Source organism: Paraburkholderia humisilvae, from assembly GCF_902859855.1.
Classification (GTDB): Bacteria; Pseudomonadota; Gammaproteobacteria; order Burkholderiales; family Burkholderiaceae; genus Paraburkholderia; species Paraburkholderia humisilvae.
On the sequence record NZ_CADIKH010000002.1, the window covers coordinates 287868 to 342879 of the forward strand.

General features: G+C 62.3%; 57 protein-coding genes and 1 pseudogene (1 of these 58 running past the window's edge). 41 read left to right on the forward strand and 17 right to left on the reverse strand.

Going from position 1 to position 55012, the window contains the following annotated elements; translation table 11 throughout:
• The 7 genes from HV796_RS02955 to HV796_RS02985 form a co-directional block, all read left to right on the forward strand.
• Nucleotides 1-437, forward strand: the 3' portion of a protein-coding gene (locus HV796_RS02955; protein ID WP_175224956.1) for an OmpH/Skp family outer membrane protein. The gene continues 106 nt to the left of window position 1, outside the view; only the last 437 of its 543 coding nucleotides appear in the window; its start codon lies off the left edge, out of view; it ends in the stop codon at nucleotides 435-437.
• A 118-nt stretch (nucleotides 438-555) separates the two neighbouring features.
• Nucleotides 556-1635, forward strand: coding sequence for a UDP-3-O-(3-hydroxymyristoyl)glucosamine N-acyltransferase (gene lpxD, locus HV796_RS02960; protein ID WP_175224957.1), 1080 nt, complete (start codon nucleotides 556-558; stop codon nucleotides 1633-1635).
• A 275-nt stretch (nucleotides 1636-1910) separates the two neighbouring features.
• Nucleotides 1911-2372: a 3-hydroxyacyl-ACP dehydratase FabZ gene (fabZ, locus tag HV796_RS02965; RefSeq protein WP_134195891.1), complete on the forward strand. Its 462-nt coding sequence runs from the start codon at nucleotides 1911-1913 to the stop codon at nucleotides 2370-2372.
• Nucleotides 2373-2388: 16 nt separating this feature from the next.
• A complete protein-coding gene (gene lpxA / locus HV796_RS02970) occupies nucleotides 2389-3177 on the forward strand; it encodes an acyl-ACP--UDP-N-acetylglucosamine O-acyltransferase (RefSeq protein ID WP_175224958.1) in 789 nt (262 codons plus the stop codon).
• A gap of 6 nt (nucleotides 3178-3183) precedes the next feature.
• Nucleotides 3184-4350 carry a lipid-A-disaccharide synthase gene (gene lpxB, locus HV796_RS02975; protein WP_175224959.1) on the forward strand — a complete coding sequence of 389 codons (1167 nt, stop codon included), beginning with the start codon at nucleotides 3184-3186 and terminating at the stop codon, nucleotides 4348-4350.
• Nucleotides 4347-5138 (forward strand): ribonuclease HII, encoded by a 792-nt coding sequence (gene rnhB / locus HV796_RS02980; RefSeq protein WP_175224960.1) that lies wholly within the window; start codon nucleotides 4347-4349, stop codon nucleotides 5136-5138. Before lpxB ends, rnhB begins: the two co-directional genes overlap by 4 nt.
• A 114-nt stretch (nucleotides 5139-5252) precedes the next feature.
• On the forward strand, nucleotides 5253-6038 hold the full coding sequence (locus HV796_RS02985) for a TrmH family RNA methyltransferase (protein ID WP_175224961.1): 786 nt from the start codon (nucleotides 5253-5255) through the stop codon (nucleotides 6036-6038).
• Between the two features lie 75 nt (nucleotides 6039-6113).
• On the opposite strand, the gene ppsR is transcribed toward HV796_RS02985, so the two are convergent.
• A complete protein-coding gene (gene ppsR / locus HV796_RS02990) occupies nucleotides 6114-6929 on the reverse strand; it encodes a posphoenolpyruvate synthetase regulatory kinase/phosphorylase PpsR (RefSeq protein WP_175224962.1) in 816 nt (271 codons plus the stop codon).
• A gap of 411 nt (nucleotides 6930-7340) precedes the next feature.
• On the opposite strand from ppsR, the gene ppsA reads away from it, so the two are divergent.
• From ppsA to HV796_RS03005, 3 genes are all read left to right on the forward strand, one after another.
• Entirely contained in the window at nucleotides 7341-9743 is a 2403-nt protein-coding gene (gene ppsA, locus HV796_RS02995) for a phosphoenolpyruvate synthase (RefSeq protein ID WP_175224963.1), read from the forward strand.
• A 227-nt stretch (nucleotides 9744-9970) separates the two neighbouring features.
• Entirely contained in the window at nucleotides 9971-10381 is a 411-nt protein-coding gene (locus tag HV796_RS03000) for an NfeD family protein (protein WP_377692518.1), read from the forward strand.
• A gap of 98 nt (nucleotides 10382-10479) precedes the next feature.
• Nucleotides 10480-11406: an SPFH domain-containing protein gene (locus HV796_RS03005; RefSeq protein ID WP_175224964.1), complete on the forward strand. Its 927-nt coding sequence runs from the start codon at nucleotides 10480-10482 to the stop codon at nucleotides 11404-11406.
• Between the two features lie 41 nt (nucleotides 11407-11447).
• On the opposite strand, the gene smpB is transcribed toward HV796_RS03005, so the two are convergent.
• The gene (gene smpB, locus HV796_RS03010) at nucleotides 11448-11894 is read right to left on the reverse strand and encodes an SsrA-binding protein SmpB (RefSeq protein ID WP_175224965.1); all 447 of its coding nucleotides are present in this window, start codon (nucleotides 11892-11894) and stop codon (nucleotides 11448-11450) included.
• Between the two features lie 144 nt (nucleotides 11895-12038).
• On the opposite strand from smpB, the gene HV796_RS03015 reads away from it, so the two are divergent.
• Both HV796_RS03015 and HV796_RS03020 read left to right on the forward strand, forming a co-directional pair.
• On the forward strand, nucleotides 12039-12476 hold the full coding sequence (locus HV796_RS03015) for a type II toxin-antitoxin system RatA family toxin (RefSeq protein ID WP_175224966.1): 438 nt from the start codon (nucleotides 12039-12041) through the stop codon (nucleotides 12474-12476).
• Complete coding sequence (locus HV796_RS03020; protein ID WP_175224967.1) at nucleotides 12473-12805, forward strand: RnfH family protein; 333 nt, start codon at nucleotides 12473-12475, stop codon at nucleotides 12803-12805. Before HV796_RS03015 ends, HV796_RS03020 begins: the two co-directional genes overlap by 4 nt.
• Before the next feature lie 45 nt (nucleotides 12806-12850).
• On the opposite strand, the gene HV796_RS03025 is transcribed toward HV796_RS03020, so the two are convergent.
• Nucleotides 12851-13831 carry a DMT family transporter gene (locus HV796_RS03025; RefSeq protein ID WP_175224968.1) on the reverse strand — a complete coding sequence of 327 codons (981 nt, stop codon included), beginning with the start codon at nucleotides 13829-13831 and terminating at the stop codon, nucleotides 12851-12853.
• Between the two features lie 326 nt (nucleotides 13832-14157).
• On the opposite strand from HV796_RS03025, the gene guaB reads away from it, so the two are divergent.
• From guaB to HV796_RS03070, 9 genes are all read left to right on the forward strand, one after another.
• On the forward strand, nucleotides 14158-15618 hold the full coding sequence (gene guaB, locus HV796_RS03030) for an IMP dehydrogenase (RefSeq protein ID WP_175224969.1): 1461 nt from the start codon (nucleotides 14158-14160) through the stop codon (nucleotides 15616-15618).
• A 6-nt stretch (nucleotides 15619-15624) separates the two neighbouring features.
• Nucleotides 15625-16440, forward strand: coding sequence for a hypothetical protein (locus tag HV796_RS03035; protein WP_175224970.1), 816 nt, complete (start codon nucleotides 15625-15627; stop codon nucleotides 16438-16440).
• 212 nt (nucleotides 16441-16652) lie between these two features.
• Nucleotides 16653-18236, forward strand: coding sequence for a glutamine-hydrolyzing GMP synthase (guaA, locus tag HV796_RS03040; protein WP_175224971.1), 1584 nt, complete (start codon nucleotides 16653-16655; stop codon nucleotides 18234-18236).
• Nucleotides 18237-18361: 125 nt separating this feature from the next.
• Nucleotides 18362-18649: an Arm DNA-binding domain-containing protein gene (locus tag HV796_RS03045; protein ID WP_175224972.1), complete on the forward strand. Its 288-nt coding sequence runs from the start codon at nucleotides 18362-18364 to the stop codon at nucleotides 18647-18649.
• A gap of 55 nt (nucleotides 18650-18704) precedes the next feature.
• Nucleotides 18705-19403 (forward strand): nucleotidyl transferase AbiEii/AbiGii toxin family protein, encoded by a 699-nt coding sequence (locus HV796_RS03050; RefSeq protein ID WP_246355660.1) that lies wholly within the window; start codon nucleotides 18705-18707, stop codon nucleotides 19401-19403.
• 332 nt (nucleotides 19404-19735) lie between these two features.
• Nucleotides 19736-19990 carry a FitA-like ribbon-helix-helix domain-containing protein gene (locus tag HV796_RS03055; RefSeq protein WP_175224973.1) on the forward strand — a complete coding sequence of 85 codons (255 nt, stop codon included), beginning with the start codon at nucleotides 19736-19738 and terminating at the stop codon, nucleotides 19988-19990.
• Entirely contained in the window at nucleotides 19987-20409 is a 423-nt protein-coding gene (locus HV796_RS03060) for a type II toxin-antitoxin system VapC family toxin (RefSeq protein ID WP_175224974.1), read from the forward strand. The genes HV796_RS03055 and HV796_RS03060 overlap by 4 nt, the downstream gene beginning before the upstream one ends.
• Nucleotides 20410-20527: 118 nt before the next feature.
• Nucleotides 20528-21094, forward strand: coding sequence for a TetR/AcrR family transcriptional regulator (locus HV796_RS03065; protein WP_175224975.1), 567 nt, complete (start codon nucleotides 20528-20530; stop codon nucleotides 21092-21094).
• Between the two features lie 103 nt (nucleotides 21095-21197).
• A complete protein-coding gene (locus tag HV796_RS03070) occupies nucleotides 21198-22016 on the forward strand; it encodes an SDR family oxidoreductase (RefSeq protein WP_175224976.1) in 819 nt (272 codons plus the stop codon).
• Between the two features lie 159 nt (nucleotides 22017-22175).
• Here HV796_RS03070 and HV796_RS03075 read toward each other — a convergent pair whose 3' ends face one another.
• From HV796_RS03075 to HV796_RS03085, 3 genes are all read right to left on the reverse strand, one after another.
• Nucleotides 22176-23168, reverse strand: coding sequence for a sugar-binding protein (locus HV796_RS03075; protein WP_175224977.1), 993 nt, complete (start codon nucleotides 23166-23168; stop codon nucleotides 22176-22178).
• Nucleotides 23169-23378: 210 nt separating this feature from the next.
• On the reverse strand, nucleotides 23379-24374 hold the full coding sequence (locus HV796_RS03080) for an ABC transporter permease (RefSeq protein WP_175225023.1): 996 nt from the start codon (nucleotides 24372-24374) through the stop codon (nucleotides 23379-23381).
• A gap of 62 nt (nucleotides 24375-24436) precedes the next feature.
• Nucleotides 24437-25177 (reverse strand): ATP-binding cassette domain-containing protein, encoded by a 741-nt coding sequence (locus HV796_RS03085; protein ID WP_175224978.1) that lies wholly within the window; start codon nucleotides 25175-25177, stop codon nucleotides 24437-24439.
• Nucleotides 25178-25777: 600 nt separating this feature from the next.
• On the opposite strand from HV796_RS03085, the gene HV796_RS03090 reads away from it, so the two are divergent.
• From HV796_RS03090 to HV796_RS03135, 10 genes are all read left to right on the forward strand, one after another.
• Complete coding sequence (locus HV796_RS03090; RefSeq protein WP_175224979.1) at nucleotides 25778-26176, forward strand: DnaJ family domain-containing protein; 399 nt, start codon at nucleotides 25778-25780, stop codon at nucleotides 26174-26176.
• 29 nt (nucleotides 26177-26205) lie between these two features.
• Entirely contained in the window at nucleotides 26206-26922 is a 717-nt protein-coding gene (gene tadA, locus HV796_RS03095; RefSeq protein ID WP_175225024.1) for a tRNA adenosine(34) deaminase TadA, read from the forward strand.
• Nucleotides 26923-26992: 70 nt separating this feature from the next.
• Complete coding sequence (gene ldcA / locus HV796_RS03100; protein ID WP_175224980.1) at nucleotides 26993-27919, forward strand: muramoyltetrapeptide carboxypeptidase; 927 nt, start codon at nucleotides 26993-26995, stop codon at nucleotides 27917-27919.
• Between the two features lie 298 nt (nucleotides 27920-28217).
• Nucleotides 28218-28937 carry a GntR family transcriptional regulator gene (locus HV796_RS03105; RefSeq protein ID WP_175224981.1) on the forward strand — a complete coding sequence of 240 codons (720 nt, stop codon included), beginning with the start codon at nucleotides 28218-28220 and terminating at the stop codon, nucleotides 28935-28937.
• A gap of 351 nt (nucleotides 28938-29288) precedes the next feature.
• Nucleotides 29289-30785 (forward strand): NCS1 family nucleobase:cation symporter-1, encoded by a 1497-nt coding sequence (locus HV796_RS03110; RefSeq protein WP_175224982.1) that lies wholly within the window; start codon nucleotides 29289-29291, stop codon nucleotides 30783-30785.
• 50 nt (nucleotides 30786-30835) lie between these two features.
• Nucleotides 30836-31720: an aspartate/glutamate racemase family protein gene (locus HV796_RS03115; RefSeq protein ID WP_175224983.1), complete on the forward strand. Its 885-nt coding sequence runs from the start codon at nucleotides 30836-30838 to the stop codon at nucleotides 31718-31720.
• A 148-nt stretch (nucleotides 31721-31868) separates the two neighbouring features.
• Nucleotides 31869-32819, forward strand: a complete 951-nt coding sequence (puuE, locus tag HV796_RS03120; RefSeq protein WP_175224984.1) for an allantoinase PuuE — start codon at nucleotides 31869-31871, stop codon at nucleotides 32817-32819.
• Complete coding sequence (gene uraD, locus HV796_RS03125; RefSeq protein ID WP_175224985.1) at nucleotides 32816-33337, forward strand: 2-oxo-4-hydroxy-4-carboxy-5-ureidoimidazoline decarboxylase; 522 nt, start codon at nucleotides 32816-32818, stop codon at nucleotides 33335-33337. The genes puuE and uraD overlap by 4 nt, the downstream gene beginning before the upstream one ends.
• A 64-nt stretch (nucleotides 33338-33401) precedes the next feature.
• Entirely contained in the window at nucleotides 33402-34412 is a 1011-nt protein-coding gene (gene alc, locus HV796_RS03130) for an allantoicase (RefSeq protein WP_175224986.1), read from the forward strand.
• Between the two features lie 14 nt (nucleotides 34413-34426).
• A complete protein-coding gene (locus tag HV796_RS03135) occupies nucleotides 34427-34939 on the forward strand; it encodes an ureidoglycolate lyase (protein ID WP_175225025.1) in 513 nt (170 codons plus the stop codon).
• 55 nt (nucleotides 34940-34994) lie between these two features.
• On the opposite strand, the gene HV796_RS03140 is transcribed toward HV796_RS03135, so the two are convergent.
• From HV796_RS03140 to uraH, 4 genes are all read right to left on the reverse strand, one after another.
• Nucleotides 34995-36353: a type II toxin-antitoxin system HipA family toxin gene (locus tag HV796_RS03140; protein WP_175224987.1), complete on the reverse strand. Its 1359-nt coding sequence runs from the start codon at nucleotides 36351-36353 to the stop codon at nucleotides 34995-34997.
• Nucleotides 36350-36619 carry a helix-turn-helix transcriptional regulator gene (locus tag HV796_RS03145; protein WP_175224988.1) on the reverse strand — a complete coding sequence of 90 codons (270 nt, stop codon included), beginning with the start codon at nucleotides 36617-36619 and terminating at the stop codon, nucleotides 36350-36352. Before HV796_RS03145 ends, HV796_RS03140 begins: the two co-directional genes overlap by 4 nt.
• A gap of 266 nt (nucleotides 36620-36885) precedes the next feature.
• Nucleotides 36886-38079, reverse strand: coding sequence for a urate hydroxylase PuuD (locus HV796_RS03150; protein WP_175224989.1), 1194 nt, complete (start codon nucleotides 38077-38079; stop codon nucleotides 36886-36888).
• 235 nt (nucleotides 38080-38314) lie between these two features.
• Nucleotides 38315-38668 (reverse strand): hydroxyisourate hydrolase, encoded by a 354-nt coding sequence (gene uraH, locus HV796_RS03155; RefSeq protein ID WP_175224990.1) that lies wholly within the window; start codon nucleotides 38666-38668, stop codon nucleotides 38315-38317.
• A gap of 356 nt (nucleotides 38669-39024) precedes the next feature.
• Between uraH and HV796_RS03160 the strand changes: the two genes are divergently transcribed.
• Nucleotides 39025-40416, forward strand: a complete 1392-nt coding sequence (locus HV796_RS03160; RefSeq protein ID WP_175224991.1) for an 8-oxoguanine deaminase — start codon at nucleotides 39025-39027, stop codon at nucleotides 40414-40416.
• 62 nt (nucleotides 40417-40478) lie between these two features.
• On the opposite strand, the gene HV796_RS03165 is transcribed toward HV796_RS03160, so the two are convergent.
• Nucleotides 40479-41408: a LysR substrate-binding domain-containing protein gene (locus HV796_RS03165; RefSeq protein ID WP_175224992.1), complete on the reverse strand. Its 930-nt coding sequence runs from the start codon at nucleotides 41406-41408 to the stop codon at nucleotides 40479-40481.
• 281 nt (nucleotides 41409-41689) lie between these two features.
• Nucleotides 41690-41899, reverse strand: a complete 210-nt coding sequence (locus HV796_RS03170; protein WP_175224993.1) for a dodecin — start codon at nucleotides 41897-41899, stop codon at nucleotides 41690-41692.
• Between the two features lie 224 nt (nucleotides 41900-42123).
• Here HV796_RS03170 and HV796_RS03175 point away from each other — a divergent pair, with 224 nt between their 5' ends.
• Both HV796_RS03175 and HV796_RS03180 read left to right on the forward strand, forming a co-directional pair.
• On the forward strand, nucleotides 42124-43017 hold the full coding sequence (locus tag HV796_RS03175; RefSeq protein WP_175224994.1) for an NAD(P)-dependent oxidoreductase: 894 nt from the start codon (nucleotides 42124-42126) through the stop codon (nucleotides 43015-43017).
• 130 nt (nucleotides 43018-43147) lie between these two features.
• Nucleotides 43148-44740: an ABC-F family ATPase gene (locus HV796_RS03180; RefSeq protein WP_175224995.1), complete on the forward strand. Its 1593-nt coding sequence runs from the start codon at nucleotides 43148-43150 to the stop codon at nucleotides 44738-44740.
• 133 nt (nucleotides 44741-44873) lie between these two features.
• Here HV796_RS03180 and HV796_RS03185 read toward each other — a convergent pair whose 3' ends face one another.
• Nucleotides 44874-45401 (reverse strand): hypothetical protein, encoded by a 528-nt coding sequence (locus HV796_RS03185; protein ID WP_175224996.1) that lies wholly within the window; start codon nucleotides 45399-45401, stop codon nucleotides 44874-44876.
• A 260-nt stretch (nucleotides 45402-45661) separates the two neighbouring features.
• Between HV796_RS03185 and HV796_RS03190 the strand changes: the two are divergent.
• Together HV796_RS03190 and HV796_RS03195 are read left to right on the forward strand one after the other, a co-directional pair.
• A pseudogene (locus HV796_RS03190) lies at nucleotides 45662-45829 on the forward strand (aldehyde dehydrogenase family protein); the annotation flags it as partial.
• Nucleotides 45830-46103: 274 nt separating this feature from the next.
• Nucleotides 46104-46769, forward strand: a complete 666-nt coding sequence (locus tag HV796_RS03195; protein ID WP_175224997.1) for an OmpW/AlkL family protein — start codon at nucleotides 46104-46106, stop codon at nucleotides 46767-46769.
• Nucleotides 46770-46810: 41 nt separating this feature from the next.
• On the opposite strand, the gene HV796_RS03200 is transcribed toward HV796_RS03195, so the two are convergent.
• Nucleotides 46811-47014, reverse strand: coding sequence for a DUF1289 domain-containing protein (locus tag HV796_RS03200; protein WP_175224998.1), 204 nt, complete (start codon nucleotides 47012-47014; stop codon nucleotides 46811-46813).
• A gap of 19 nt (nucleotides 47015-47033) precedes the next feature.
• Between HV796_RS03200 and HV796_RS03205 the strand changes: the two genes are divergently transcribed.
• Nucleotides 47034-47234 carry a hypothetical protein gene (locus HV796_RS03205; RefSeq protein WP_175224999.1) on the forward strand — a complete coding sequence of 67 codons (201 nt, stop codon included), beginning with the start codon at nucleotides 47034-47036 and terminating at the stop codon, nucleotides 47232-47234.
• A gap of 13 nt (nucleotides 47235-47247) precedes the next feature.
• Here the strand turns inward: HV796_RS03205 and HV796_RS03210 are convergent, their stop codons facing one another.
• Nucleotides 47248-48549, reverse strand: coding sequence for an Nramp family divalent metal transporter (locus HV796_RS03210; protein WP_175225000.1), 1302 nt, complete (start codon nucleotides 48547-48549; stop codon nucleotides 47248-47250).
• 582 nt (nucleotides 48550-49131) lie between these two features.
• Between HV796_RS03210 and HV796_RS03215 the strand changes: the two genes are divergently transcribed.
• The 4 genes from HV796_RS03215 to HV796_RS03230 all read left to right on the forward strand — a co-directional run bounded on the left by HV796_RS03215 (nucleotide 49132) and on the right by HV796_RS03230 (nucleotide 53244).
• Nucleotides 49132-50235 (forward strand): polyamine ABC transporter substrate-binding protein, encoded by a 1104-nt coding sequence (locus HV796_RS03215; RefSeq protein WP_246355653.1) that lies wholly within the window; start codon nucleotides 49132-49134, stop codon nucleotides 50233-50235.
• Between the two features lie 104 nt (nucleotides 50236-50339).
• Nucleotides 50340-51503: an ABC transporter ATP-binding protein gene (locus HV796_RS03220; RefSeq protein ID WP_175225001.1), complete on the forward strand. Its 1164-nt coding sequence runs from the start codon at nucleotides 50340-50342 to the stop codon at nucleotides 51501-51503.
• Nucleotides 51500-52429, forward strand: a complete 930-nt coding sequence (locus HV796_RS03225; RefSeq protein ID WP_175225002.1) for an ABC transporter permease subunit — start codon at nucleotides 51500-51502, stop codon at nucleotides 52427-52429. The genes HV796_RS03220 and HV796_RS03225 overlap by 4 nt, the downstream gene beginning before the upstream one ends.
• Complete coding sequence (locus tag HV796_RS03230; protein WP_175225003.1) at nucleotides 52426-53244, forward strand: ABC transporter permease subunit; 819 nt, start codon at nucleotides 52426-52428, stop codon at nucleotides 53242-53244. Before HV796_RS03225 ends, HV796_RS03230 begins: the two co-directional genes overlap by 4 nt.
• 141 nt (nucleotides 53245-53385) lie before the next feature.
• Here HV796_RS03230 and HV796_RS03235 read toward each other — a convergent pair whose 3' ends face one another.
• Entirely contained in the window at nucleotides 53386-54663 is a 1278-nt protein-coding gene (locus HV796_RS03235; RefSeq protein WP_175225004.1) for an SEL1-like repeat protein, read from the reverse strand.
• Between the two features lie 3 nt (nucleotides 54664-54666).
• A partial coding sequence (locus HV796_RS03240) for a phospholipase D-like domain-containing protein (protein ID WP_246355654.1) occupies nucleotides 54667-55012 on the reverse strand: 346 nt, incomplete at its 5' end.

The following is a 55012-nucleotide window of genomic DNA, read 5'->3' on the forward strand; positions in this document are numbered from 1 at the left end:
GTATCGCGGCGGTCAATTCCGACCGCATCCTGCGCGAGTCGGCAGCGGCGAAGGCGGCCCAGGCGAAGCTCGAAGCCGAGTTCGCAAAGCGCGACAAGGATCTGCAGGACATGGCGCAGCGTCTGAAGTCGATGTCCGATGCACTCGACAAGAACGGCGCAACGATGTCGCCGGTGGACCGCGCGCAGAAACAGCGCGATCTGTCGCAGCTCGATAGCGACTTCCAGCGCAAACAGCGTGAGTTCCGCGAAGATCTGAACCAGCGCCGCAATGAAGAGCTGGCCGCGGTGCTGGACCGTGCGAACAAGGTCATCAAACAGATCGCCGAGCAGCAGCACTACGATCTGATCGTGCAGGAAGCCGTCTATGTGAGTCCACGCATCGACATTACCGACCAGGTGTTGAAGGCGCTCGCCGCGCCGAACGCGACGAATTGAGCGAATCAGGCAAAGCAGCAACGTAGAAAAAGCAGCACGCCGATACCGAAGCCCTGAGCCCGGTATCCTGTCAAGCGCCAACCTGGGCGCTAACCGAAATCAGGAGCAGTACACGCATATGGCTTTTACGCTCGAGGAGATCGCAACACGCTTCGGCGGCGACATCATCGGAGACCGCACGCATCGTGTCAGCAATCTGGCGCCGCTGGATCAGGCCGGCCCGGAACATCTGGCGTTCCTCGCGAACCCCAAATACCTGTCGCAAGTCGACACCACCCAGGCAGGCGCGGTGCTGATCAACGCGGACGACCTCGCGAAGCTCGCATCGCCGGATGGACGTAACTTCATCGTCACACCGAATCCGTACGCTTATTTCGCCCGCGTCGCGCAGGCATTCATCGATCTCGCGGCGCCGAAAGCCATGCCCGGCGTGCATCCTGGCGCGCATGTCGATGCGTCCGCGCAGGTCGCGGCAAGCGCGGTGATCGGGCCGAATGTGACGGTCGAGGCAGGCGCGGTGATTGGCGAAAACGTGCGTCTCGATGCGAACGTATTCGTCGGTCGCGGCACGCGCATCGGCGCCGGATCGCATCTGTACCCGAATGTCACCGTGTACCATGGCTGCACCCTCGGCGAGCGCGCGATCGTGCAAGCCGGCGCGGTGATCGGCTCCGATGGCTTCGGCTTCGCGCCGGATTTCGTCGGCGAAGGCGATGCGCGCACCGGCAGCTGGGTGAAGATTCCGCAGGTGGGCGGCGTGACGATCGGCCCGGACGTCGAGATCGGCGCGAACACGACGATCGATCGCGGAGCGATGGCCGATACCGTGATCGAGCAGTGCGTGAAAATCGATAACCTCGTGCAAATCGCGCACAATTGCCGGATCGGCGCGTATACCGTGATCGCCGGCTGCGCGGGCATCGCGGGCAGCACGACGATCGGCAAGCACTGTATGATCGGCGGCGCAGTCGGCATCGCGGGTCATGTGACGCTGGGCGACTACGTGATCATCACCGCGAAGTCGGGCGTGTCGAAGTCGTTGCTGAAGCCGGGGCTGTACACCAGCGCGTTTCCGGCGGTCGAGCATGCCGAGTGGAATAAAAGCGCTGCGCTGCTGCGCAACCTCGACAAGCTGCGCGATCGGATCAAGGCGCTTGAAGCGGCTGTGGCGGCACAGACGGGCGCCGGCAAGGCGTAGCGAGGCAACGCGCAACAACCAACGAACAGGAAGGGAGCAGCAAACGCATCATCCAGAAGCGCCGGCCGTTGCCGCCCGAGGGCGGAACGGACCCAGGGCGCCGCCGCAGTCACCGGGGCGTAGTGGACACCAATACGGGAACGCAATTACGAGAACGCAAACCCGATGCAAGTGCGAAGCGAACCCGGCGACGGCACGTGACCTGATCACCTGCACCAGCATCTGAAGTTATCGTCGCGCCATCGATGACGAAACTGAGCGTGAACCGAAATACCATGAGCACCGAAAAAATCAACCTCGACATTCACAAGATTCTGACGCTGCTGCCGCATCGCTATCCGATTCTGCTGGTCGACCGTGTCATCGAACTCGAACCGCACAAGGCGATCAAGGCGCTGAAGAATGTCACGATCAACGAGCCGTACTTCATGGGGCACTTTCCGAAGCGCCCGGTCATGCCCGGCGTGCTGATTCTCGAAGCCCTTGCGCAGACGGCCGCGCTGCTGACGTTCGCGGAAGAACCGCACGATCCGGACAATACGCTGTACCTGTTTGTCGGTATCGACAATGCGCGCTTCAAGCGTGTCGTCGAACCGGGTGACCAGCTGATTCTGAATGTGACGTTCGAGCGCCATATGCGCGGCATCTGGAAGTTCAAGGCGCGCGCCGAAGTCGACGGCGCGGTTGCCGCGGAAGCGGATCTGATGTGCGCGGTGCGCACGTCAGACGAAGGCTGAATACAAGCGAGGGCGCATGAGCAGGATTCATCCCACTGCGATCGTCGAGCCGGGTGCACAGATCGACGACACAGTCGAAATCGGACCGTACGCCATCGTCGGCGCACACGTGACGATCGGCGCGCGGACCACAGTCGGTTCGCACAGCGTGATCGAAGGCCACACGACGCTCGGCGAGGACAACCATATCGGGCACTTCGCATCGATCGGCGGCCGGCCGCAGGATATGAAGTACAAGGGCGAGCCGACGAAGCTCGCGATCGGCAACCGCAATACGATCCGCGAGTTCACGACGATCCACACCGGCACCGTGCAGGATACCGGCACCACGACGCTGGGCGACGACAACTGGATCATGGCGTATGTGCACGTCGGCCACGACTGCCAGATCGGCAATAACGTGATTCTGTCGAGCAACGCGCAGATGGCGGGGCACGTGCTGATCGGCGACCATGCGATCGTGGGCGGCATGTCGGGCGTGCATCAGTTCGTGCGGATCGGCGCGCATTCGATGCTCGGCGGCGCATCGGCGCTGGTGCAGGACGTACCGCCGTTTGTGATCGCAGCCGGCAACAAGGCCGAACCGCACGGAATCAATGTCGAAGGGCTGCGCCGGCGCGGCTTTTCGGCGGACGCGATTTCGGCGCTGCGTTCCGCGTACCGGCTGCTGTACAAGAATGGCCTGTCGCTCGAAGAGGCGAAGGTGCAGTTGCGCGAACTCGCATCCGCGGGGGGCGACGGTGACGAAGCGGTGCGCGAATTCGTCGACTTCGTCGAATCGTCGCAGCGCGGCATCATCCGCTAACGCGCAATGTCGCTGCAACCTAGCCAGCCGAGGCTTGCAATGGTCGCCGGCGAACCGTCCGGCGACATCCTCGGCGCCGCGCTGCTCGATGGCCTCGCGGCCCGGCTGCCCGCCGCGCGCAGTTATGGTATCGGCGGGCCGCGCATGATCGCGCACGGCTTCGACGCGCATTTCCCGATGGAAAAGCTGACGGTGCGCGGCTACGTCGAAGCACTGCGGCACATCCCCGAGATTCTCGGCATTCGCAACGAACTCAAACGCCAACTGCTGGCGGATCCGCCCGACGCATTCGTCGGCGTCGACGCGCCGGACTTCAATTTCGGCCTCGAACACGCGCTGCGCGAGCACGGCATTCCGACCGTGCATCTCGTTTGCCCGTCGATCTGGGCGTGGCGCGGCGGGCGTATCAAGAAGATCGTCAAAGCGGTCGACCATATGCTGTGCGTGTTTCCGTTCGAGAAGCCGCTGCTCGAGAAGGCGGGCGTTGCCGCGACCTATGTCGGCCATCCGCTCGCCGACCAGATTCCGCTCGAACCCGACGTTGCCGGCGCGCGCGCGACGCTCGGCCTGCCTGCTAGCGGCCCGGTGATCGGCGTGCTGCCCGGTAGCCGTCGCTCCGAGATCGAACTGATCGGCTCGACGTTCTTCGACGCGATGGCGCTGATGCAGCAGCGCGAGCCGGACGTGCGTTTTGTGATGCCCGCTGCGACGCCCGCGCTGCGCGAACTGCTGAAGCCGCTCGTCGATGCGCACCCGCAACTGGCGCTGACCCTGATCGATGGCAACGCGCAGCTCGCGATGACGGCCGCCGACGCGCTGCTGGTCAAGAGCGGCACGGTGACGCTCGAAGCGGCACTGCTGAAAAAGCCGATGGTGATTTCGTACAAGGTGCCGTGGCTGACCGGGCAGATCATGCGGCGGCAAGGCTATCTGCCGTATGTCGGCTTGCCGAACATCCTCGCGGGACGCTTTGTCGTGCCCGAAATCCTGCAGCATTTCGCGACGCCGCAAGCGCTCGCCGATGCGACGCTCACCCAGTTGCGGGACGAAGCAAACCGGCGCACGCTGACGGAAATCTTCACGGAAATGCATCACGTGCTGAAACAGAACACCGCACAACGTGCGGCGCAAGCCGTCGCGCAGATTGTCGAATCACGCAAAGGGCGGCCATGAGCGATAAGCCGCCGCGCGGCACGAAGGCCACCGCTGCAAAAGCCGCTAACACCGCCAAACCGGGCAGCACGGTGGTTGTTCTGCAGCCGGGGCTCGACTTCGAGTCGCCGCTCGATATCGTCTGCGGTGTCGATGAGGCAGGGCGCGGGCCGCTCGCGGGGCCGGTGGTGGCCGCCGCGGTCGTTCTTGATCCGAAGCGGCGCATTCGCGGCCTCGACGATTCGAAGGTGCTCACCGCGAAGAAGCGCGAAGCGCTGTATGACAAGATCGTCGAGCGGTCGCTTGCCTGGTGTGTCGCGTCGGCGTCGGTCGAAGAGATCGATACGCTGAATATCCTGCATGCGACCATGCTTGCGATGAAGCGCGCGGTCGAAGGGCTGTCGATGGTGCCGACGCTCGCGAAGATCGACGGTAACCGCTGCCCGGTGCTGAACGTGCGCAGCGAGGCGATTGTCAGCGGCGATGCGTTGGTGCCCTGCATTTCGGCTGCGTCGATTCTCGCGAAGGTCACGCGCGACCGGATGTTGATGGAATTGCATCAGGCGTTTCCGATGTATGGGTTTAACGCCCATGTGGGCTACGGGACGCCGCAGCATCTGCTCGCGCTGCGCGAACATGGCCCTTGCGAGCATCATCGGCGGTCGTTCGCGCCGGTGCGTGAAGCGCATCTTCGGCTCGGGTCGGCGCCCAATCGTCTGCCGCCGGAAACCGCGGTGGTCGAGCCGACTGCATTCGGCGCCGATGTGTTCGACGGTGCTTCACTGGACCTCGATCGCCCGCCGTTCTGATCCCGCGCGTTTGGCCGTGGCATTGGGGCGCGGCAGTCGCATGCGTGGTGCACCCAAGATGAGCAGCCGGTTCTCAAGCCATTCCGTGAAAGCCCCTGACGTGAAAGCCCTGACGTGAAATCCATCACCTCGCGCGACAATCCACTCTACAAACGCCTGAAGGCGCTCGCGGGCTCGACGCATCAGCAGCGCCGCAGCGCGCATGCGCTGCTCGAAGGGTTTCATCTGGCGAGCGCGTATCTCGATGCCGCGGGTCAACCGGATACCTGTGTGGTGACCGAAGGCGCGTTACGTCACGACGAAGCACAGGCGATCGTTGCGCGCATCGACGCAGCGCGGATCGTTACGCTGCCTGATGCGTTGTTCGGCCAGCTATCGAACGTCGTCAACGGCGTGGGTATGCTGCTGCTGGTCGAGCGGCCCGCCGTGCCGATGCCTGAGCGTGTGACGCAGAGCTGTGTCGTGCTCGATGGCGTGCAGGACGCGGGCAACGTCGGTTCAATTCTGCGTAGCGCGGCGGCGGCCGGGATCGGCGATGTGTTCTGCGGCCCGGGCACTGCGTACGCATGGGCATCGAAGGTGCTGCGCTCGGCCATGGGCGCGCATTTTCTGCTGCGCATTCACGAAGACATTGAACCGCAGGCGTTAGTCGAACGGCTTGCTGTGCCGGTCGCGATCACCGATTCGCATGGCGCGCAGGCACTCTACGATTGCGACCTGTCCGGGCCGCTTGCGTGGGTGTTCGGCAACGAAGGGGCGGGCGTGTCGCAGGTGTGGCGGGCAGCGGTCACGCATCGCGTGACGATTCCGCAGCCAGGCGGGATGGAGTCGCTGAACGTGGCGGCGGCTGCCGCCGTATGCCTGTTCGAACAGTGCCGGCAGCAGCGCGCGCGCACATGACGCTAGCGTCCGTGGGGCGGCGTCCATGCTCGTGCGTGTGGAGCGGTCGGCGGATCGCTCGAAAAAGAGGCTGCGTCAATACGATGGCCGGTCGAGCCTGATTTCCTGCAGGATCGTGGTCGCGATTTCCTCGATCGACTTGTGCGTCGACGACAGCCATTTGATGCCTTCGCGCCGCATCATCGCTTCGGCTTCGTTGATTTCGTAGCGGCAACTTTCGAGCGATGCATACTTGCTGCCCGGGCGCCGTTCGTTGCGGATCTCGGCAAGGCGCTGCGGATCGATCGACAAGCCGAACATTTTGTCGCGATGCGCGAGCAGCGGCGTCGGCAGCTTGCCGCGTTCGAAGTCTTCAGGGATCAACGGATAGTTTGCGGCCTTCACGCCGTACTGCATCGCGAGGTAGAGGCTCGTCGGCGTTTTGCCGCTGCGCGACACGCCGACCAGAATCACGTCCGCTTCAGCAAGGTTGCGGTTCGACTGGCCGTCGTCGTGCGCGAGCGAGAAGTTGATCGCTTCGATGCGGTTCTTGTATTCCTCGGTGTCGGCGTTCTGGTGCCCGCGGCCCATCGCGTGGCTCGACTTCAGTTCCAGTTCCTGCTCGAGCGGCTCGACGAAGGTCTGGAACATATCGAGCACGAGCGCATTGGAATCCTTGACGATCTGGTTCGAACCGCTGTTCACGAGCGTCGTGAATACGATCGGCCGGCGGCCTTCCTGACGGCCCGCTTCGTTGATCTTCTCGAGCGTCGCGTAGGCTTTTTCAACCGAATCGACGAACGGCACGCGCACGAGCCGGAATTTCTGGTCGAACTGGGAGAGGATCGAGTGCGCGAAAGTTTCGGCAGTGATCCCGGTACCGTCGGAAACGATGAATACGGTGGGCGGCATCAGTCTGGAAGGGAACGTGAGTGGCGCAAACCACTCGAATTAAGCGCGGCGTACACATTCCACAGGAAATGGCATGCGCCGTGCACGCGAGCGACCCGCCGATGCAGCGCAAACGCCCGCCGGCCGGGCTTCTGCGCGATTTCGCGCGCGTTTGCGCCGCTTATCGCACACGACTTCGCACCATTGTTGGCCGACCGGCACATTTCGAGGAATCGGCACGGTAGAATAGCGGCAACCTGTTGGATAAGCAATTGCAAGCAAACCGAAGGCCAGGCGCGGCCAAGCCTTGGTTACCGCATCGGCGATTGCTTTTCCAACAGGTTGCGCAAGACGCGCGAACGCTTCTTATAAGCGCCGCACGTGCAAGCCCACTTGCGCAATCGAGCATTTCTTCCACTCTTAGGGGCTTGTATGACTAACGCAGTTAACGTCGCAAAGGACAACGCGTATGTAGTTCCGTTCGAACAGTTGCGAATGACCGACGTGGAGATCGTCGGCGGTAAGAATGCTTCGCTTGGCGAGATGATCAGTCAGCTCGCCGAAGCGGGCGTGCGAGTGCCGACCGGCTTCGCGACCACCGCGCTCGCATTCCGCGACTTTCTGCATCACAACAAGCTGACCGAACGCATCGCGCAACGTCTCGAAACGCTCGACGTCGACGACGTCAAGGCGCTCGCCGCCGCCGGCAAGGAAATCCGCCAGTGGATCGTCGACGCGCCGCTGCAGCCGCGCCTCGAAGAAGAAATCCGCGCGGCGTTCGACACCCTCGCGAAGAGTTCGGCTGAACTGTCGTTTGCCGTGCGCTCGTCGGCCACCGCCGAAGACCTGCCGGATGCGTCGTTTGCCGGCCAGCAGGAAACCTATCTGAACGTGGTCGGCATCGAAGACGTGCTCGAGCGGATGAAGCACGTCTTCGCATCGCTGTACAACGACCGGGCCATCTCGTATCGCGTTCACAAGGGTTTTACGCACGCGGAAGTCGCATTGTCGGCGGGCGTGCAGCGGATGGTCCGTTCGGACGTCGGCGCGGCCGGCGTGATGTTCACGCTCGATACCGAATCCGGCTTCAAGGACGCGGTGTTCATCACGTCGAGCTACGGCCTCGGCGAAACGGTTGTGCAGGGCGCGGTGAACCCGGATGAGTTCTACGTGTTCAAGACCACGCTCGCGCAGGGCAAGTACCCGATCATCCGCCGTTCGATCGGCTCGAAGCTGATCAAGATGGAGTTCACGAAAGCAGGCGAAGCGGGCCGCGTGAAAACGGTCGACGTGTCGCCGGAGCAGCGCAACCGCTACTCGATCTCCGACGACGACGTGATCGAGCTCGCGAAGTACGCGGTCATCATCGAGAAGCACTACCAGCGCCCGATGGACATCGAGTGGGGCAAGGACGGCCGCGACGGCAAGATCTTTATCCTGCAGGCGCGCCCGGAGACGGTGAAGAGCCAGGCGCATGGCAAGGCGGAGCAGCGCTTCAAGCTGAAGGGCCAGTCGCAGGTGCTGGCCACGGGGCGTGCGATCGGCCAGAAGGTCGGCGCAGGTCCGGTGCGCGTGATTCACGACCCGTCGGAAATGGAACGTGTGCAGCCCGGCGACGTGCTGGTCGCCGACATGACCGACCCGAACTGGGAGCCGGTGATGAAGCGCGCGTCGGCGATCGTCACGAACCGTGGCGGCCGTACCTGCCACGCGGCGATCATCGCGCGTGAGCTCGGCGTGCCGGCGGTGGTCGGCTGCGGCGACGCCACCGACGTGCTGAAGGACGGCGCGCTCGTAACGGTGTCGTGCGCCGAAGGCGACGAAGGGCGCATTTACGACGGCCTGCTCGAAACCGAAGTCACCGAAGTGCAGCGCGGCGAACTGCCGCCGATTTCGACGAAGATCATGATGAACGTCGGTAATCCGCAGCTCGCGTTCGACTTCTCGCAGCTGCCGAACGCAGGGGTGGGTCTGGCGCGCCTCGAGTTCATTATCAACAACAACATCGGTGTGCACCCGAAGGCGATTCTCGAGTACCCGAATGTCGATCAGGACCTGAAGAAGGCCGTCGAGAGCGTCGCGCGTGGCCACGCGTCGCCGCGCGCGTTCTATGTCGACAAGCTGACCGAAGGCATCGCGACGATTGCCGCGGCGTTCTATCCGAAGCCGGTGATCGTGCGTCTGTCTGACTTCAAGTCGAACGAGTACAAGAAGCTGATCGGCGGTTCGCGCTACGAGCCGGATGAGGAAAATCCGATGCTCGGTTTCCGCGGCGCGTCGCGCTACATCGCCGACGACTTCGCCCTCGCGTTCGAGATGGAATGTGCGGCGCTGAAGCGCGTGCGTGAAGAAATGGGCCTCGACAACGTCGAGATCATGGTGCCGTTCGTGCGTACGCTGAAGCAGGCGGAGCGCGTGATCGACCTGCTCGCGAAGTTCGGCCTGAAGCGCGGCGTGAACGGCCTGAAGCTGATCATGATGTGCGAAGTGCCGTCGAACGCGATTCTCGCCGAAGAGTTCCTGCAATTTTTTGACGGTTTCTCGATCGGATCGAACGATCTGACGCAACTGACGCTCGGCCTCGATCGCGATTCGGGCATGGAACTGTTGGCGGCGGACTTCGACGAGCGCGATCCGGCGGTCAAATTCATGTTGAAGCGCGCCATCGACACCTGCTTGCGCCTGAACAAGTACGTCGGCATCTGCGGCCAGGGTCCGTCGGATCATCCGGACTTTGCGCTGTGGCTGACCGAAATCGGCATCGCGTCGATGTCGCTGAATCCGGACACGATCATCGACACGTGGCAGGCATTGGCAAAAGCGCAGGCGAAGTAAGCACGATGCATCGTTCGGGCGGCGTTTCTGCGCAAGCGCCGCTTGCGAGCGCTCATTGAGCGCGAGTCGATGTGCCGCTCGGCGTCAAATCGTTTCCAGATTCGCGCTGAGTTCGTGCTATAAACACCCCGGATCGTTCCGGGGTGTTTTACTTTGGGGAGGCCAACGTGGTGCTAGCGGGGGTGTTCTGGTGGATCGGCGCGGGCGTGCTGATCCTGCTCGAACTGATGATCGGCACGTTTTATCTGCTTATGGTCGCGCTCGGCTTTATTGCCGCGGCGCTGGTCCGCCTCGCCGGCGCACCGGTGCCGGCACAGTTCGCGGTGGCGGCGCTCGTCGCGCTGGTCGCGGTCGCGATTTTGCGGCGTTCGCGTTTCGGCCGCCGCAAGCGCGTGGACGCGGCGCAAAACCCCGATGTGAATCTCGATATCGGCGCTACGCTGACGGTGCCCGAGTGGCATGAGCGCCGCGCACGCGCGCAGTATCGCGGCGCGGCGTGGGATGTCGAACTTGCGCCGGGCGAGCCGGAGGATGCGCGCGTGTACCAGGTTGTCGCGCTGCGCGGCAGTTGTCTGGTTGTGGTCGCGAGCCGGCCTGCCGCCGGCGCGACGGGCGCGGCCCATACGCCGGCGCAGTAGGCGCACTGCAATACGCACGGACCGGGCGCACAATGAGCCGCCCACAAAACGAACTGAACGCATAACGAATCAACTCATAACGGACCCAAGGGGTGCAGATGGAACCGACGATCTTCGCAGTCGTGCTTCTGATCATTGTGATCGCAGTGATCAGCAAAACAATCAAGATCGTGCCGCAGCAGCATGCATGGATTGTCGAGCGGCTCGGTCGGTATTACGCGACGTTGTCGCCAGGCGCGACCCTCGTCGTGCCATTTATCGACCGGATCGCGTACAAACACGTGCTGAAGGAAATTCCGCTTGAAGTGCCGAGTCAGGTCTGCATCACGCGCGACAACACGCAATTGCAGGTGGACGGTGTGCTGTACTTCCAGGTGACCGACCCGATGAAGGCGTCGTACGGATCGAGCAACTTCGTGTTCGCGATTACCCAGTTGTCACAGACCACGCTGCGCTCGGTGATCGGCAAGCTCGAACTCGACAAGACCTTCGAGGAACGGGACTTCATCAATCACAGCATCGTTTCGGCGCTCGACGAAGCCGCCTCGAACTGGGGCGTGAAGGTGCTGCGCTATGAAATCAAGGATCTGACGCCGCCGAAGGAGATTCTGCATGCGATGCAGCAGCAGATCACCGCGGAGCGCGAAAAGCGCGCGCTGATCGCGGCGTCCGAAGGACGCAAGCAGGAGCAGATCAATATCGCGTCGGGCGGCCGCGAGGCGTCGATTCAGAAGTCCGAAGGCGAGCGGCAAGCGGCGATCAATCAGGCGCAAGGGCAGGCCGCTGCGATTCTCGCGGTGGCCGAAGCGAACGCCCAGGCCATTCAGAAGATCGCCGCGGCGATCCAGTCGACGGGCGGCATGGAAGCCGTGAACCTGAAAGTGGCCGAGCAGTACGTGAATGCGTTTGCGAATCTGGCGAAGCAAGGCAATACGCTGATTGTTCCGGGTAACCTCGCGGACATGAGTTCGATGATCGCGTCAGCGCTCACGATCGTCAAACAGCAGAAGGGCGCGACCGCCTGAATCTGTACCCGGTCAGATCAGGTTGGCGAAGAAGGCCGGCATCAACTCGGCGTGCGCATCAGCCGTGCCTTCTCGCGCTCCCAATCGCGCTTCTTCTCGGTTTCGCGTTTGTCGTGCAGCTTCTTGCCCTTCGCCAGGCCGATTTCGCATTTGACGCGGCCGTCCTTGTAGTGAAAGTTCAGCGGTACGAGGGTATAGCCGCGCTGCTCGACCTTGCCGATCAGCTTGCTGATTTCCGCCGCATGCAAAAGCAGTTTGCGCGTGCGGACCGGATCGGGGGTGATGTGCGTCGACGCTTCGGGCAATGGGCTGATGTGCGTGCCGATCAGAAACAGCTCCGCGTTCTTGATGACGACGTAGCCTTCCTTGATCTGCCCGCGGCCGGCGCGCAGCGCCTTGACTTCCCATCCTTCGAGCACGAGTCCGGCTTCGTAGCGTTCTTCGATGAAGTAATCGAAGAACGCTTTCCTGTTGTCGATGATGCTCATGAATGGAAAATGCCTAACTCGTTTAAAATCACGATTTTAGCAAAGCGAAGCCGGAAAGCCGCCTCGCTTTTACGCGATTTTTATCCGTTTGCGTCGTTTTCCTGTTGATTTGCATGTTTCCTTCCGCCGCGCGCCGTTGAATTTATGGCAGATGTCCAGAAAACCGTATTGATACGCCACTCGGCGGAACAGATGTTCGACCTCGTCACCGACGTCGCCGACTACCCCAATTTCCTGCCGTGGTGTGGCGGTGTCGAAATTCGCCAGCAGGACGAGAACGGCATGGAAGCGAGAATCGACATCAACTTCAAGGGCATCAAGCAGCATTTCGCCACACACAACACGCAGCAGCGCCCGTCGCGCATCGATATGGAATTCGCCGACGGGCCGTTTCGCAAGTTCACCGGGTTCTGGCGTTTCACGCCGTTGCGCGCGGACGCGTGCAAGATCGAGTTCGCGCTGCACTACGAGTTCTCGAACATCATCCTCGAGAAGCTGATTGGCCCGGTATTTAGCCATATTGCGAACACGTTCGTCGAATCGTTCGTGAAGCGCGCGGACCAGCGCTACGGCAAGGGATGAGCATGGGCCTTTCGATCGATGTCTGTTACGCGCTGCCGGACCGGCAGACACTGATCTCGCTCGAGTTGCCGCAAGGTGCGACGCTCAAGGAAGCGATCGATGCGAGCGGTATTTTGCAGCGCCATCCGGAGATCGATCTGACGAAGCAGAAGGTCGGCGTGTTCGGCAAGCTCAAACCGCTCGATGCGGTGCTCGCCGATCACGATCGCGTCGAAATCTACCGTCCGCTGATCGTCGATCCGAAGCTCGCGCGGCAGCGGCGCGTCGAGAAGACGCGCAGCGAAGGGTCTGTCGAAGGGCGCAAATGGCTGCCGAAGGATTCGCGCTAGCGCCGCGCTGCGCGTGGCCGGGGCGGCCGTGCATCGGGCATGCGCTCAGTGCACGGCGGGCTGCGACTCCTCTTCCAGCGACGCGTGTTTGGCGCCGTCGTCCGCATGTTGCCGCACCGACCAACTGACGCCGGCCAGCAGCAGCAGAATGGCCGCGGTCTCCAGCGGGCGCGGCAAGCGGTGGTCGTAGATGAACGCGTAAAGCAGCGCGAACAGCGTTTCGAACACGATCAACTGGCCCGAGAGCGTGAGCGGCAGGCGCTTCGACGCGGCGTTCCACAAGCCGTTGCCGAGCCACGACGCACCGATTGCGACCCCGAGATTCAGCATCCAGAACAGATGCCAGCGGGTGTCGACCGCCGGCGCGGTGACAAAGCCGGTCGGCAGCGCGGCCACGATAATCCACAGCGCTGCGCCGAGCAGGCCCGTCACGATGCCCCACAGCACCGACCATTCGCCGCCGCTGAAGTGGTCATTGCGTTGCAGATAGCGGGCGTTTTCGACCGCGAACCACGTCCACGATATGAGCGCGCCGACTGCGCATGCGAGCCCGGTGAGCTTCGTCAGGATGCTGCCGCCCGCAGTGGCGCTGTCGCCGGCCGTAAAAACGTCGATGTTGATGCACGCGATGCCGGCTAGCACCATCGCGAGCGGCCAGACGAGCCGCGTGAGCGGCACCGCCCCGCGATCGGACCTGCCAAGCAGCGTCACGGTGACGGGCAGCACGCCGACAATCAACGATGCGGGTGCGATGCCCACCATATGAACCGCGCCCGTCACCAGCAGGTAGTAGAGCAGGTTGCCGGCTAACGCGAGTTTGACGAGCGCGGTGACATCCGCAGCCGTGATGCGCGAGAGCAGCGAGCGCGCGCTCGGCAACGCGGCGACCACCGAAACGATGCCGTACATCATGTAGCGGCCTGAACTCAGCAGCAGCGGCGAAAAATCGGACAGCAGCCGCGGCACAAGGAAAACCGTGCCCCACAACGCTCCAGCCATCATCCCGTACATCACGCCGCGTCGCATGTTGCTGCCTTGATCCAAAAAACTGAAAGAAAGTGCGCGCAGCATAACGCGGCGCGTATCGCCGGGTCTTGTTTCATTCTGCACACAGGCACAGGACGGCGAAGCGGCGGCCGATGTCAATCCGGTGTACCGATCCGGTGCCAATCCCACGTCAACCCGGCGATTTTCACAAACGAAAACGGACCGAACCGGACCTGAACGGAAAAGCGAATTCGGCGGCCGGCAGACGTGGAAAAAACGTGACGAAATTCGCTAACTTACTGTTCGAGCGATGAAAACCGGGGTGGTATCGCGTATAATTCGGTTTTGCGCCCATAGGATTTGCCATGCGTCTGATCCAGAAAGCACTCACGTTCGATGACGTGCTCCTCGTCCCGGCCTTCTCCGACGTTCTGCCGCGCGACACCAGCCTGAAAACCCGGCTGACCCGCAATATCTCCCTGAATATGCCTCTCGTGTCCGCCGCCATGGACACCGTCACCGAAGCCCGTCTCGCAATCGTGATGGCGCAGCAAGGCGGCATCGGTATCGTCCACAAGAATCTGACCGCGGCCGAACAGGCGCGCGAAGTCGCGAAGGTGAAGCGCTTCGAATCGGGCGTCGTGCGCGACCCGATCACGGTGCCGCCGCAAATGAAGGTCCGCGATGTGATCGCACTGTCGCAGCAGCATGGCATTTCCGGTTTTCCGGTCGTCGAAGGCGCGCAGTTGATCGGCATCGTCACGAACCGCGACCTGCGTTTCGAAACCCGCCTTGACGAACCGGTGCGTACGATCATGACGCCGCGCGAGCGGCTCGTGACGGTCAAGGAAGGCACGCCGCTCGCTGAAGCGAAGGCGCTGATGCACAGCCACCGGCTCGAGCGCGTGCTGGTCGTCAACGATTCGTTCGAACTGCGCGGCCTGATGACCGTCAAGGACATCACGAAGCAAACCGAGCACCCGGACGCGTGCAAGGACGAGCACGGCAAGCTGCGTGTCGGCGCGGCGGTCGGCGTTGGCCCGGACAACGAAGAGCGGGTGTCGCTGGTGGTGCAGGCGGGCGTCGACGTGATCGTCGTCGATACCGCGCATGGCCATAGCAGGGGCGTGCTCGAGCGCGTCCAGTGGGTCAAGAAGAACTTCCCGCATGTCGAGGTGATCGGTGGCAACATCGCGACCGCCAGCGCCGCGAAAGCGCTCGTCGAGTATGGCGCGGATGGCGTGAAGGTGGGTATTGGGCCGGGCTCGATCTGCACGACGCGGATTGTCGCCGGGGTCGGCGTGCCGCAGATCAGCGCCATCGCGAACGTGTCGGATGCGCTGAAGGGTTCCGGCGTGCCGGTCATCGCGGACGGCGGCGTGCGCTTCTCTGGCGACGTCAGCAAGGCGCTCGCGGCTGGTGCGAACACGGTGATGATGGGCAGCATGTTTGCCGGCACGGAAGAGTCGCCGGGCGACGTGTTCCTGTACCAGGGCCGCCAGTACAAGTCGTACCGCGGCATGGGCTCGGTCGGCGCGATGAAGGACGGCGCGGCGGATCGCTATTTCCAGGACAATTCCGCGAACATCGACAAGCTCGTGCCGGAAGGCATCGAAGGCCGCGTCGCGTACAAGGGCGCGGTGAGCGCGATCCTGTTCCAGCTGATCGGCGGGGTGCGCGCGAGCATGGGCTACTGCGGCTGCCGCACGATCGACGAACTGCACGACAAGGCGGAATTCGTCGAGATCACCGCGGCCGGCATGCGCGAATCGCATGTGCACGATGTGCAGATCACAAAGGAAGCACCCAACTATCACGTGGACTAATCGCCGATGAAGCCGCTGCTGCGTGCCGTACTGATCATCGATGCGTTACTGCTGCTGGCGTTCGGACTGCTGTTTCTGCTGACGCCGTGGAAATCGCTGTACGACGCGCTGCAGCTTGTGCAGACGGATCCGGTACTGGTCGGGCAGGGCTTCGGCATCGCGCTGATCGGGCTTGCGTGGCTTGCGCTTCATGCGTCGCTCGATGGCGCGTTGACCGCGACGGTCGCGAAAGTGGTGGGTCATGTGAACTGGCTCACGGCCGTGCTGATGCTGGTGTGGGTGGTCGGTCTGCGTACGCCGTCGCTGACGGGCTTCGGGCAACTGATTGCGTTGGTGGTGGCGCTGCTGTTGTTGATTATCGGACTCGGCGGCGTGCGCCTCGCGGGTACAGTCAAGCTGCGCGACCGTGCGCGGTTGGCCGGAACGCCGGTCTCGACGCGCGCGGACAAGGCTGCTGCGCGGCAGGCGGCGAAAGACGCAAAGCAGCAAGCGAGGCGCGAAGCCAAGGCGCAGGCGGCGCTGGGTAGGGCGCCAGCGCCGGCCGCTTACGCGGTGGCGGAACCGGTTATTGAGCCGACGCTGTCGCCCCGTCAGGCGACTGTTATCGATCCGGCGACCGGCCACGCCGTTGATCCGGTCACAGGCCGGCCGGTTGACCCGGTGAGCGGACGTCGGCCGGAACCGGAGGTTGCTGCGGCGCCCGTACCCGGCCAGCCGGAGGCAGACGCGAAAGCGGATGCCGCCGTACGGGATGCGCGCGAAGAAGCGCGTCGGGAGGCGGCCGGGTCGCCAGGCGCACCGCGGCCGCCATTCCATGGATGATGCGCTTGCAGTCGCGCCGCATCCCGCTGATCCCGCTGTCCGCCCACGTTTTGTGTTCCCGATGCGTCGAGCCGCCCGCGGCAACCCGTACCTTTTCCGTGAGGATCGAGCCCAGCCGGGTCGCCCGAAGGGCTTGAACCAAAAATATCCTGAATTGACGCCGCGCGCGATGCGCGGTTCTCCGTATCCGTTTCCATTCGATACCGCTCGCCATGCATGACAAAATCCTGATCCTCGACTTCGGTTCGCAAGTCACCCAACTGATTGCACGTCGCATCCGTGAAGCACACGTGCTGTCGGAAATTCATCCGCACGACGTGAGCGACGCGTTTATTCGCGAGTTCAAGCCGAAGGGCATCATCCTGTCGGGCGGGCCGAATTCGGTCGTCGACACGGACACGCCGCGCGCACCGCAGGCCGTGTTCGAACTCGGCGTACCGGTGCTGGGAATCTGCTACGGGATGCAGACGATGGCGGAGCAACTGGGCGGCAAGGTCGATACCGGTCACCTGCGCGAATTTGGCTATGCGGAAGTGCGGGCGCGTAATCATACGAGCTTCCTCGACGGCATCGAAGACTTCCGCACGCCGGAAGGTCACGGCATGCTGAAAGTGTGGATGAGCCATGGCGACAAGGTGCTCGACATGCCGCCCGGCTTCAGGCTGATGGCCTCGACCGAATCGTGCCCGATCGCGGCGATGGCCGATGAGACGCGCCATTTCTACGGCGTGCAATGGCACCCGGAGGTCACGCATACGATGCAGGGGCGCGCGATGCTCGAGCGCTTCGTGCTGCGGATCTGCGGTGCGAAACCCGATTGGGAAATGGGCAACTATATCGACGAGGCGGTCGACAAGATTCGCGCGCAGGTCGGCGACGAACATGTGATTCTCGGCCTGTCGGGCGGCGTGGATTCGTCGGTGGCGGCCGCGCTGCTGCACCGTGCGATCGGCGACCAGCTGACCTGCGTGTTCGTCGATCATGGCTTGCTGCGTTTGAACGAAGCCGAGCAGGTGATGGCGACGTTTGCCGACCATCTCGGCGTGACAGTGATTCACGTCGACGCAAGCGAAGCGTTTCTGTCGAAACTTGCCGGCGTGACCGATCCTGAAGCGAAGCGCAAGATCATCGGCGCGGAGTTCGTCGAGGTGTTTCAGGCGGAAGCGGCGAAACTGACTGACGCGAAGTGGCTCGCGCAGGGGACGATCTATCCGGATGTGATCGAATCGGCGGGTAAGGGCAAGAAGGCCGCGCACACGATCAAGAGCCACCACAACGTCGGGGGTTTGCCCGAGACATTGAACCTGAAGCTGCTCGAGCCATTGCGCGAGTTGTTCAAGGACGAAGTGCGCGAACTGGGCGTGAAGCTCGGGTTGCCGCCGGCGATGGTGTACCGCCATCCGTTCCCGGGGCCGGGGCTGGGCGTGCGCATTCTCGGCGAAGTGCGGCGCGATTTTGCTGACTTGCTGCGTCGCGCGGATGCGATCTTTATCGAGACGTTGCGCACGTTTATCGATAGGGAGACCGGCAAGTCGTGGTACGACCTGACGAGCCAGGCGTTCGCGGTGTTTCTACCGGTGAAGAGCGTCGGCGTGATGGGAGATGGGCGCACGTACGAGTATGTGGTTGCACTGCGCGCGGTACAGACGCTCGACTTCATGACTGCCCATTGGGCACATCTGCCGCATGATCTGCTCGGACATGTGTCGAACCGGATCATCAACGAGGTGCGGGGGATTAACCGGGTGGTCTACGATATTTCAGGGAAGCCACCGGCGACGATTGAGTGGGAGTGAATTGACGTCCTTCGAGGACTATCGCCAGCTGTCGGGAAAGCTTGTTTTATGCGGCTTTCCCAGCATCAGCAGGTCTCCTGATCCGTGACGGTTAGAACCGTCAAAAAAACGGGAGGAAAACCTCGATGCTTACCGACGCTGCACTGCGTAATCTGAAGCCTAAGTCCAAGATTTATAAGGCTTCTGACCGGGACCGGATGTACGTGACGGTATCCCGGCAGTGCCGTCACGTTCCGCACGATTACCGTTTCGACGGACGCCGGGAAACGCTGACCCTCGGGCGCTATGGCCCGCACGGTATCTCGCTGGCAATGGCGCGCGCACTGCTCCTGGACGCGCGGAAAAGCGTTCTCAAGGGCATACCGCCGCGCTTGAAAAGCAACGCGAGAAACGCTACTTTCAGCATATGTTGAAAGAGGCTAATTGGATGAAAGAGCGGTTCCCTGGCTGCTGCTGGCCAGCGAAGACATGCCCCACGTCGGCCCGCTGGACGTGGATGTCGGGTTGGATGCGGAAGCGCTTGGCGATGGCGAATACGCCACTTTGATCGGTGCGCTTCAAGGCCATGGATACGCCCAGCGTGAAGGACTTCGGCGCTTTCAGCTGGTACGTCAGGTTCCCACACGAGATGGCGGGGAAGCAATCGACGTCGTAGTTGATTTTTTGATGCCCCGCGACGCCGAAATCGTCAAAAACGATCCGCCCTTGATCAGCGATTTTGCCGTGCAGCGGGCGGATGGCGTTGATCTGGCGATGCGGTTCTATCAACTCGTGGCAGTGGCAGGGCCGATGCCGGACGGAGGAACGAACCGCGTAAAGATCGCGGTGTGCTCGATCCCCGCTTTGCTAGCGATGAAGGGCCATGCACTGGCGGGCCGCTACAAGCAGAAGGACGCCTACGACATCTACTACTGCGTGCGGAACTACGCCGATGGGATCGACGCACTGGCACGAGAGTGTCGGCCGCTGTTGGGGCATGCGAGCGGCGAACGGGGCTTCCGGTACATTGCTGAGAAGTTCGACAGTTTCGAGGGATACGGGCCCACCCGCGTGAGGCGTTTCGTCGAAGACACGCGCGCGCTGGGTGACCGCACGCCCGAACAGTGGCAGCAGGATGCGTTCGGTCAGATCGACGCGCTGCTGCGCGCCATGACGCTGCGAGGTTGATCAGGAATACAGAATTAAAGATGCAGGGTGATGTATCGCGTGAGCGACACATCGCCCGAGTGGTTGGCCGATTGCCGTAGTCAAATTCCATCTGGGCTCAATTGAACGCACCTGGTTGGAACACATCTGCGGAATCGATGCAATAGTTTAGGCGTCGCACAAACAAGGAGGCGAAGCCTATGTCAACTCTTGTCACTACCACTCGGCGCGTAGCAATCAAATTAGACGCAACGGCTCCTGGCGAAGGGGCCGCAGTCAGTCCGGCGCGCAGCGGTTGGAGACTTCACGGATCTTCACTAGAATTCCATCAACCGATTGATGGAGGTACTACCATGCCGAGCGTGACGATCAATGACATTGATGACGAACTTGAAGCGCGTCTGCGTACTCGAGCCTCCCGGCGTGGTCGCTCGATCGAAGACGAGGTTCGTGACATCCTGAGCGCTGCACTTTCCGAGGACGAAACCCCGCACGACCCGCGCAATCTGCTGGACGTGATTCGAAGCCGGGTCGAGCCGCTGGGCGGTATCGAACTGAATCTGCCTGAGCGCAGGAAGATCAACGGTCGGGTGGATTTTGACGAATGATTGTTCTCGATACCAACGTTCTGTCGGAGACGATGAAGCCCGATCCGGATGATCGGGCAATGATCTGGTTTCGGGCGCAGTCGCGCGACAGACTTTTCACTACCGCAATTACCAAGGTGGAAATGCTCTATGGCCTTCGCACAATGGAGCACAGCGAGCGAAAGGAAAAGAAGTCGGCCGTGATCAACGCAATTCTCAATGTCGACTTCGCTGGCAAAGTCCTGAGCTTCGATCGCGATGCCGCGCGGAGGTATGCCGAGATTTTCGCATCAAGGAAAGAAGCGGGTAGGCCAATCGAAGAGTTCGACGCGATGATTGCCGCCATCGCGCAGTCCAAAGGTGCGATCCTGGCTACGCGCAATGTCAAAGACTTCGTCAATTGCGACATCGAAGTCGTCAACCCATGGGCAGTTTCTTGAACTGAACGTTTCTTGACGGACCCGCGCGGCTAGAAACTGAACGGGCTCTGGCTCCGCTTGCCGCGTGGTGTTCCTCGGTTATTGACAAATCGGTCCATATCTGTGAAGCTTCAAACCCATGGCAAGACCGAGAGAATTCGACCGTGACGAAGCGCTGGAGCAGGCCATCGAGGCATTCTCCGAGCGCGGTTATGCGGGTACGTCCACCGAAGACCTGCTCAAGGCGATGAACCTCAGCCGGCAAAGTCTGTACAACGCGTTTGGTGACAAGCGCGGCTTGTATCTCGAGGCGTTGCGTGCTTATGTCGCGGCGAGCGTGTCGGAACATTTGCAGGTGCTCAACCGCTCAACGTCCGCGCGTAAAGGTATCGAGCAGTTGTTGAGCGAATTTGTCGCGAGGCCTGCGCGAACTTGCCTCGGTACACACGCGGTTTGCGAGTTCGGGCGCTCCGATCCTGAGATCGCGGCGCTCTCCGAGACCGCCGCCCACACGTTGCGCGCCGCGCTCGAGCGCTGCATCGCGCAGGCAAAAGCAGGTGGTGAAATCGCGGCTGACATCGATGAGCGTGCAGCGGCACATTTTATTGGTGCGACGCTGTCGGGTATCAAGGTCGCGGCGCGCGGCGGCGCGCCGAAGGACGTGCTGCGAGATATCGCGCGGATGGCGTTGCGTAGTCTCGGCTGAATCGCGCGCATCAAATCTTGCGCGCTTTTTTGTGCCTTGTTATGGATCAAACGGTCAATTATTTGCAGTTGACCGAGAGTCAAAAAATACACAAGGAACGCTCATGACGAAGTCGATCTTCATCACCGGCGCCAGCAGCGGCCTCGGCCGGCACACGGCGATCCATTTCGCGCAGCAAGGCTGGAATGTCGCCGCGACGATGCGTGATCCCGACCGGGAGACCGAGCTTGCGGCGCACGAGCGGATCCGTCTCTTCAAGCTCGATGTGACCGATCCTGTGCAAGCACGCGCTGCCGTCCACGCAGCTGTCGATGCATTCGGCGACGTCGAGGTCGTCGTCAATAACGCCGGCGTGGGCTCGTACGGTCCGCTGGAATTTGCCGAGGAAGACACGATCGACTGGCAATTCGCGGTGAACGTGCGCGGCCCGATCAATGTCATTCGCGCGTTTTTGCCGCACTTTCGCGAGCGCAAAGGCGGCCGGTTCATCAATATCAGTTCGTTTATGGGCGTGACGACCGCGGTGCCGACCGGATCGCTGTACAACATGTCCAAGTTCGCACTCGAAGGTCTGACCGAAGGGCTGTACTACGAGCTCAAGCCGTTCAATATCGAATTGCATCTCGTCGAACCGGGCGGGTTCAAGGGCAACCGCTTTGTCGAGAAAGTGGTGTTCAACACGCATCCGGATATCAGGGACTACGATCCGCTGATTCGCAAGGTGAATGCGCTGATGAAATCGGCGGACGAAAGCTTGAGAGACGATCCGCAGTGGATCGTCGACGAGATCGATGCGCTAGCGACCGGCAGGAGCGATCGGTTCAGGACATTGGTCGGTAAAACCAGCAAGGATCTGATGCAGATGCGCGCATCGATGCCGATCGAAGACTACCTGGCGACAATCGCAGCAAACTTCGCATAGCGAATCGCATCGCGCCGCCGTGTGTTCGACTACGCATTCGATCGCGCGTGCGACCGCGCATTCGAACCTGCGTCGCAGAGCCGAAGCATCGCTGCCCCGGCTCCCGAATCGCGCGCGGCGCCGATTCTCGCAACGGATTCAACCGGCCCCAGCCATCATTCAATGCTTGAGACAGGTGTCCGCATTTTTCCACGTGCAGGTATCGAGACCAGTGTGGATGATCGGCTTGACCGTCTTTCCTTCAGCAAGGTCACGCATGACCATCGCAGCCTGATAACCCATTTCCTCCGGCCGCTGACCGACAAGGACATTGACCTTGTGGTCCTTCAGCGCCTGCAGTTCCGGTCCGAGCGTATCGGCGGAGACGATCACGAACTTGCCGCTCGCGATCTTGTCCATGATCGGCTGGACGACCTGCGAATAAGCCTGCGGCGCAAAGAGCGGCCAGCCGCCCTCGAGCACAAAGGCATCGAGCCCCGTGGCGTTGGCGGTCAGCGTGTCCTGCATCATCTGATTGGCCTTCGCGGCATCGTCGTTCACATAGAGCGGGCAGGCGCTGATCTCATGCCAGCCGTTCTCGCCGGCAAGTTTCGCGATGTTCTTCTTGCCGGACAGCGCGTCGCGCGTGCCCTGCGCACGCTGGTTGATATTCTCGGCCGCCGGGTTGCCCATCACGAGACAGATATTGCCGCCCTTCGGTTTCAGCAGCTTCAACTGCTCGCCGAGCTTGTAGCCCAGTTCGTAATTGTCGGTGCCGACGTAGCTCTTGCGCAGCGACTGGTCCTTCGGCAGCAGATCGGCATCCGCGGTGATCACTGGAATCGACGTGTTGCGGCGGCGTATCACTTCCGCCACGGCCGGCGCGTTCGACGGCGAGATCGCAATGGCCGCCACGCCTTTGGTCAGCAGGTCGTCGATGATCTGTACTTCGGCGCTTTCGTCCGCCGCGGTTGCGGGGCCGGTGTAGTAGCAGTTGTAACCCTGCTTGTTGAGTTCCTTGTTCGCCCGATCGCATCCTTGATGCATCAGGTCGAAGTAGGGGTTGTCGAGACCCTTCACCACCAGTGCCAGAGTCTTATCGGCCGCGAACGCGGGGGAGGCCAGCATCGCGAAGCCCCCGATTGCAGCAAGACACATCAACATTTTCTTCATTGTTTCCTCCTGTTCGGCGCCGGCTGTGCGGTGCCGCTGTCTGCTCGCCCATTTTCACAACGATCCCAGGAAAGCTCGTGTTCGAGCTTTAACCTCCCCGCGGAATCTTGCGGTGTTGCGAACATCTGCGGCCGGACGTTCCGCGCATCGCCCGGCCGCACCGCCTCCCATGGCACTCACCGCAGCGCGGTGCGTGCGTCCGAAGACATGTCAATCTTGTTGCCGCTCGCTGCCGAGCCGGTTGAAAAGCACGGCGACAATGATGAAGGAACCGACGACCGTGCCCTGCCAGAACGAGTCGACGCCGAGCAGAATCAGGCTGTTGCGGATCACTTCGATGAGCGCTGCGCCGATCACGGTGCCAAAAGCGCTACCGATGCCGCCCATCAGATTCGTGCCGCCGATCACCGTCGCGGCGATGACACGCAGTTCGTCGCCGGTGCCGAGGCCCGTCGTCACCGCGCCGAGCCAGCCGACTTCAAGGACGGCCGCGACGCCTGCCATCAGGCCGCCGAGCACATAGACAGAACAGAGCACGCGGCGCACCGGAACGCCGGTGAGATTCGCCGCATGGCGGTTGCCGCCGACTGCGAACACGTAGCGCCCCCAGCGCGTAAACGCAAAGGCGAACCAGAAAAGCACGGCAAGGACCACGAGGAACCACACCGGATTGGCGACGCCGAAGGTCGAGCCGCCCCCCAGCGCGAGGAGTTTGCTACCGTCGGGGCCGAACTCGAAAATGGTCCGGCTGCGGGAGATCACCAGCGCGAGGCTGCGGCCGACGCTCAGCATGCCGAGCGTCACGACGAACGGCTGCATGTTCAGATAGGCGATCAGCACGCCGTTGACGAGGCCAACGAACCCGGCGGTCAGTAGCGCGAGGCCGATGCCGGCCCAGATCGGATAGCCGGCATTCATGACGACCGAGAGGACGACGCCGCTGACGCCGATGGTCGAGCCCACCGAAATATCGATGCCGCCCGTCACGATCACCGCCATCGCGCCGAGCGCGACGATCGCGACAAACGCAAAGTTGCGCGTGACGTTGAACAGGTTCTGCGATGTCGCGAAGGTCGAGGTCGTCAGCGACAGCAGAATGCAGGCGACGATCGTTGCGAGCACGACCCAGAACACCTGGCTCGCGAGCAACCCGCTCCAGCGGGTATGCGTCTTGGCCGATTGCGGATCGTCAAGCAAGGTCTGCATCGGCGTAGGCCTTTCCGGCGCATCGTTCAATTTCAGGTCTCCTCTGCTATGCGATGGCAGGTTCAGGCGGTGGTGATCGCTCCGGTGATGAGTCCGGTGACTTCTTCCGGAGAGGACGCGGCCGTGCTTTTGTCCGCGACTTTACGTCCGCGCCGCATGACGACCACGCGCTGGGCGACGTCGAAAACATCGGGCATGCGGTGGCTGATCAGGATGACCGCAATGCCATGCTCGGACAGGCGTCGGATCAGGCCGAGCACCTCCGCCACCTGGCGCACGCTGATCGCGGCCGTGGGCTCATCCATGATGACGAGCCGCGCGTCGGACAGGCGCGTACGCGCAATCGCCACCGCCTGCCGCTGACCGCCGGACATTTGCCGCACCAGATCGCGCGGCCGCGTCTCCGATTTAAGTTCTTTGAAGAGTTCACCGGCGCGCCGGTACATCGTCGCGTGGTCGAGAATGCGAATCGGGCCGAAACCGATGCGCGGCTCGCGGCCGAGGAAGACATTGGCGGCTGCCGTCAGGTTGTCGCAAAGCGCGAGGTCCTGATAGACGACCTCGATCCCCTGGGCGCGCGCGTCAACAGGTTTGCTGAAATGCACAGGCTTGCCGTCGATGCGGATTTCGCCGTGCGACGGCGGAAAATTCCCGGCGATGACCTTCACCAGCGTCGATTTGCCGGCCCCGTTGTCGCCCATCAGACCGACCACCTGGCCCGGCTCCAGACTGAACGTCACGTCGTTCAGCGCATGAATGGCGCCGAAGTGCTTGGAAATGCCTCTGAGTTCAAGAAGACTCATGGCCTGTCGCGCTCGCTCCAGTAGTCAAGCCCACGGGTTCGGTTCGGTCGGGCAACGACTGACATGCTAGTGAGCATGTCTTTATAAAACAATTGCGGGTTTCTCCCGACGATCGGTCGAGAAGCGAAACAGGAGACAGCCGATCAGGGGGCAGCGCTGCACCGCCGGCGCGCTAGAACCGCATGCCCGTCGAACATCCGCCGGCAAATCCGCTGCCGCTGCCACCCGTGAATCCGCAAAGCGTGCCGCATCCGGACAGTGCCACCGTCAACGTAATGGCGCCGAACGCGGCACGAGCCAGTGACTTCGCGCGAGCTGCGTATCTTGCGCATCCGACATCTGTCGACATCGATTCCGGCTCCTCACTTCCGGCATGGGTCCTTTGCGCAGAGTCGGGAGGATTGACCGAAATATGCAATCGCAAGCACATCAATATGTTTTGATTTTGCATATTTAAACACCCAAACGCTCAACCATATCTTTGCCGGAAGCGCTAGCAATCAGATAATTCCGAATCCAGGTTGTCTCGTCTATGTTACGAGTGAAACATATACGCCGGGTGCTGTTAGAATGCCCGAGCCGCAACGTAGTGGATTGCAAATGAAATTGCTTGATGCGCTAGTCGAACAACGCATTGCCGCCGCAGCCGCGCGTGGTGAATTCGACGAATTGCCGGGCGCGGGTGCGCCGCTCAATTTCGAAGACGACCCCTTGGTCCCCGAGGAAGTGCGCGTCGCGAACCGGATTCTGAAGAATGCGGGCTTCGTGCCGCCGGCCATCGAACAACTGCGGGCGCTGCATAGCCTGCAGGACGAACTGGCCGCAGTGAGCGACCGGGCGACGCGCTGCCGGCTGCAGGTGAAGATGCTTGCGCTCGATATGGCGCTCGAATCGCTGCGCGGCGGCCCGATGCTGGTGCCGCGCGACTACTGCCGCCGAATTGCTGAGCGCCTGTCGGAGCGTGTAGCCGGCGCCGATGCCGACGACACGACCTCATAGTGGCCGCTGCCGCGGACAAATCCGTCGCGATGCCGGCGCATGCCGGTTCCGAAATCAGCGCGGTCGAAAAATCTGATATATCTGAAGACGAAACGGCGATAGCGCCGCACGCGCGTTGCGCGTCCTCAGAGACTCCCTTGCTCCCTGAACCTGAAACCGCCTCCGAGCGTGACCGCTATTTCATGCGGCTCGCGCAAGCCGCCGCCGAAGAGGCGCGTGCGGCCGGTGAAGTGCCGGTTGGCGCGGTGCTCGTGCGTGGCGACGAAGTAATCGCGAAGGGATTCAACCATCCGATCGGCGCCCATGATCCGTCCGCGCATGCCGAGATGGCGGCGCTTCGAGCGGCCGCCGACAGGCTGCAGAACTACCGCTTGCCGGGCTGCGAGCTGTTTGTGACGCTCGAGCCTTGTCTGATGTGTGCCGGCGCGATCATGCACGCGCGCATCGCGCGCGTCGTGTTTGGCGCGCGCGATCCGAAGACCGGCGCATGCGGTAGCGTCGTCGATGCATTTGCGAATACGCAGCTGAATCATCACACGGTAGTGATCGGTGGCGTACTCGAAGCCGAATGCGGGCTCGCGTTGAGTTCGTTTTTCGCAGACCGGCGGCGCGCCGCACGTGATGCGCGCGCCAGACTTGCCGCGTCGACCGGCGTCGGCGATGATGCCGGCGGCGCGACAAACGCATCCGGCACCGCCGTCGAAGCCCGGGACAGCGGCGACCCCGGCACGCGCTGGCCGCTTTGAACGGCAAACCGGAGTTGACGCAAAAGCGTAGTCGTCGCGCCGCTCACTAACAACAACTCACCAGCCGCTTATGATCGCGCACCGCAAAATCGAACTGATTGCGCCCTCGGGTTACCCGCACGATCCCACGGCGCTGCATCTCGCGCTGCAGCGCCTGCGTGCGCAAGGCCATCATCTCGAGAACATTCCGGCAACGCAGCGGCGCTTTCAACGCTTCGCGGGCACGGACAGCGAGCGCGCCGCGGAACTGAACCGGCTCGCCGATCCGTCGCGCGACCTGCCGGACATCGTGCTGGCGGTGCGCGGCGGCTATGGCGCGGTGCGTATTCTGCATGGCCTCGACTACGACGGTTTGCAGCGTCGCTTGCAGGATCAGCCGATCGCCTTCGTCGGACACAGCGATTTCACCGCGATCCAGCTTGCGTTGCTCGCGCGCTGTGGCGTCGCGTCGTTCGGCGGACCGATGCTGGTCGGCGATTTCGGCGCGCCGGCGGTCAGCGAATTCACGATGCAGCACTTCTGGCATGCGCTGACCCAGCCGACCTTCACCGTCACGAGCACCGTGCCGCAGGTGCAGTCGGCGGACGTCACCGGCACGTTGTGGGGCGGTAACCTGGCCGTGCTGACGTCGCTGGTCGGCACGCCGTATCTGCCGCCGGTCGAAGGCGGCATCCTGTTTATCGAAGACGTCAACGAGCAGCCGTTTCGGCTCGAACGCGCGATTTATCAACTGCAGCTGGCCGGCATCCTCGACCGGCAGCAGGCGCTGATCCTCGGCGATTTCTCCGGCGGCAAGCCGTTCGAGTACGACAACGGCTACGACCTGAGCGCGATGATCGAGCAGGTGCGTTCGGTCGTCGGCATGCCGGTGATCACGGGGCTGCCATTCGGCCATGTCCCGGACATGGTGACCTTGCCGGTGGGTGCCGATGCGCATCTGGTGGCGGATGCGCATGGTTTCCGGCTCACGCTGTCCGGACATCCCGTGCTCGAATGAGCTGAAGAATAAAAGAGCGGAGCTGATTGGTCTCGCTCGTGTGCACACACGCGAAATCACGGACGCGTGTCGACGACGCTCGACATTTTGTCGACAAAATGTCCCCGCCGCGTAAACCTCCCTTCCATTGAAGTAAGCCCATCCGTCATGCGCTTCAGGTAGTCAGCCGCGCCAGACAAGGCGGCTGCGCCCTGTGCTGACTAGGATTCCATGAGAATTGTCGAAAATTCAGTATAAAAATTGTTGACAATTCTTATCGTCGTCCTAAGATGCATCTCAATAAACGGCCAGCCCGATCATGTCCGACACGTCTACCGCCCCGTCGAATGGTTCGAAATCCGAAGCGATCGCTGAGCGCATTCGCGCGGCGATTCTCGAGCATCGCCTCGCGCCCGGTTCGAAGCTGACTGAAGCGCAGTTATGCGATGTGTTCGGCGTCAAGCGTGGACCGATCCGTCAGGCGCTTACGCTGCTCGCGAACGACCGGCTTGTCGACCTCGAACCGAATCGTGGCGCGTTCGTCGCGAGTCCGACGCTGCAGGAAGTGCATGAGGTGTTCGAGATGCGCCGCATCATCGAGCTGGCGGTCGTCGAAAAGATCTGCGCGGGTGGGCATGGTGTGAAGCGCCTGAAGTCGATTGGCGGAATGATCGGCCGCGAGCGCAAAGCGTTCGAGACACGCGACTTTCCCGCATGGATCAGGTTGTCCGGCGAATTCCACACCGAGCTCGCGTCGCTGACCGGCAATACGGTGCTGTGCGATTGCCTGAGCGGACTGGTTGCGCGCTCAACGTTGATCTCGGCGCTGTATGAATCGCTCGGACGTAGCCCGTGCTCGTTCGAAGACCACGAAGCGATTCTCGGCGCACTCGACGCCGGCGATGCAAAAAGCGCTGCGTCATTGATGTCGCGCCATTTGCAGAGCGTTGAACTGAAGATGCTCGACCGGCCGGCGACCGGCCCGGCCGATCTGCACGAAGTATTCGGCACGCGCGCGGGACCGCGCGCATCAGGATGAGGCAGGCGTTTGCCGCACGCTCGCGTGCGGTGCGCGCTGCACTGAATTCGAACTGAAAGATCGCGATATACGCGCCACCGCCAGGCGGCACGCATCACGCGGCGACGTTCCGGCAGAGGTCCGCGGCTTCTGCCGAAGCCATTAGAACAAGTACGAAAGTACGGAGACAACCGCGGCAAAGCGCATGCGAAACACATCGGCCGCCACTTGACGACGAGCGGCCGCATGACTGGCATGCACGATGCAATGGCGAATCGGTTTTGACGCGGGTTTTGACCCGGGTATCGACCCAGGCATCGACCCAGGCATCGACCTGCATTCGACCGATGATCCCAATCCTTGGAGGAGTTCATGGCTCAGTTCAGCGCGGCACCGGGCAACCCGGCTATTCCCGCATACGAAGACAGCAGCGTCAGCGGCGTGGCGGCAATCGAACCACCGCTGCCTGCCGGTTATAGCGAACGTCTGTACAACGAAGATCTTGCACCATTGCACAAACAGACGTGGGGTGCGTACAACATCTTCGCGTTCTGGATGTCCGACGTGCACAGCGTGGGTGGCTATGTATTCGCGGGAAGCCTGTTCGCGCTTGGCCTGACGAGCTGGCAGGTGCTGATCGCGCTGCTGGTCGGCATCACGTTCGTCAATGTGCTGTGCAACCTGATCGCTAAACCCAGCCAGCAAAACGGCGTGCCTTATCCGGTTGCGTGCCGTGCGACGTTCGGTGTGCTCGGCGCGAATGTGCCGGCCGTGATTCGCGGCCTGATCGCCGTCGCGTGGTATGGCATCCAGACCTACCTCGCATCGAGCGCGCTGGTGATCGTCGTGTTGAAGTTCTTCCCGCAACTGCTTCCGTATGCGGATGTGCATCGTCACGGCTTCATGGGCCTGTCGACGGTCGGCTGGTCTGGCTTCATGCTGCTGTGGGTGCTGCAGGCGTTCGTATTCTGGAACGGGATGGAGACCATCAAGAAGTTTATCGATTTCGCGGGCCCGGCAGTCTATGTCGTGATGTTCATCCTCGCCGGTTACATGGTGTGGCGCGCGGGCTGGCGCAACATCGGCATCAACCTGGGCGGCGTCAAGTATCACGGGATGGAGGTCGTGCCGGTGATGATCACGGCGATCTCGCTTGTCGTGTCGTATTTCTCGGGCCCGATGCTGAATTTCGGCGATTTCTCGCGCTACGGCAAGAGCTTTCGCAGCGTGAAGCGCGGCAACTTCTGGGGCTTGCCGGTCAACTTTCTCGCGTTCTCGCTGGTGACCGTCATCACGACCGCCGCGACGCTGCCGGTGTTTGGTGAACTGATCACGGATCCCGTCGAAACGGTAGGCCGTATCGACTATCCGACCGCGGTGATTCTCGGCGCGCTTACGTTCACGATCGCAACGATCGGCATTAACATCGTCGCCAACTTCGTTTCGCCTGCGTTCGACTTCTCGAATGTCGCGCCACGTCTGATCAGCTGGCGCGCGGGCGGCATGCTGGCCGCGGTCGCGTCGATCTTCATCACGCCGTGGAACCTGTTCAACAACCCGGCAGTGATCCACTACACGCTTGACGTGCTCGGCAGCTTTATCGGGCCGCTGTATGGTGTGCTGATCGTCGACTACTACCTCGTGAAGCGCCAGAAGATCGTGCTTGACGATCTGTACACGGTGTCGGAGCAGGGCACGTACTGGTATCGGAACGGTGTCAATTACCGTGCGGTCGCGGCGTTGCTGCCGGCAGCGCTGATTGCGGTGCTGTGCGTGATGGTGCCGGCGTTCGGCGGTCTCGCGAATTTCTCATGGTTTGTCGGCGCGGCACTGGGCGCCGTGTTCTATCGGATGCTCGCGCACAAGTGACATGATCGCCATGCAGTCAAGCGCGCACTCGCGCGGCAACAGGAGTCGATATGCGTATCAAACTGATCAACCCGAACACGACCCAGCGGATGACCGAGACGATGGGTCGTTGTGCGCGCAACATCGCCGCGCCGGGTACGGAAATCATCGCGGTGAGCCCGACGATGGGGCCGCCTTCGATCGAAGGCTACTACGACGAAGCATGGGCGACGCCGGGCCTGCTTGCTGAAGTGGTGGCGGGCGAGCGCGAAGGCTGCGACGGCTACGTGATCGCATGCTTCGGCGACCCGGGCCTCTATGCGGCGCGTGAAGTCGCGCGCGGCCCGGTGATCGGCATCGCCGAAGCGGCGATGCACGCGGCAAGTGTGATCGCGCCGGGCTTCTCCGTGGTGACGACGCTGTCGCGCACCTGCGGCATGGCGTGGCACCTTGCCGAACGCTACGGCATGAAGCGCTTTTGCCGCAACGTCCGCGCGACCGACGTCGCGGTGCTCGATCTCGACCAGCCGGGTTCGGCCGCGCGCCGGATCATCGTCGACGAATGCCGGCGAGCGCTCGATGAAGACGGCTCGGATGCGATCGTGCTCGGTTGCGCGGGGATGGTCGAGCTATGCGCGGAAATCGAGGATGCGTTGGGGGCGCCGGTTGTCGAGGGGGTGACGGCGGCGGTCAAATGGGTCGAAGCGCTGATTGCGCTGCGCCTGTCGACCGCGAAGCGCGGCGACTACGCGCGCCCGCTGGCGAAACGCTACGACGGCGCATTTGCCCGCTTCAGTCCGACCGAAGGCGATGCGCAGAATTCGATGCGGGTAAACGCGAACCACGCGGCGAACGCGACGATGAGTACGACCGCGGATACCGCGACGAGCGTCATGGCAAGTCGCAGCGCAAACGCCGCCGCCGAAGATGGCGCATCGCATATACATCCAGTCTGACCCGCACTATCGGCCCGGGTGTATGCGCGCACCCGGGGGTTTTGGCTACACTGGCTGAACCCTGCCGCACCGCGCGTGAGCCCGTATCGTCGAGCGTGCATCAATGCCACGCCGCGTGTTCAAGTCAACCGCTGTTTCCAGTCAAATCATGTCACTCGATCCGAACTATCCACGCGACCTGATCGGCTATGGCCGTCATCCCGTGCAAGCGAACTGGCCCGGGCGCGCGCGTATTGCCGTGCAGTTCGTGCTCAATTACGAAGAGGGCGGCGAGAACTGTGTCCTGCACGGCGACACCGGGTCGGAGCAGTTTCTGTCGGAGATCGTCGGCGCCACGTCGTTTCCTGCGCGACACATGAGCATGGAGTCGATCTACGAGTACGGCTCGCGGGCTGGTGTGTGGCGCATTCTGCGCGAGTTCGAAAAACGCGGTCTGCCGCTCACGGTGTTCGCGGTCGGCATGGCGATCGAGCGCAATCCGGAAGTCGCGCGCGCGTTCGTCGAACTCGGACATGAAATCGCCTGCCATGGCTATCGCTGGATTCACTATCAGGACTTCACGCCGGAGCGTGAAGCCGAGCATATGCGGCTTGGCATGGAGGCGATTGAGCGGGTGACCGGCGTGCGGCCGCTTGGCTGGTATACGGGCCGCGACAGTCCGAACACGCATCGGCTGGTCGCGGAGTATGGCGGCTTTCTGTACGACTCCGACTACTACGGCGACGACCTGCCGTTCTGGATGGACGTCGACGTCACGGGCGGCGCCAAGGTGCCTCAACTGATCGTCCCATACACGCTCGACACCAACGACATGCGCTTTGCCACGCCGCAGGGATTCAACACCGCGGACCATTTCTTCACGTATCTGCGCGACGCATTCGACGTGCTGGTCGAGGAGGGCGACGAAGCGCCGAAGATGCTGTCGATCGGCATGCATTGCAGACTGCTCGGGCGCCCGGGGCGTTTTCGCGCGCTGCAGCGCTTTCTCGATCACATCGAACAGCACGACCGCGTGTGGGTGACGCGCCGTATCGACATCGCGCGGCACTGGCGCGAGCACCATCCTTATCAGCAACCGGAACGCGGGGAAACCGCATGAAAGCGATGCAAACCACCCTCGATCAACTGAACCGCGTGTCGACGGATGCGTTCGTCGCGACGCTATCGGGCATCTTCGAACATTCGCCGTGGGTCGCCGAAGCGGCCGCCGAATTGCGCCCGTTCGCGAGCGTTGACGACCTGCACAGCAAGATGTCGCTGATCGTCGAAACGGCAGGGGAGGCGAAGCAACTTGCGTTGATCAACGCGCACCCGGAGCTCGCGGGCAAGGCTGCGGTACGTGGCGAATTGACCGCGGAATCGACGCGCGAGCAAAGCGGCGCGGGCCTTGATCAATGTACGCAGCAGGAATTCGACACGTTGCTGCGCCTGAATGCGGCGTATCGAAACAAGTTCGGATTCCCATTCATTCTGGCGGTACGCGGCTATGACCGGCACGGCATTATCGCGAACTTCGAGGCGCGCGTCGGCAGTAGCCGCGCGGATGAATTGCGCGCGAGCCTCGAGCAGATCTATCGGATCGCGCGTTTCCGGCTCGACGACCTGATCGGCAGCTGAACGCGCACTCACGAAGACCGCGTACGAACCCGTACGCATCAAACAGACTTCAAGGAAGACAACGATGGCACTCCCGATTCTCGACCCCAATGCACCCGATTTCACGCGCCGCTATGTGAATCTCGCGGACCCGCGGCTCGGCGCGCAAGCGCTCGAAGCGAGCGACGAGTTTTTCGCGCCGAAAGACCGGATGCTCAATCCGGAGCCCGCGGTCTTCATTCCCGGCAAATACGACGAACACGGCAAGTGGATGGATGGCTGGGAAACCCGCCGCAAGCGCACGACCGGCTACGACTGGTGCATCGTGAAGCTCGCGCGGCCCGGCGCGATCAAGGGGCTCGACGTCGATACGAGCCATTTCACCGGCAATTTTCCGCCAGCGGCATCGGTGGAAGCGGCGCGCGTTGTCGGTGGCGCGCCGAACCAGTCGACCCAATGGACGCCGATTGTTCCTTCGACGACGCTGCAAGGCAACAGCCATCACTATCTCGAAGTGACCGACTCCAATGCGTATACCCACGTGCGCGTGAACATCTATCCGGACGGCGGCATTGCCCGCCTGCGCGTGTACGGGCAGCCGCAGGTCGATTGGGCGGGCGCGAGCCGTACCGAACTGTTCGATCTCGCCGCGATGGAAAACGGCGCGTATCTGGTCGGCGCAAACAACCAGCACTTCGGCGCGGCATCGACCATCCTGATGCCGGGCCGCGGCGTCAACATGGGCGACGGCTGGGAAACGCGCCGGCGCCGCGAGCCGGGTAACGACTGGGCGATCGTCGCGCTGGCGCAGCCCGGCGTGATCCGCAAGATCGAAGTCGACACCGCGCACTTCAAGGGCAACTTTCCGGATCGCTGCTCGATCCAGGCCGCCTATGTAACCGGCGGCACCGACAGTTCGCTGATCACGCAGGCGATGTTCTGGCCGGTGCTGCTCGGCGAGCAGAAGCTGCAGATGGACAAGCAGCACTTCTTCGAAAGCGAACTGGAGGCGCTTGGGCCCATTACGCATGTGCGCTTCAACATTATTCCGGACGGCGGCGTATCCCGTCTGCGGCTGTGGGGCACGCTCGCATGAACATCGCGTACGAAATGAAGACGCTGCGCATCGAGCCGTTGACGCGCGAAGCCTTCGCGCCGTTCGGTGATGTGATCGAGCTTGAAGGCGCGAAACAGATCCCGATCAATCTGGGCACGACGATCCGCTACCACGATCTTGCAAAGGTGGACGTGAGCGACGGCGGTGGCCGCACGCTCGTCAATCTGTTTCGCGGACAGCCGCGCGCGTTGCCGTTCGAAGTGAAGATGCTCGAGCGGCATCCGCTCGGCAGCCAGGCGTTCATTCCGTTTGACGACCGGCCGTACCTGATTGTCGTCGCCCCGGCCGGCGAACTCGATCCGCAGGCGATCCGTGCGTTCGTGACAGGCGGCTGGCAGGGCGTGAACTATGCAAAAGGCGTCTGGCACCATCCGCTGATCGCACTGGGCGAAGTCAGCGACTTTATCGTCGTCGATCGCGGCGGCGACGGCTTGAACCTGAACGAGCAGGATCTGGCTGAGTCGTTGTGGCTGACGGATGATGCGTTGAACGTCGTCACGTATTGATGCTGTCAGGGTGGCCCGCGACGGGGCGGGCCGCCTGGTTCTGTCGATTCACCGTCTAACGTTTTGCAAGCAAAGGCGAATGCCCGATCACCTCGCGCGCGGGTACGGGCGGCTGTGCGGAAGAAAATCCCGCCGCTTCGATTGCCTGGGTCAGGCCTTTCAGCCTTGCGCCTTTCTTTGGGCTCCGCAATGAGGCCATGCCGTCGTTCCACGCGTGCAGCATCTGCTTGGCGACATTGCGCCATTGCGGTTCATTACGCGCCGCTTCGATGACTTGATGACCGACCTCGACGGCCGAATCGCATAGCGTTTCCACCATCTGGGCGTACTGTCGCGGTGGAATGCCCATGCGTGTATTGAAGAAACGTTCAAGTGTTTTGCCGGGCGCCCAGGTCTTGCGCCCTTCGACTGGCAGGCCCGGCGGATTCGTCGCGAATCGCGGATAGGCCTGCGTCGTCACGATGTCGTACACGGGGGAGAAGGCTACGTCGTCAGCGTTTGAATAGAGCAGGGCGACGTTTTTCGTGTGGCAGTCGGCATTGCGCACGACGTAATTGGCAAGCAGGTGCCAGCCGAGCTGTTCGAATTGCGTGCGCAGGTTTTCGCGCGACAGCAAATAGGCTTTCGCCGCCTTCAGCATTTTCTCCGTGGTCGAGTTGTATTTTTCGTGTGGCGGCAAGCCGAGTAGACCACACATGTCTTCGACACCGAGCATGGGCAGACCTTGTTCGTCGACGTCGAACCGTTCGACGACAAGTGCCCGGCCATCGTCGGACATCTGCGTGCGGGCGACCGGCACGACGCCGGCATGATCGAGCACACGCATCGTGTAGAACTCGTTGAAGCCGAGAAAAGGCGTGTTTTCGTCGGAGCCTTTAACGATGTATCGGCTGGTTCTGATCGTCGATTTTCCGAGGGATGCCGCAACGACAGGCGGTGCAGCGGTGCCGGCAGGCGACGCCTCGGGCGCGATAAACTTCGGCACCGCGCCGGAGATCGCGGCACGCGCGTAGTCGCGCACCAGCGCCGCGAAATGCTCCGTAGTATTGTCGCCGTGCAGGATGTCCTTGATATCCAGCGGATGCAGCTCGGTACCGGGCGGCACACCCTCCGGCGTCACCGCCACGCGCCCGATGCCGACCGCACCGACGACGGCGAGTAGCGAGAGATCGGTGCCGTCGAGCAGAGGACCAAATTGCTCGCGGATCAGATTGAGTAGGTATCCTTCCGGCAGATTCTGCCGGAAGAACGGATGCAGATCGCGCGGCCAGCGCCACGGTGCTTCGCGCACGGGCATCGTCAGACTGACGAAGTCCGCGGGCGCGGCATCGCCGTTGTATTGCAGCACGTACTCGTCGCGCTCGCGAAACAGCGAGGCGACCTGGCGGCCCCTTACATGGACATCGAGCTTCATCGATTCGGCCCCGGTGCTGCGCGCTGCTCGATGAGGATATCGTCGAGCGTACGACCGAACCCGTGGGCAACGACCTTGAGATCGCAGCCCGCGGCTTCCAGCAGACGCACGAGTACGGATACGCTCATGTCGCCCTTCGCAAGCGTTTCCATGCGCGCCACGGTGGTACGGGCGACACCGGCCCGGCGTGCCAATTCCTCTTGCGAGAGACTGGCTTCGTGGCGGGCTTCCTTCAACATGTCTGAAACATCAGCGAGCGTAGTCATTTTGTAGCCCTTGGGCGACCAAGTTTCGGATTTTCATGATTATTGTAGCTCAAGAGATACAACTCCATCATATGGAATGGTATCCCACGGGCCACAATTTCAACCGAGACGCAGTAAACTGTAGCTCGTAGGCTACAAAGCGCGGACCATGCGAGCCTTCCCCAGGCAACAAAAAGGCGGCCTCGCGCTCACACGCGAGGCCGCCTTTGCCCGATGCGCCCGGGGACAAACAGGCATGCGCCCGACCCTCCCGTTACCGCCGCAACCTACTGCAACGCGCCACCCTGGAACCACGCGGCGATCTTCTGCCGCTCGTCATCCGTCATCTGCGTGACATTGCCAAGCGGCATGGCCTTGAGCGTCACCGCCTGCTGATAGATCCGCTGCGCATTCTGCGAGATTTCAGCCGGCGTATCGAACATCACACCTGCAGGCGCGCTTCCCATCAGTGTCGGATGCGCGGAGTGGCATGCGACGCAGCGCTGCTGCAGGATCGGCGCGATATCCGCAACCTTGATCTTCGGCGCATTGGCGGCCTCGGCTTGTGGCACGACCGGCTTCGGCATCGTCCAGACGAGCGCAGCCGCCATCAGTGCGACGCCCGCGAGCGGTAGATACCACAACACCTGGCCCCGATGGCGCATCACGAAGAACTGCCGGATCAGCGCGCCGGCGAGCATGATCACGGCCAGCACCGCCCAGTTGTACGGATGCGTGTACGTCATCGCGTAGTGATTCGACAGCATCGCGAATACGACCGGCAACGTGAAATAGGTGTTGTGCACCGAGCGCTGTTTGCCGCGCTTGCCGTAGATCGGGTTCGGCGTGTCGCCCTTGAGCATCGCGTCGACCATCTTGCGCTGGCCCGGAATGATCACGAAGAACACATTCGCGGACATGATGGTCGCAAGCGTCGCGCCCATGATCAGATACGCGGCGCGGCCGGCGAAGATATGACACGCAAGCCACGCGCCGATCAGTACGACGAGTGCCACGCAAACGCCAAGTACGCGGTCGTTCTTGCCGAGCAGCCGGCACAGCGAGTCGTAGATGATCCAGCCGCCGGCGAGAAAGCCGACTGCGGAGGCGACCGCGACCACCGGCCCCATGTCGAGCACGTTCTTATCGATCAGGTACGTGTTTGGCGCGCACAGATAGAGCACCGTGAAGAGCCCGAAGCCGGAGAGCCACGTCGTGTATGACGGCCATTTTGACCAGTGCAGGTCGTCGGGCATCTCGGGCGGCGCGACCGTGTACTTCTGCATGTTGTAGAAGCCGCCGCCATGCACGTGCCACAGTTCGCCGAACACGCCGCGGCGGCGCTGGTTCGGGTCCTGAGGCGGCTTGAGGCTGTTGTCGAGCGCGACAAAGTAAAACGACTCGCCGATCCACGCGATCGCCGCGATCACGTGAAACCAGCGGATCGCGAGATTCAGCCAGTCGGTGATAAAGCCTTCCATGAAACTCCTCCACTTCCGATTCGTCGCAGGCGCGGGGCTGAAAGCGCGTTGCTACGCGTCAATCGAAGCACCACGCCTGCTGCGGGTGAGGCACACCGCTATTTTGCTTGCCGTTCCGGATGCGTCGCATTCCGTGGCGTGCCTTGATGGGGTCGCCCACCGGGCTGCATAACAGGTCCCGGCAGCGCCCGGCGCGCAATGCAACGATGCGTCGCGCGCGTTGCGTCGCGGCCGCTCAGTTGCCGCGGTACGTGCTATACGACCATGGCGAAACCAGCAGCGGCACGTGATAGTGCGCAGCCGCATCCGCGACGCCGAAGCGCAGCACGACGCGGTCGACGAAGCGCGGCTGTGGCAGTGGTGCGCCGGCCGCCGCGAAATAGTCGCCTGCGTGAAACACCAGTTCGTATTCGCCGGCGACGAGCGCGCCGCCTTCGAGCAGCGGCTCGTTGCAGCGGCCGTCAGCGTTGGTGGTGGTGGTTTTCAGCGCGCGGCGCGTATCGCCCGCGAGCGCGAAGAGTTCGATCTTGATGCCCGCGCCCGGACGGCCGTTCGCCGTGTCGAGCACGTGGGTAGTGAGCTTGCCCATTCGCGATTTTCCTTGGGTGAATGCGAGGTTTCAGCGGCAACCCGATCCCTCTACCAGGCGGCGGATCGAGGCTCCACGTCAGTGGCTACATACCCGTCGGCGGATTCAAGCGAGCGCCGTGACATGCATTGTAGAAACATTGACGAAGCTCGCGAGGCCGCGATAGGAAAGATAATGGCTAACGCATAAGCCGCGCGCCGCAGAGTCGCGCCCCCCGCGCGAGCGGCGCGCCGGACATGTCGGCGCCGGGGTCGGCCGGGCCGACTATATCGACGGCGTGAACCGCGGTATCGCGGCGGCACGCATTGCCAAGCGGATTTTGAACGCCGAAGGTGACCGCGATCAAGGAGGAAAGCATGACAGCGACGCAGCGCAACACCCGTGGCAGCATCCACACCATGCTGGTGAAACACGCGGACGTTCTGGTGACGATGGACGATACGCGGCGCGAGCTGCGTGACGCCGGGCTCTATATCGAAGACGGCCGGATCGTCGCGGTCGGCGCCACGGCCGATTTGCCGCAAACAGCCGACGACGTGCTCGACCTGCGTGGCCATCTGGTGATACCGGGTCTCGTCAATACGCACCATCACATGTACCAGACCCTGACGCGCGCGCTGCCGGCTGCGCAGAACGCCGAGCTGTTCGGCTGGCTGACGAGCCTGTACAAGGTGTGGGTGCACCTGACGCCGGAGATGATCGAGGTGTCGACGTTGACCGCAATGGCCGAACTGCTGCTGTCGGGTTGCACGACGTCGAGCGATCATCTTTACCTCTATCCGAACGGCTGCCGCCTTGATGACAGCATCGACGCGGCGCAGCGGATCGGTATGCGTTTTCATGCAAGCCGCGGCAGCATGAGCGTCGGGCAGCGCGATGGCGGTTTGCCGCCGGATACGGTGGTCGAGCGCGAAGCGGACATTTTGAAAGACACGCAGCGCGTGATCGAGGCTTATCACGACGAAGGACGCTACGCGATGCTGCGGATCGTCGTCGCGCCATGTTCGCCGTTTTCGGTCAGCCGCGACCTGATGCGGGAGTCCGCCGCGCTCGCGCGGCACTACCGCGTGTCGTTGCATACCCATCGGGCTGAAAACACCAACGACGTCGCGTATAGCCGCGAGAAGTTCGGCATGACGCCGGCTCAGTACGCGCACGACCTCGGCTGGGTCGGCCGCGACGTCTGGCACGCGCACTGCGTGCAGCTCGACGACGCGGGCATCGATCTGTTCGCGCGCACGGGCACCGGCGTCGCGCACTGTCCGTGCTCGAACATGCGGCTTGCGTCGGGCATTGCCCCGGTCAAGCGGATGCGGCTCGCGGGGGTGCCGGTCGGCCTGGGGGTCGACGGTTCCGCATCGAACGACGGGTCGCAGATGGTGGCCGAAGTCCGGCAGGCGCTGCTGTTGCAGCGAGTCGGTTTCGGTCCTGACGCGATGACCGCGCGCGAAGCGCTCGAAATCGCGACGCTCGGCGGCGCGACGGTGCTGGGTCGCGATGATATCGGTGTGCTTGCGCCGGGCATGGCGGCGGACTTCGTGTCGTTTGATCTGCGCCAGCCGCTTTTTGCGGGCGCGTTGTCCGATCCGGTGGCGGCGCTGGTGTTTTGCGCGCCGTCACAGGTGGCCCATAGCGTGATCGGCGGCAGGCAAGTGGTGAAAAACGGCGTTTTGAGCACCGTCGAACTCGGCCCGCTGATCGAGCGGCACAACCGTTTGGCGCGACAACTGGTCGAAGCCGCCGCATGAAACGGCCGATGCCACGCAGGATGTGACGCGCGACGTGGCGGCGGACACCCGTGCGGGCAGTGTCACTTGTCGATCAGCGTGCGCGTGGCTTCCGCGACAAGGCTGCGCAGCCACCGCACTTCATCGGAGTAATGCACGCGCTCATGCCACAGCTGGTAGTACTGCATCGGCGGGAAGTCGAGCGGCGCGGGCATCACGGTCAACGGCAGGAACTTTGCGTAGTAATCGGCGAAAAGCCGCGTCGTCGTGAAGATCAGATCGGATTTGATCAGCACGTACGGCGCGAGATTGAAGTAAGGCAGCGTGACGACCACATGGCGCTTTAACCGCTCGCGCGCGAGATGCACGTCGATTGCGCCGCGCTGGCCGACCGAATAGGGCGTCGGCGCGAGATGAGGGGCATTCAGGTACTGGTCGAGCGTGATTGAGCCGCGCTTCGCAAACGGATGCGTATTGCCCATCAGGCAGACGATCTGATCGACGAACAGATTCGACAGATGGAGCTGTTCGGGCGGCTCCGGCCAGTTGCCGACGACCGTGTCGAGTTTGCCGTCCTCGAGCGCGAGCTCATAGTCGAATGCGGGGCCGAGCGAATGGAATTCGAGCGTCGCGTTCGGCGCGGCCTGCCGGAAGCGTTCGACGACCGTCGGCACGAACAGCACGTTCAGGTAGTCCGGGCAGCCAATTCGATAACAGCGGATCGACGTCCCAGGATCGAAGCTGTGCTGCTGGAACTTGATGCGCTCGATTTCACGCAATGCGTTTTGCGTGGGTTCGAGCAGCCGCAGCCCATATTCGGTCGGCACCATGCCGGACTTGCCGCGCACCAGCAGCGGGTCGCCGGTGATGTCGCGCAGGCGGCGCAGCGCCGCGCTGATGGCCGGCTGCGACTGGTTGAGCTTGACCGCCGCGCGCGTGACGCTGCGTTCCATTAGCAGCGTATGCAATACGCGCAGCAGATAGGTGTCGATCGCCTCGCGTTGCTGACTCATGACCTCTCCGGAGTATATGTCGTGGCTGATCGTTGCATGGCGGGGGCATATCATTTTTAATATAGAAGCCACGAGCCGTCAAGAGAGGCTTTCCCGCAGAGCACGCTGCGGCGGGGCCGCCCGGCCCGATGTGCACAACCATTAGACGATGCTGGCGGACAAAAGAGAAATCGGGCCCACCGAAGTGGGCGATTCGCGGAAAACGCAGAAAACGACGAAGCCGTCGGACGAGAGCATGCCGCACCGGCACGGGTGCAGCATTTCAACGCGCATGTCGCGCGTTAGTCTTCGAGACGCAGCCCGACTTTGATCGTCACCTGCCAATGCGCGATCTGGTTGTTGTTGATATGTCCGCGCGTTTCGAGCACTTCGAACCAGCACAGATTGCGCAAGGTTCTGGACGCCTTGTCGATCGCGCCGCGAATCGCGTCGTCACTCGATTTCGGCGACGAGCCGGTGATTTCGATGATCTTGTACACGTGCTCGCTCATGATGCACCTCCGATGGGTCAACAAAAGTATAGGTAATGAGACTGCGGCGAATCCCCGGATTTGCATGCACTCGACGTGCCCGAGCGCACACACGGCACGCGACGCGCGCAATGTGTGGGCGCTTTCGCGACGCGTGCCGGGGCGCGGCGCTATGATGGGCGCCGAGGCGGCGGACGGAACGCAACGCTCAGGACACCATCGATCGACAGCGAGGAATCGAAACAATGGAAGTAGGTTTTTGCGGCCCGGGTTTGATGGGCGCCCCGATGATCCGGCATTTGCTGCGAGCGGGCCACACGGTTCACGTATGGAATCGCACGCCCGACAAAGCTCACGCACTGGTGAAGGACGGTGCGCGCGTTGTGCCGACACCTGGCGCGCTGGCCGGCTGTGCGGAGCTGATCTTCCTGTGCGTATCGGATGCGAACGCGGTCGAGCAGGTCGTATTCGATGCCGGACACGGTATCGCGCCCGCCACGCAGCGCGCGGCGGGCGCGGCGCGCGTGCGGCGCATCGTCGACCATTCGAGCATCGCGCCGTCCGCGACGCGCGGCTTCGCGCAACGCGCCGCCGCGGCGGGCATCGGCTGGGTCGACGCGCCGGTGTCGGGTGGCGTGGCCGGCGCGACGGCCGGCACGCTCGCGGTGATGGCGGGCGGCGCCGTCGCCGACGTCGAGGCGGTGAGGCCGGTGATCGGCGCGTACGCGGCGCGCGTCACCCATATGGGCGAAGTCGGCGCGGGCCAGACGGCGAAGCTCTGTAATCAGTCGATCGTCACCGCGACCGTCGCCGCCATCGCCGAAGCGGTCAGCCTTGCGCAGCGAAGCGGGATCGACGCCGCGCGGCTGACCGAAGCGCTCGCCGGCGGCTGGGCGGATTCGGTGCTGCTGCAAACCTTCGTGCCGCGCATGACGCGGCGCGGCGATGCGCCGATCGGCGCGCTGCGCACCTTCCAGAAAGACGTCGACACGATTGCCGCGACGGCCTATGAAACCGGCACGCCGATGCCGGTCGCGGGCACGGTGCAGCAGGTGCTGCGTCTTGCTGCTGCGATGGGCCTCGCGGACGCCGATTTCTCCGCTTTCGTCGACGTGCTGCAACCGGGTCAGCGCGGCTGAAAAGCCGCTGCCGGTCGGGCAGGAGGCAAGCGGACGGCATGCGTAGGGCGGCGCGGGCGATACGATATGCTGCTAAAATGTTCGGTTTTTCAGCGATCCAGGTCGGATCACTATCTCAAAGGTACGCGCCGTGCTGTCCACAGCCAATATCACGATGCAATTCGGGCCGAAGCCTCTCTTCGAAAACATCTCGGTCAAATTCGGGGAAGGGAACCGCTATGGGTTGATTGGGGCGAACGGCTGCGGCAAGTCGACGTTCATGAAAATCCTCGGCGGCGACCTCGAATCGAGCTCGGGCAACGTGATGCTCGAACCGAATATCCGTCTGGGCAAGCTGCGTCAGGATCAGTTCGCGTACGAGGATGTACGCGTGCTCGATGTCGTGATGATGGGCCACACCGAGATGTGGGCCGCGATGACCGAGCGCGACGCGATCTACGCGAACCCGGAAGCGACCGACGACGACTACATGCACGCGGCCGAACTCGAAGCGAAGTTCGCCGAGTACGACGGCTATACCGCTGAAGCGCGCGCGGGCGAACTGCTGCTTGGCATCGGCATTGCGATCGACCTGCACAACGGCCTGATGAGCAACGTGGCGCCGGGCTGGAAGCTGCGCGTACTGCTCGCGCAGGCACTGTTCTCGAAGCCGGATGTGCTGCTGCTCGACGAGCCGACCAACAACCTCGACATCAACTCGATCCGCTGGCTGGAAGACGTGCTCAACGAGTACAACTCGACGATGATCATCATCTCGCACGACCGCCACTTCCTGAATCAGGTCTGCACGCATATGGCGGACATGGACTACGGCACGTTGAAAGTCTACCCGGGCAACTACGACGACTACATGCTCGCGAGCACGCAGGCGCGAGAACGCCAGCAGGCCGCGAATGCGAAGGCGAAGGAGCGCATTGCCGACCTGCAGGATTTCGTGCGGCGCTTTTCGGCGAACAAGTCGAAAGCCCGCCAGGCCACCAGCCGCCTGAAGCAGATCGACAAGATCAAGATCGAGGAATTCAAGCCGTCGTCGCGGCAAAACCCGTTTATCCGCTTCGAGTATGAGAAGAAGCTGCACACCATTGCGGTGGTCGCCGAGAACATGACGAAGCAGTATGACCGCACGATCTTCCGGAATTTCAGCATCAGCGTGCAGCCGGGCGAGCGCATCGCGATCATCGGCGAAAACGGCGCGGGCAAGACGACGCTGCTGCGCTCGCTGCTCGGCAAGCTGCAGCTCGATCACGGCACGGTGAAGTGGGCTGAGAATGCAAACATCGGTTACATGCCGCAGGACACGTACGAAGAGTTCCCGGACGACGTCACGCTGATGGACTGGATCGACACGTACCGCAAGGAAGGCGATGACGAACAGATGGTGCGCGGTACGCTCGGCCGGTTGCTGTTCAATGCGGACGACATCCGCAAGTCGGTGAAGGTGCTGTCGGGCGGCGAGAAGGGGCGCATGATCTGGGGCAAGCTGATGCTTGGCCGCCACAATGTGCTGCTGATGGACGAGCCGACAAACCATATGGACATGGAGTCGATCGAGTCGCTGCAGATCGCGCTGGACAAGTACGAAGGCACGCTGATCTTCGTGTCGCACGACCGCGAGTTCGTGAGCGGCCTCGCAAACCGGGTTATCGAAGTGAAGACCGACGGCACGCTGAATGACTTCGGCGGCAATTACGAAGACTTTTTGACGAGTCAGGGCGTCGCGTAACGGTTGCGCGACGCCTGATCATCTCCATCCTCATCCCGCGGGCCTTGCCCTGATGGTATAGGGGCAAGCGGCCGGATCACCCGCGTTGGTCACCCGGCAGCGATCCACAGCAGCCATTCCCGGCCAATGCGCACTATTTCTCAGGCGCCCGGTTCGTGGCCATGATGGTGCTCAGTTTTGTACCGCCAACGGCTTCGCAATCGACGGTTTTCGGTTCAGTCCACTTGACCGCGATACCCCGCACCACGGGCCTGACCATGCGCCATGGCCAGAAACCGAAGCGTTGCGAGCCGTCGTATTCGATGATCGCGTCCGCGCCGCGCATCTGCGCGTGCTCCGCCAATTTGGGCAGGATGTCGTTGACGCCGCCGTAGGAGCCTTTGCCTACCTTAAGTTTCTTGACGATCTTGTACTTCTGCCCGGCGGGCGGCAGATGCGCGAAGAAGCAAAAGTCGCCCAGTCCGGAGGGCAGTTCGATGGACTGACCAGCCGACTGACTACTGGGTGTTCCGGTGGATGCGCCGATGGGTGCGCCAGTTGACGTCAGATCCACGTCGGCGGCGTCGTCGTCGGCCGGTGCTTCGGCTGCCTGCGCCGTGGTGGCGGCTATGCCCGCGGCCAGCAGTGTCGCAATCAAGGTCAATCCATGGATCTTGTTCATCGTGAGGCCCCGTAACGGTCGAGCCGACGTTTCGCCGGCATTTTGTTGTGGCGTCGCATTGTAAGACGGCGCCCGACCAGTGGCTATCCGTCTGACCGAATTGTCCTGTGGAAGCGGAGCCCGGTCCTGATGCAGTGGGCCTTTCGTTTGCTCATTTAATCGTCAATGAGATGTGACGGGGGCGCGCATGCTGCGCGCGTCGAATGATTTCGACCCTACTGAGCCCGACTAAGCCCGACTGAGGCGAGGACCGCACCGGCATGAAGACCTACGAGCATCTGTACATCGACGGCAAATGGCTCACACCGTGCGGCACCGGCTCGATCGACGTGATCGATTCCGCGACCGCGCAGATCATGGGACGCATTCCCGAGGGCATTGAAGCCGATGCCGAAACCGCGATCATCGCGGCCCATGTCGCGTTCGAGTACAAGGCGATGCAACTCGCCGTCAACAAGCCCGCGTGAATAGCCAGCGCCGCGATGCTGCCGGTGTCCGACCTCACCGGTCGCGCAGCGCAAGCGCGTGCAGGTCGATTCCGCGCGCTTTGAGCCTGGTGCATGCTTCATTGCATCATGCGACCTCTCGTCGCAAGTCCACACGCATGTTTGCCACCGTTGACTATAGTCAATAGCGCAAGCGCGCCCGTGCCCGACAATCGTTTCGACCATCAACGGATCGAAACGACAACGGGGCAATGCAATGAAGTGGAAGAACAAAACCAGGACGGCGCTCAGGATATCGGGTGCCATGCTGGCCAGCGCGCTCGCACTCGCAACAAATCCTGCACGCGCGGCGGACACAACCAGTCATGTCGAGAGCGGCATCCACGCAGGCGACGTGCTGGTCCGCCTGCGCGGCATCAGCATCCTGCCGCAGGTGGGCACGAGCAGCACGCTGTCTGCGCTAAACGTGGGCGTGAACAACGCGATCGTGCCCGAACTCGACTTCACATACATGATTCGCGACAACATCGGTGTCGAGTTGATTCTCGCGACGTCGCGGCATCAGGTGACGTCGAACCTCGGCGCGCTGGGTGGCGTGAGCGTGCTGCCGCCGACCCTTCTGCTTCAATATCACTTCAACCACCAGGGCAAGATTCGCCCGTACGTCGGCGCGGGCATCAACTACACGTACTTCTACAATGACGGCCTGCAGGCCGGCGGTCAGTCGATCGCGGTGAGCCGCGGCAGTTTCGGCCCGGCGCTGCAGGCGGGCGTCGATGTGCAGGTCACGAAGACGCTGTTCGTCAACGCCGACATCAAGAAGATCTGGATGAGGACCGATGCGACACTCGGCGGCGCGCCGCTCGGCACGTTGCGTATCGACCCGCTGGTGGTTGGCGTGGGGGTGGGGATGAAATTCTGATGCAGCGTTCGGGACACGGGCCACGGCCCGCGCGCAGGGACTCAAAGCTTGTCGTATTTGAAGCGCATCGCAGTCCCTTCGCGTTCGATTCGCTCCCACACCGCGCGCTTTTCTTCGTCGGTCATAAAGACCCAGTTCGCGACTTCACCGGCAGTGCGGCCACAGCCCTTGCACACTTCGTCGAACAGCGTGGAACAGACGCCAATACACGGGCTGTCGGGGAGGTCGTGCAGATTCGAAGCCATCAAAAAGCCTTGCGCGGGAATGGGCAAACGCGCGGGAAAGATGCGGGAAGCGCGAGCGGTCCGTTATGGTAAACGAAAAGCCGGCCTGATTTGCGCGCACCCTACGCCTGCCGATGTGACCCAGTCGGCGCAAAAGATGAATGTGAAGCGCGTCGAAGTAAAGGAGGACGGTGTGAAGCGCAACTGCTATCTGACGATCGGCGGCAAGCGCAATCGATAAGCACCCGCTGCCGTCAGTGCCCAGCCGCGACCTGCCACACGAGCGCGCCATTGAGCGCGATGATGCCGGCCGTCGCCAACCACGCGAGCACGAGCGGCGCGCGTCTGACACGCCAGCCGCGCATGAGCCGCGTATCGGACGCGAAACGCACGAGCGGCACGACGGCGAGCGGCAATTGCAGGCTCAGCACCACCTGGCTGGCAACCAGCAACTGGTTCGAACCATGCGGGCCGAATAGTGCGACTGCGACGAGCGCCGGCCCGATCGCGAGCCCCCGCGTGAGCAGCGCGCGCTGCCAGCGCGGCATCTGCAACTGCAGAAAACCTTCCATCACGACCTGTCCCGCGAGCGTGCCGGTCACCGTCGCATTCATCCCGCATGCCAGCAACGCCGCTGCGAACAGAATCCCCGCCCAGTGCGTGCCGACGAGCGGCGCGATCAGCGCATGCGCATCGGCGAGATCGGTGACATCGCGATGTCCGTGTGCATGAAACACCGCGGCCGACACGATCAGCAGCGCCGCGTTGATCAGGAACGCGACCGACAGCGCGCTGAATGTGCCGACACTTACGCCGCGCAGCACGCGCGCGATCTCGGCGTCGTCGCAATCCGGCACGGAGTCCTTGACGAGCGCTGAATGCAGATAGAGGTTATGCGGCATCACGGTTGCGCCGAGAATGCCGGAGGCAAGCCACAGCATGCCGGCGTCGCGTACGATGCGCGGGTCCGGCACGGCGCCCGCCAGCGCTGCATGCCAGTCAGGCTGCGCGAGCGCAAGCTCGACGACGAAGCACATCCCGACGAACAGAATCAGCATCACGACGAACGCTTCGAGCGTGCGGTGCCCGTGCCGCTGCAACGCCAGCATCGCAAAGGTGCTGACCGCGGACATCAGCACGCCGACCGTGAGCGAGACGCCCAGCAGCATCTGCAACGCGACCGCGCTGCCGACGACTTCCGCGACGTCGCACGCGATGATCGCGATCTCGCTGGCAATCCACAACGCGAGTGCGGCGCGCCGGCTGTAGCGCTCGCGGCACAGCCGCGCGAGGTCACGCCCAGACACGACGCCCACGCGCGCCGCGACCCATTGCAGCAGCATCCCGGTGAGGCTCGCCAGCAGGACGACGCTGAGCAATTGATAGCCGTAGCTTGCGCCGCTCGCGAGCGCGGTGGCCCAATTGCCGGGATCCATATAGCCGACGGCGATGAGCGCGCCCGCGCCGATGAACGACAGTCCGCGCACAGGTCGCGGCGGCGCGCCGTCGGCCCGACGGCGGCGGCCGGGGCGCAACGCAAACGGATTCGTGTTCATCGTGGAGCCCTCGTCGGTCACGCACGGTACGAGGCAAACGTCATGCCCATGCGCGGCGGCACCGGCATCCGGCCGCTGGCGCCATGGCCGGGTGCGCGACGGCGCAGCAGGCTGGCAGCCGACGCGGTTAGCCGGCGAGGCCGCTCGCCGGTGGCGCTTCACGACCGCCGACACCCGCGGCGCCGCTCTGCGCACAGGTTTTATGACAGTCTATAGTGGCAACCGGGGTTCCGCTGCAGCCGGCAAGGCGTTGCTCAGGAGAGGCGATCGGCCGTCCGCCAGGGCCGCCTGTCGGGTCCGTTGGGCCTTTGCGAGACCAGCCGGGTTTGTTTGAGGTGGACATGCGCGGATAACCCGATAAAATTGCGCCCATTTTGTGAGTTGCCGCATGGGTCGCGCGAATCACGCGCCGACGTCGCTGGCTGTACCGTTTGCGCGACATCGAGGGATTTTTTTTGTGGCGCACAACGATTGGTGGTAGCTTTCGGGGTTTTCAGGGAAGTCGCGGACGTGAGAGGCACGAGCGCCGCGGCATAAGCGGGGTAGACGGTCGGCGTCGGCCGGCCAGGATCGGAGAACGGAATGAACAAACTGGTGTTGGGCCGGTTGGCTGCGGCGTTTCTGCTGTGCGCCGCACCCTGGTTGCCGGCAGCGGCAAAAGATACGCAATTGAATGTGTACAACTGGTCGGATTACATCGCCAAGGACACCATTCCGAACTTCACGAAACAGACCGGCATTCAGGTCAAATACGATAACTACGACAGCGACGACACGCTGCAGGCCAAACTCCTGACCGGCAACTCCGGCTACGACATCGTCGTGCCGACCAGCAATTACGCGGGCAAGCAGATCGCCGCCGGCATTTTCGCGCCGCTCGACAAATCGAAGTTGCCGAACCTCAAGTATCTCGACCCGTCGTTGATGGCGCTCGTCGCCGGCGCGGACCCGGGCAACCGGTACACGGTGCCCTGGGCATACGGCACGACGGGTCTCGGCTACAACGTGACGAAGGCACAACAGATTCTCGGCAAGAACGTCGAGCTCGACAACTGGGACATCCTGTTCAAGCCTGAGAACATTTCGAAATTGAAGGCGTGCGGCGTATCGGTGCTCGACGCGCCGGACCAGATGTTCGCGGCCGCGCTGCACTATATGGGCAAGGACCCGATGAGCACGAATCCGGCCGACTACCGGGCCGCGCTCGACATGATGAAGAAGATCCGCCCGTACATCACGCAGTTCAACTCGTCGGGCTATATCAATGACCTGGTCGGCGGCGACATCTGCTTCGCATACGGCTGGTCGGGCGACGTGGTGATCGCGAAGCACCGCGCGGTCGAGGCGAAGAAGCCGTACAAGATCGAATATTACATTCCGAAGGGTGGCGCGCCGGTCTGGTTCGACGTGATGGCGATTCCGAAGGACGCGAAGAACAAGGAAGCCGCGCTTGAGTGGATCAACTACATCGAGACGCCGCAGGTGCATGCGGCGATCACGAACGCGGTCTACTATCCGAGTGCGAACGCCGAGGCGCGCAAGTACGTGGACAAGGACGTCGCGAACGATCCGGCGGTCTATCCGCCAGCCGACGTGGTCAAGACATTGTTCCTTCTGAAGCCGCTGCCGCCTGAAATCCAGCGTCTGCAGACGCGGCTGTGGACGGAGTTCAAGTCTGGCCGGTAAGCGTGCTCTATCAGCGCCGCCACCGTGCGGGACCGCTTCATCCTTAAGCCCTCGGTGTTCACCGGGGGCTTTGTTCGTCAAATGCAGCAGGAAAGCAGCACATCATGAGCGATCAGTCTGGCGCGTCGGCGGGGGCCGGTGCGCTGCCTTCGGGCAATCCTGCCGCTGCGGATCAAGCAGCGGAAAACTTCGTGCAGATCGTCGACGTCGTCAAGAAATTCGGCGAGACGGCCGCGGTGAAGGGTGTGAATCTGTCGGTGAAAAAGGGCGAACTGTTCGCGCTGCTCGGCAGTTCCGGGTGTGGCAAGTCGACGCTGTTGCGCATGCTCGCCGGCCTTGAGACCGTGACATCGGGCAAGATACTGATCGACGGCGAAAATCTTGCGACGCTGCCGCCGTATCGGCGTCCGACCAACATGATGTTCCAGTCGTACGCGCTTTTTCCGCATATGACGGTGGAATCGAACGTCGCGTTCGGCCTCAAGCAGGAGGGCGTGCCAAAGGCCGAAATGCGCGAGCGTGTGAACGCAGCGCTCGAACTCGTTCAGATGAGCCGCTTTGCGAAGCGCAAGCCGCATCAGCTGTCGGGCGGCCAGCAGCAACGCGTTGCGCTTGCACGCAGCCTCGTCAAGCGGCCGAAGCTGCTGTTGCTCGACGAGCCGATGTCGGCGCTCGACAAGCAGATCCGCCAGCGCACGCAGATCGAACTCGTCAATATTCTCGACCAGGTGGGCGTCACCTGCATCATGGTCACGCATGATCAGGAAGAGGCGATGACGATGGCCGGGCGTCTCGCGGTGATGAGCGAAGGGCAGATCGTTCAGATCGGCACGCCGAACGAAGTGTATGAATATCCGAACACACGTTTTTCCGCGGAATTCATCGGCTCGACCAATTTATTCGACGGCAATGTGGTCGAGGACGAGCCTGATCATGTGTACATCGAAACGCCGGATCTGCCGGTGCGGCTGTATGTGAGCCACGGCATCACCGGGCCGCTCGGCATGCCGGTGACCATTTCTGTGCGGCCGGAGCGCATTGCGTTGACGCGCAAGCCGCCCGAGGGCGTGTTCAACTGGGGCAAGGGCACCGTGATGAACATCGCGTATATGGGCGGCTACTCGCTGTATCACGTGAAGCTCGACAGCGGCAAGACGGTGATCGCGAATGTGTCGAGCCTGGCGTTGTCGGAGATCGACACGCCGACCTGGGGCGATGAAGTGTATGTGCGCTGGAGTGCATCGGCCGGCGTGGTGCTGACGTCATGAGCAGGCTGCAATCAATCGCGACCTGGCCGGCGCGGCGCTTCCGGCTGACAGGAAAAACGGCGGTGGTGGCGGGGCCGTTTATCTGGCTGTTGCTGTTCTTTCTGGTGCCGTTTCTGCTGGTGGTCAAGATCAGCTTCGCGGACCAGCAACTGGGCATTCCGCCTTACACGCAGTTGACGTCGTTCAAGGACGGCGTCCTCAATATTGCGCTCGACTTTTCGCACTACGCGTTTCTGTTCCAGGACAGCCTGTATGTCGCGACGTATCTGAATTCGCTGCTGGTCGCGGCGGTGACGACGCTGATCTGCCTGCTGATCGGTTACCCGATGGCGTACTACATCGCGCGCTCGAATCCGTCGACCCGCAATATCCTGATGATGATGGTGATGTTGCCGTTCTGGACGTCGTTTCTGATTCGTGTCTATGCGTGGATTGGCATTCTGAAGAACAACGGCCTGCTTAACAATTTCCTGATGTCGATCGGCTTGATTCATACGCCGATCGAGCTGTATCACACGAATGCGGGTGTCTATATCGGCATGGTGTATTCGTACCTGCCGTTTCTTGTGATGCCGCTGTATGCGCACCTCGTGAAGATGGACCTGACCTTGCTCGAGGCGGCGTACGACCTCGGGGCGAAGCCGTGGAAGGCGTTCTGGCAGATCACGTTGCCGTTGTCGAGGAACGGGATTATCGCGGGCTGCATGCTGGTGTTTATTCCGGCGGTTGGCGAGTACGTGATCCCGGAACTGCTCGGTGGCGCGAACACGCTGATGATCGGCCGTGTGATGTGGAATGAGTTCTTCGACAACGCGGACTGGCCGATGGCGTCCGCGGTGACCTGCGCGATGGTGTTGCTGTTGCTGGTGCCGATGGCTTTGTTCCAGCATTCGCAGGCGAAAGCGCTGGAGGAAGAACGCGGATGAAGCCGAATCGTTGGTTGAGGATGCTCGCATTGGGGATCGGGTTTCTGTTTCTGTATATCCCGATCATCAGTCTCGTTGTGTATTCGTTCAATGAGTCGCAACTGGTGACGGTGTGGACCCGGTTCTCGACGCGGTGGTATGCGGCGTTGCGTCAGGACGATGAACTGATGTCGGCGGCCTGGTTGTCGCTGCAGGTCGCACTGTTGACTGCGTTTGCGTCGGTGGTGATCGGCACATGGGCGGGGTTCGTGCTCGCAAGGATGGGGCGGTTTCGGGGGTTCACGCTCTATACCGGGATGATCAATGCGCCGCTGGTGATTCCGGAGGTGATTCAGGGCATTTCGCTGCTATTGCTGTTCGTCGAACTGGGGCAGTGGCTCGGATGGCCGGCAGGGCGCGGGATTGTCACGATCTGGATCGGGCATGTGATGCTTTGTATGTCGTACGTCGCGATTATTGTGCAGTCGCGCGTTCGCGATTTGCATCCGGCGCTGGAAGAGGCGGCGCTTGATCTGGGGGCTACGCCGATTCGGGTGTTCTTTTCGGTGACGTTGCCGCTGATTTCACAGGCTTTGATCGCCGGGTGGTTGCTGTCCTTTACGCTTTCTTTCGATGATGTCGTACTGTCGGCGTTCCTGTCCGGGCCTGGGTCGACGACCTTGCCGCTGGTGGTGTTGTCGCGCGTGCGGCTGGGGTTGAATCCGGAGATGAATGCGCTCGCGACGCTGTTTATTGCGGTCGTTTCGGTTGGCGTTGTCGCTGCGAACGTGTTTATGCAGCGCGCTGAGAAGAAAAGAATGGAGATGGCGGTTTAAGGGGCTCGGGGGGGGGCGCCCATGGGGTGGGTTTTTGCGAGCTCACCATGCCCGTCGACGACGCGCCGTGATAGGCGCGCCGCCGGCATTCGCATACGGTAAGGCATCGCCGAAGCGGGCCGTAGGGGAAGGGTGAAGGCACTACACCCGATCGCTGTATGCCTTCAGGGTCCATTCGTTATCGGTCGGACGCCTGCGCATGCCGAGCAGCGCGTCAAGGCCCGGAATGGGACGCGGATCGTTCAGGAAAAGATACGGCATGGTCTCGCCCTTGCTGAGCCGTCGCGTCGCGTCGGCCCGGTAGGCATTGAACGGCCATACGGACCAGTAGCCATCCTGCGGGCAGACTTCGCCAGCGCGTACCGTCGTGCCCAGCGGTAAGCGCTCAGCCTTCGCGCGTTTGTCGGGTGCAAGAGGAAGTCCCGTCGCCGGGTCGAGGTTTTTCTCGCGGGCGAGCCGCTCGACCAGTGGGTCGTCGGGTTTCTGCGGTGGCGGTGCGGCGTCCTGTTCCTTCTGCCACTGGAATGTGCCGTCCCAGGGCGGCAGCTTCGCGGGCGGCAGTGGCACGATCTGGTCGATATCCGGCACTTTGGGATTGCGACCATCGTTGTCGTCGATGAACTCGCCGATCAGTTTGTAGCGGCGTGATCGTTCGGCATCTCTAGCGAGCCCGAGGTAGTAGAGCTCGTCAGAGGGATCCGTGTCGAATCCATGCTGCAAAGCGAATGCTGATTGCGTGTCACCGGCCTCTACGCCTTTTTGAAATGCAGCAACGGCATCGGAATAGAGTTTGTCCGTCGAGAGGTCTATGCCCAAGTAGTTTGCAGCTTTACCGTCTCCCTGATCCGTTGCACACCGAATCATCTGCCGGGAAATCTCCGGAGCCTTGTCCCGAGGGGAAAGCAGGTCACCGACATAGAATTGCGCCTCGGGGCTGCCGAGGTCCGCAGCCTTGCGGAAATAACGAAGCGCCTTCTCCTCGTCCCGCTTCACGCCATAGCCGAGTTCGAGGTAATGGCCCATGTCGTAGTAGCCGCCCGGAATGCCAGCCGCGATTAACTGTTGTGCGAGATCGATGGTTTCGTTCGGTGCATCGGGCGATGGCGCAAGCCCGGTTGAAACCAGCTGCTGAAGATTATTGTTGGCCTTGTAATGTCCGTGCGCCGCTGCGATCCGGTAGTAGCGTGCCACCGCGCTGTAGTCCTTGGGTCCGTCTTTCTTCTCCAGATAACGGCCGTATCTGAACAGCTGGTCGGCATCCGGATTGGGCGGCGGCAGATGGTCGGCCTCGTGGGCGCAGGTAAACGCAAGATTCGCGCGCGCGGCGCTCCAATCGGCTTGGGAAGGCACGGCGTTCTCCTTGTTCGAACAGGCGCCTGCGAGTAGCGCAAGTGCCACGATGAGGGTGGTTTGGGTCATGGTTCAGTCGTCCGTGCTGCGCCTGCCGGACATGTATGAAAAGGCAATAAGTGAGGCGATGGGCGCCAGTCCACCTTTCTGTCTTTCCGCATTCTTGTTAGCGATATATGTCCATGCTTTAAACGCTGTGTCCGGGTTATCCGACGCTCCATCCTTGAACACCTTCGTATGCAGCTCCCACAACCGCCTACGCAACGGCTGCGTCACCGCCATATTTTCATGGCAGATATTCAGCTCACTATCCACCGCCATACTGCGCAGATTGATGTTTGCCGAACCCAGGGTCATGAATACGTCATCGACGATCATCAGCTTGGTATGCACGTAAACGTAGTCCCACTTTCCAGGC

Excerpts from the sequence above, each read along its gene's own strand:
- lpxD (WP_175224957.1), top strand. The coding sequence starts at position 556 with ATGGCTTTTACGCTCGAGGAGATCGCAACACGCTTCGGCGGCGACATC.
- fabZ (WP_134195891.1), top strand. The coding sequence starts at position 1,911 with ATGAGCACCGAAAAAATCAACCTCGACATTCACAAGATTCTGACGCTG.
- lpxA (WP_175224958.1), top strand. The coding sequence starts at position 2,389 with ATGAGCAGGATTCATCCCACTGCGATCGTCGAGCCGGGTGCACAGATC.
- lpxB (WP_175224959.1), top strand. The coding sequence starts at position 3,184 with ATGTCGCTGCAACCTAGCCAGCCGAGGCTTGCAATGGTCGCCGGCGAA.
- rnhB (WP_175224960.1), top strand. The coding sequence starts at position 4,347 with ATGAGCGATAAGCCGCCGCGCGGCACGAAGGCCACCGCTGCAAAAGCC.
- ppsR (WP_175224962.1), bottom strand. The coding sequence starts at position 6,929 with ATGCCGCCCACCGTATTCATCGTTTCCGACGGTACCGGGATCACTGCC.
- ppsA (WP_175224963.1), top strand. The coding sequence starts at position 7,341 with ATGACTAACGCAGTTAACGTCGCAAAGGACAACGCGTATGTAGTTCCG.
- HV796_RS03000 (WP_377692518.1), top strand. The coding sequence starts at position 9,971 with ATGATCGGCACGTTTTATCTGCTTATGGTCGCGCTCGGCTTTATTGCC.
- HV796_RS03005 (WP_175224964.1), top strand. The coding sequence starts at position 10,480 with ATGGAACCGACGATCTTCGCAGTCGTGCTTCTGATCATTGTGATCGCA.
- smpB (WP_175224965.1), bottom strand. The coding sequence starts at position 11,894 with ATGAGCATCATCGACAACAGGAAAGCGTTCTTCGATTACTTCATCGAA.
- HV796_RS03015 (WP_175224966.1), top strand. The coding sequence starts at position 12,039 with ATGGCAGATGTCCAGAAAACCGTATTGATACGCCACTCGGCGGAACAG.
- HV796_RS03020 (WP_175224967.1), top strand. The coding sequence starts at position 12,473 with ATGAGCATGGGCCTTTCGATCGATGTCTGTTACGCGCTGCCGGACCGG.
- HV796_RS03025 (WP_175224968.1), bottom strand. The coding sequence starts at position 13,831 with ATGCGACGCGGCGTGATGTACGGGATGATGGCTGGAGCGTTGTGGGGC.
- guaB (WP_175224969.1), top strand. The coding sequence starts at position 14,158 with ATGCGTCTGATCCAGAAAGCACTCACGTTCGATGACGTGCTCCTCGTC.
- HV796_RS03035 (WP_175224970.1), top strand. The coding sequence starts at position 15,625 with ATGAAGCCGCTGCTGCGTGCCGTACTGATCATCGATGCGTTACTGCTG.
- guaA (WP_175224971.1), top strand. The coding sequence starts at position 16,653 with ATGCATGACAAAATCCTGATCCTCGACTTCGGTTCGCAAGTCACCCAA.
- HV796_RS03045 (WP_175224972.1), top strand. The coding sequence starts at position 18,362 with ATGCTTACCGACGCTGCACTGCGTAATCTGAAGCCTAAGTCCAAGATT.
- HV796_RS03050 (WP_246355660.1), top strand. The coding sequence starts at position 18,705 with ATGCCCCACGTCGGCCCGCTGGACGTGGATGTCGGGTTGGATGCGGAA.
- HV796_RS03055 (WP_175224973.1), top strand. The coding sequence starts at position 19,736 with ATGCCGAGCGTGACGATCAATGACATTGATGACGAACTTGAAGCGCGT.
- HV796_RS03060 (WP_175224974.1), top strand. The coding sequence starts at position 19,987 with ATGATTGTTCTCGATACCAACGTTCTGTCGGAGACGATGAAGCCCGAT.
- HV796_RS03065 (WP_175224975.1), top strand. The coding sequence starts at position 20,528 with ATGGCAAGACCGAGAGAATTCGACCGTGACGAAGCGCTGGAGCAGGCC.
- HV796_RS03070 (WP_175224976.1), top strand. The coding sequence starts at position 21,198 with ATGACGAAGTCGATCTTCATCACCGGCGCCAGCAGCGGCCTCGGCCGG.
- HV796_RS03075 (WP_175224977.1), bottom strand. The coding sequence starts at position 23,168 with ATGAAGAAAATGTTGATGTGTCTTGCTGCAATCGGGGGCTTCGCGATG.
- HV796_RS03080 (WP_175225023.1), bottom strand. The coding sequence starts at position 24,374 with ATGCAGACCTTGCTTGACGATCCGCAATCGGCCAAGACGCATACCCGC.
- HV796_RS03085 (WP_175224978.1), bottom strand. The coding sequence starts at position 25,177 with ATGAGTCTTCTTGAACTCAGAGGCATTTCCAAGCACTTCGGCGCCATT.
- HV796_RS03090 (WP_175224979.1), top strand. The coding sequence starts at position 25,778 with ATGAAATTGCTTGATGCGCTAGTCGAACAACGCATTGCCGCCGCAGCC.
- tadA (WP_175225024.1), top strand. The coding sequence starts at position 26,206 with ATGCCGGCGCATGCCGGTTCCGAAATCAGCGCGGTCGAAAAATCTGAT.
- ldcA (WP_175224980.1), top strand. The coding sequence starts at position 26,993 with ATGATCGCGCACCGCAAAATCGAACTGATTGCGCCCTCGGGTTACCCG.
- HV796_RS03105 (WP_175224981.1), top strand. The coding sequence starts at position 28,218 with ATGTCCGACACGTCTACCGCCCCGTCGAATGGTTCGAAATCCGAAGCG.
- HV796_RS03110 (WP_175224982.1), top strand. The coding sequence starts at position 29,289 with ATGGCTCAGTTCAGCGCGGCACCGGGCAACCCGGCTATTCCCGCATAC.
- HV796_RS03115 (WP_175224983.1), top strand. The coding sequence starts at position 30,836 with ATGCGTATCAAACTGATCAACCCGAACACGACCCAGCGGATGACCGAG.
- puuE (WP_175224984.1), top strand. The coding sequence starts at position 31,869 with ATGTCACTCGATCCGAACTATCCACGCGACCTGATCGGCTATGGCCGT.
- uraD (WP_175224985.1), top strand. The coding sequence starts at position 32,816 with ATGAAAGCGATGCAAACCACCCTCGATCAACTGAACCGCGTGTCGACG.
- alc (WP_175224986.1), top strand. The coding sequence starts at position 33,402 with ATGGCACTCCCGATTCTCGACCCCAATGCACCCGATTTCACGCGCCGC.
- HV796_RS03135 (WP_175225025.1), top strand. The coding sequence starts at position 34,427 with ATGAAGACGCTGCGCATCGAGCCGTTGACGCGCGAAGCCTTCGCGCCG.
- HV796_RS03140 (WP_175224987.1), bottom strand. The coding sequence starts at position 36,353 with ATGAAGCTCGATGTCCATGTAAGGGGCCGCCAGGTCGCCTCGCTGTTT.
- HV796_RS03145 (WP_175224988.1), bottom strand. The coding sequence starts at position 36,619 with ATGACTACGCTCGCTGATGTTTCAGACATGTTGAAGGAAGCCCGCCAC.
- HV796_RS03150 (WP_175224989.1), bottom strand. The coding sequence starts at position 38,079 with ATGGAAGGCTTTATCACCGACTGGCTGAATCTCGCGATCCGCTGGTTT.
- uraH (WP_175224990.1), bottom strand. The coding sequence starts at position 38,668 with ATGGGCAAGCTCACTACCCACGTGCTCGACACGGCGAACGGCCGTCCG.
- HV796_RS03160 (WP_175224991.1), top strand. The coding sequence starts at position 39,025 with ATGACAGCGACGCAGCGCAACACCCGTGGCAGCATCCACACCATGCTG.
- HV796_RS03165 (WP_175224992.1), bottom strand. The coding sequence starts at position 41,408 with ATGAGTCAGCAACGCGAGGCGATCGACACCTATCTGCTGCGCGTATTG.
- HV796_RS03170 (WP_175224993.1), bottom strand. The coding sequence starts at position 41,899 with ATGAGCGAGCACGTGTACAAGATCATCGAAATCACCGGCTCGTCGCCG.
- HV796_RS03175 (WP_175224994.1), top strand. The coding sequence starts at position 42,124 with ATGGAAGTAGGTTTTTGCGGCCCGGGTTTGATGGGCGCCCCGATGATC.
- HV796_RS03185 (WP_175224996.1), bottom strand. The coding sequence starts at position 45,401 with ATGAACAAGATCCATGGATTGACCTTGATTGCGACACTGCTGGCCGCG.
- HV796_RS03195 (WP_175224997.1), top strand. The coding sequence starts at position 46,104 with ATGAAGTGGAAGAACAAAACCAGGACGGCGCTCAGGATATCGGGTGCC.
- HV796_RS03200 (WP_175224998.1), bottom strand. The coding sequence starts at position 47,014 with ATGGCTTCGAATCTGCACGACCTCCCCGACAGCCCGTGTATTGGCGTC.
- HV796_RS03205 (WP_175224999.1), top strand. The coding sequence starts at position 47,034 with ATGGGCAAACGCGCGGGAAAGATGCGGGAAGCGCGAGCGGTCCGTTAT.
- HV796_RS03210 (WP_175225000.1), bottom strand. The coding sequence starts at position 48,549 with ATGAACACGAATCCGTTTGCGTTGCGCCCCGGCCGCCGCCGTCGGGCC.
- HV796_RS03215 (WP_246355653.1), top strand. The coding sequence starts at position 49,132 with ATGAACAAACTGGTGTTGGGCCGGTTGGCTGCGGCGTTTCTGCTGTGC.
- HV796_RS03220 (WP_175225001.1), top strand. The coding sequence starts at position 50,340 with ATGAGCGATCAGTCTGGCGCGTCGGCGGGGGCCGGTGCGCTGCCTTCG.
- HV796_RS03225 (WP_175225002.1), top strand. The coding sequence starts at position 51,500 with ATGAGCAGGCTGCAATCAATCGCGACCTGGCCGGCGCGGCGCTTCCGG.
- HV796_RS03230 (WP_175225003.1), top strand. The coding sequence starts at position 52,426 with ATGAAGCCGAATCGTTGGTTGAGGATGCTCGCATTGGGGATCGGGTTT.
- HV796_RS03235 (WP_175225004.1), bottom strand. The coding sequence starts at position 54,663 with ATGACCCAAACCACCCTCATCGTGGCACTTGCGCTACTCGCAGGCGCC.